This is a genomic window from Streptomyces sp. NPDC059247, assembly GCF_042754005.1.
Classification (GTDB): domain Bacteria; phylum Actinomycetota; class Actinomycetes; order Streptomycetales; family Streptomycetaceae; genus Streptomyces.
On sequence record NZ_JBHYZW010000001.1, the window covers coordinates 916,011 to 957,440 of the forward strand.

The window sequence follows — 41,430 nt, forward strand, 5'->3', positions numbered from 1 at the left end:
CCACTCGCGGTCCGCGGCCAGCGCGGCCACGTTGGCGTGGGTGACCCCGACGCCCTTGGGGCGGCCGGTGGAGCCCGAGGTGAACATCACGTACATGAGGTCGTCGGCGGCGACCGGGACACCGGGATCGCCCGGGTCCGCCACGGCACCGTCCGCCGCGTCACCGTGCCCCGTGTCGCCGTCCGCCGCGTCACCGTGCTTCGCGTCGCCGTCCGCCGCGTCCGCGACGAGCACCGGAAGACCGGCCTCCCGCGCCGCCGTCACGGCCGCCGCGTCCGCCAGGGAACCGTCCGTGACCAGGGCCCCCGCCCCCGCGTCCGCCAGCATCATCGTCAGGCGGGCCTCCGGCAGCGCCGGGTCCAGCGGCAGATAGGCCGCGCCGCACTTGAGGGCCGCGAGCGCCGCCACCACGAGCAGCGGACCGCGCTCCAGGAGGACGCCGACGGCGGGGCGCGGGGCGGGCGCGGCGGCGAGCAGCCGGTGCGCCAGGACATTGGCCCGGGAGTCGAGTTCGGCGTACGAGAGGGTCTCGGCGCCGAAGGTCACGGCGGGCGCGTCGGGCGTCCGGCGGGCCCGCTCCGCGAGCAGGACGTGCACCGGGCCCGGGGCGAACGGCCCCTCGGCGGCGGCGCCGTGGGCGGTGTCGTCGTGCTCCCGCACGAGCAGCGCGTGCTCCTCGGGCGTCAGCCGCCCCAACTCACCGATCCGCAGGCCGGGATCGGCCGCCACCGCCTCCAGGGTCGCCGCGATCCGGCCGGCCAGCAGCCCGGCGGTGGCCGCGTCGTACAGGTCGGTGGCGTACTCCAGACCGCCGGAGAGCCCGGCGGGCACGCCGTCCGGGCCGTGGGCCTCCCACAGCGCGAGCGTCATGTCGAACTTGGTCGAGCCGTTCTCCACCGCCACCGGGGTCCCGGCGAGGGCCGCGTCGCCGAGTCCGGCCGTGTAGTCCTGGTGGAGCTGCACGATCACCTGCACCAGCGGGTGATGGGCGGTGGAACGGCGCGGGTTGAGGTGCTCGACGAGCCGGTCGAAGGGGAGTTCCTGATGGGCGTAGGCCGCCAGACCGGTCTCCCGGACCCGGCCGAGCAGCTCCCGGAACGACGGGTCGCCCGACGTGTCCGTGCGCAGCACCAGCGTGTTGACGAAGAAGCCGACGAGCCCGCCGAGGGCGTCGTCGTCACGGCCCGCCGCCATCGTGCCCAGCGGCAGGTCCGTGCCCGCACCGTGCCGGGTCAGGGTCGCGGCGAGGGCCGCCTGCACCACCATGAACAGGGTGGTACCGGTCTCCCGGGCCAGCCGGGCCAGCGCCGTGTGCGTCGAGGGGCTCACGTCCAGCGGGACCCGGGCGCCCCGGTGGGTGGCCTCGGCGGGCCGGGTACGGGCCGCCGGAAGCTCCAGGACCGGCGGCAGATCCGCCAACTCCCGCTCCCAGAAGGCGAGATCGTTTTCAGCGCGCCCGTCATGGGCCGCGCCGAGCTGCCACAGGGTGTAGTCGGCGTACTGCACCGGCAGCGGCTCCCAGCCGGGGGCCCGACCCGCGAGCCGGGCGCCGTAGGCCGCCGAGAGGTCCCCGAGCAGCGGGCCCGTGGACCAGCCGTCGCCCGCGATGTGGTGCAGGAGCAGCACCAGCACCTGACCACTGCCGTCGTCCGGGGTGATCAGCCAGGCCCGCAGGGGCACGTCCCGCGCCAGGTCGAACACGTGCCCGGCGGCCGAGGCCAGGGCGCGGTCCAGCTCCCCGGCGGGCACCCCCACCACTTCGAGGACCGGCCGGGCACCGTCCAGGATCCGCTGGTACGGCTCGCCCTCGACCGCCGGGTACACCGTCCGCAGCACCTCGTGCCGGGCGGCGACGTCCGCGAGCGCGGCGGTCAGCGCCGGAGCGTCCAGGGTCCGCGCGGGCCGCAGCACGATCGGAATGTTGTACGAGGGACCGGCGCCCTCCAGCTCGTTCACGAACCACAGCCTGCGCTGCGCGTACGACAGCGGCAGCCGCTCCGGCCGCCGGGCGGCCCTGACCAGCGGCTCCCGCCGCGAACGCCCCCGCCCGGCCGGTCCGTCCCCGGCCGACCCGTCACCGGTCGCCGTACCGTCCGCGCCCTCGGCGTCCCCGTCCGCCGGGCGCTCCGCGATCCGGCGGGCGAGCCGGGCGGGGCTCGGCGCCAGGAACAGGTCCCGGATGCGGACCTCGACGCCGAGGAGCGCGCGGACCCGGTTGCAGAGCCGCACCCCCGACATGGAGTGCCCGCCGATGGAGAAGAAGTCCTCGTCGGCGCCGACCCGTTCGACACCCAGCACCTCGGCGAACAACGCCTGGAGGGCTTCTTGGTGCGGGGCCGCGCCCTGCCCGGCGCCGCTCCCGGCCGACCGCTCCGCCTCCGCCGCGCGGGCGGCGGCCAGCTCGGCGACGGCCGTACGGCGCGCCGCGAGCCCCTCCCGCTCCTTCGGCGCCACCAGGGCGAGCGAGGAGGGCCGCAGCTCCGGGTCGGCGGCGCACGCCCGCAGCACCCGCTCGAAGACGTCCAGCAGCAGCCGCGCGGTCGACCCGTCGAAGAGATCCGTGGCGTACTGCAGCCAGACGTCGAGCCCGGTGGCGTTCCCCGCCCCGTCCCGGCCGTCGAAGCAGGACGCCATCAGGTCGAACTTGGCGACCCGCAGCCCACTGTCCGCGAACCGCCCCCGCAGCCCGCCGAGTTCCGTCGTCCGCTCACCGCCCGGCGCCTCGCCCTGCACGGTCAGCATCACCTGGAACAGCGGGTGACGGCCCAGGACGCGTTCCGGGTTGAGCTGTTCCACGAGCAGGTCGAAGGGCAGCTCCTGGTGGGCGTACGCGGCGAGGTCGGCGTCCCGCACGCGCTCCACCAGCTCCCCGAAGGTCGGCGCGCCCGAGGTGTCGGTGCGCAGGACCAGCGTGTTCACGAAGAAGCCGACCAGATCGCCCAGCGCCTCGTCGGAGCGCCCCGCCACGGGGGTGCCCAGGGGGATGTCGGTGCCGGTACCGGTGGCGGCCAGGGTGACCGCGAGCGCCGCCTGGAGCACCATCATCATGCTCGCGCCGCGTTCGTCGGCGAGCCGGGCCAGCCGGTCCTGGACGTCCGCGTCGAGCCGGGCGGTGACCGTGGCGCCCCGGTGCGAGGGATCGGCGGGCCGCGGCCGGTCCAGCGGGAGCGGCGCCGCACCCGGCATCCCCGCCAACGCCTCCCGCCAGTACGTGAGCTGACGGTGTGCCAGGCTCTTGGGATCCGTCACCTCGCCGAGCAGCTCGTGCTGCCACAGGGTGTAGTCGGCGTACTGGACCGGCAGCGGCTCCCGGCCGGGCGCGCGGCCCGCGAGACGGGCGTCGTAGGCGGTGGCCAGGTCCCGGAGCAGCGGATCGACCGACCAGCCGTCACCGGCCACGTGGTGCAGCAGCAGGACGAGCGTGGACCCGCCGTCCCCGGTGTCGATGAGGCGGGCCCGGAAGGGCCGCTCGCGGGTGAGGTCGAAGGGCTCGGCGGTCCGTGCGGCGATCCGCGCGGCCAGCTCCCCGGGGGCGCACCTCTCGACGGTGAAGAGCGGCGCCGCCGTGTCCAGGACGTGCTGGTACGGCTCGCCCCCGGCGGCCGGGAACACCGTCCGCAGCACCTCGTGGCGCTCCACCAGGTCCGTCAGGGCGGCGGCCAGCGCGACCCGGTCGGGCAGCCCGTCCAGCTCCACCACGACGGGCATGTTGTACGTCGCCGAGGGGCCCTCCATCCGGCCGATGAGCCACAGCCTGCGCTGCGCGGCCGACAGCGGCACCCGGTCGGCCTCGTCGAGGAGCACCAGCGGCGGGCACGGGTCGGTGGTCCGCAGCACCTTCCGGGCGATCTTCCCCGAACTGGTCCGGGGCAGCTCCGCGACCAGCGCCACCACGCTCGGAACTGCCGCCGCGGGCATCGACTCCCTTACCGCGTCACGGAGTTCGTCCGCCCCGACGCCCGGCTCGACCACGGCGAAGGCGACCAGCCGCTTGACTCCGGCCTCCGCCTCCTGGGCGACCACGGCCACCTCCCGGACCCCCGGGTGACCGGAGAGCACCGACTCGACGGAAGCCGGGTCGATCCGCTGGCCGCCGATCTTCACCTCGTCGTCGATCCGGCCGTGGTAGTCGATCTGCCCGTCGGTCCGGAAGCTCGCCACGTCCCCGGTCCGGTAGGCGCGCTCGCCGCCCAGCGACGTGAACCGGCGCGCGTTCAGCTCCGGACGCCCGAGGTAACCCAGCGTCAGGCCACCGCCCAGGAGCCACAGTTCGCCGTCCACGAGCGCACCGCGCACCCCCGGCAGCGGACGGCCGATGGGCACGGGACCGTCTTCGTAGCCGGACAGGTCCGCGACGGTGGCGACGACGGTCGTCTCCGTCGGACCGTACACGTTGAGGAGCCGCACCCGGCCCTCCACCAGTCGGCACCACTGCGCCACCCGCTCGGGCAGCGCCGCCTCGCCGTAGATGAGGACCGTGCGCAGGCGGTCCGGGAGCGCGACGAGACCGGCGGCCAGCGCGTAGACCAGCTCGTGCCAGTACGCGGCGGGCAGATCGAGCACGCTCACCCCGTGGGCCGCGCAGCCCGCGAGGAGGTCCCGCACGTCCAGCATGTCGTCGGTGCGGAGCACCAGGACGCCGCCCGCGCCGAGCGTGCAGAAGATCTCCTGCACACTGGCGTCGAAGTGCAGCGGGCTGAACTGCAGCACCCGGTCCTCGGCGCCGATGCCGTACGCCGGGGTCGCCCCGGCCACGAAGTGGGCGAGCGAACCGTGCCCGACGACCACGCCGTTGGGCGTCCCCGTCGAACCGGACGTGTAGATGACGTAGGCGGCGTCCTCGGGCGCCCCGGGACCGCCGAGCACCAGCTCGCCCCGCGCGGCGACCTCGGCCGGCTCGGGCGCGGCGTCCCCGCAGGCGTCGGCGAGGATCGCCGCGTTGCGGGCGTCCGGCGCCTGGATGTCCAGCGGCAGATACGCGGCGCCGGTCCGCAGCACGGCCAGCAGCCCCACGATCGCCCGCACACCACGAGGCCGGTGCACCGCGACCAGCCGCCCGGGGCCCGCCCCGAGCGCGGCCAGCTCGGCGGCCCGCGCGGCGACGGCCCCGGCCAGCTCGCCGTACGTCATCCGCTCGTCCCCGTGGACCAGCGCGAGCCGCCCGGGGTCCGCGGCGACCCGGGCGTCGATCCGGTCGAGCACGAGCGGCGCGGGCCGCACCGCGGGGCCGCCGTCGAGGAGCATCGGCTCGGGTGCGGGCATCGTGGGTCCTCCAGCGGGAACGGGGGTGAGGGCCGGGGGCGTCGGTGCCGCTTGCCTCCGTGCCCCCACGCTAGGCGCGCCCCACCGGCCCGGCGGGCAGTCCCTCCGGCAGAATCCCCGGCGATACTGCCGCCACGGACTACCGCCGGGGGAGCCGTGGTACGGGTCGCCCCGCCGGGAAGCCCCCTCCCCGGAGACGGACGCCGTACGGGCCCGGTGGCGGCTCGGGAGGCGGCCCTGCGGTCAAGCAGGAACATGGATGCCCCGGCGCCGGAGGCCAAGGGGCCTGGCCCGGTCCCGCCGGACCACCGCCAGGGCCTCCGCCGGTGGCCGCGCGGCCACCTCGACGGAGGGCTCCGTCCCGGGAGGCGGGACGGACGGGGTCGGCGCCCGCCGCCGCACGCGGAACGGCCCGGCCGTCGTGGCCGGGCCGAGAACACCGCCACGGCGACGGTGGCGTACGGACGAGGGCGGGGTGAGGGCGATAGCGGGGCGGGGACGGGGATGGGTGGGGACGGACGGAGACCGGCATTGGTGCCCCCACCCCCGGAGGGGTCGGCTGAACGGCACCCTGCCTCTCCCCCGGGGGCCGACTGAATGGCACCCGCCCCGGCCGGCCCGTCGGCATCCCGCCCCGCCCCGGTGCCAGCCGGAAAGTACCCCGCCCCGGCCCCCTCCCGGCCGTCAGCTCGTCGGGACCCGTGTCCCCGCCCGGGTGCGGCGGCGCAGGGCGGGCGCCTTCGCCGGGGTCTGCGCGGCGGGTGCCGCGAGCTGCGCGGCGAGGGTGGCGACAGTCGGATGGCGGAACACCTCCCGCAGGGTGATCTCCCGGCCGAGGTCCGCCCGCACCCGGTTCACCAACTGCACCGCGAGCAGCGAATGCCCGCCCACCCGGAAGAAGTTGTCGTCCCGGCCGACCGCGCGACCGCCGAGCAGCTCCGTGAACAGGGCGCCGACCCGCTCCTCCCACGGCGTGGCCGCCTCCACCGGCGGCTCCTGCCCCGGCTCCGGCAGGGCTCCCGCGTCGACGCCGCCGTCCGCGTCCCTCGGCAGCCCGGACAGGACCACCACCACCGTCGGCACCAGATACTCGGGCAGCCGCCCGGCCGCCCAGGACCGCAGCTCCGCGGCCTCCACCGCCGCCGCGCCGGGCCGCCGCACCACATAGGCGAGCAGCCGGTCCGCGCGGACCGCCGTGGCCGCCTCCGCGACCGCCGGATGCGCGGTGAGCGCCGCCTCCACCCGGCCGGGCTCCACCACGTACCCGCCGACGGTGCGGTCCCCGAGCGTCCGCAGCACCCCGTCGGTGCCCCGCACCGCCCGCCGCCCGGTCCGCGGCGGCGGACCGCCCGCCGCGCCCCCGCGCCGGTGCACCTCACCCGGTACGCCCACCGGCGCCGGGCGTCCCCGCCCGTCCAGGACGAGCTCCTCGCCGTCCGCCGCTCCGGCCGTGGCGTCCGTGTACACCAGGTCGTCCACCCGCTGCTCCGGGTCGGCGGCGACCGCCCGCAGGGTGGCCACCAGACGTGCCGTGAGCAGCGCGGCGGTGGCCGGGGTGAAGAGGTCCGTCGCGTACTCCAGTACGCCCGTCAGTCCGCCCGGTTCCCCGGCGGCGTCCCGGTCCGCCGTCAGCGCGAACGTCAGATCGGTCTTGGCGCTGTCCGTCCCGAACGGCACCGGTGTCCCCGACAGGGCCGAGGGCGCCGCCCCGCCGCCGGAGGTGTGCACCTGGAGCATCACCTGCACCAGCGGGTGATGGGCGGAGGACCGGCGCGGGTTGAGGTGCTCCACGAGCCGGTCGAAGGGCACGTCCTGGTGCCCGAAGGCCCCGAGGTCGGTCTCCCTGACCCGGCCGAGCAGCTCCGTGAAGCGCGGGTCGCCGTCCGTGGACGTCCGCAGGACCAGGGTGTTCACGAAGAACCCGGCGAGCCGGTGCAGGGCGTCGTCGCCGCGCCCCGCCACCGTGGTGCCCACCGCGGGCTCGGACCCGGCCCCGTGACGGCTCAGCAGCGCGAGCAGCGCCGCCTGCACCACCATGAAAAGGGTCGTCCCGGTGGCGTGCGCGGTACCCACCAGGGCCCGGTGGGTCTCCGCGTCCAGGGAGAAGGGGGCCAGGGCGCCCCGGTGGGAGGGCTCGGCCGGACGCGGCCGGTCGGTGGGCAGTCCGATCAACGGCGGAAGGCCCGTCAGATTCTGCTTCCAGTAACCCAGTTGACGACTCATCAGGCTGTCCGCCCGCTCGGCGTCCCCGAGCAGCTCCCGCTGCCACAGGGTGTAGTCGGCGTACTGGACCGGCAGCGGTTCCTTCCCCGGTTCCCGCCCCGTGAGCCGTGCCGTGTACGCCTCGGCCAGATCGGCGAGCAGGTGCTCGGTGGACCAGCCGTCCCCGGCGATGTGGTGCACCAGCAGGACGAGCACCTGACCGCCGTCCGCCGCGCCGTCGATCAGGGTGGCCCGGAAGGGGATCTCCGTCGCCAGGTCGAAGACGTACCCCGCCGCCGTGTCCACCGCCGCCGCGACCCCCGCCGCGTCCGCGACCCGCACCAGCGCGAGCGCGGGCCGGACACCGGACCGGATCTCCTGGTACGGCTCGCCCGCGAGCGACGGATACACGGTCCGCAGCACCTCGTGCCGCTCCGCCACGTCCGCGAGCGCCCGCGCGAACGGCCCCGCGAGCAGCGGCCGGTCGAGCCGCCGCACCAGCGGAATGTTGTACGTGGCGCTGCGCCCCTCCAGCTGTCCCACGAACCACAGGCTCCGCTGCGCGTACGACAGCGGCAGCCGCTCGGGCCGCTCGGCCGGAGGCACCGGACGCAACGCCGGGCGCGTTCCGCCGTCGCCGTCCCGTTCCCCGATGCGCCGGGCGAGCCCCGCCGGGGTCGGCGCGAGGAACAGGTCACGGATGCCCGCCTCCCGGCCCACCACCGTCCGCACCCGGTTCATCAGCTTCCCGGCGAGCAGCGAATGCCCGCCCGAACGGAAGAAGTTGTCCTCCGCGCCGATCCGCCCGAGGCCGAGCACCTCGGCGAAGAGCCCGCAGAGGATCTCGGTGAGCGGCCCCGCGTCCGCCCCGCCCGCCGGGCCCGCCTCCCGATCCGCCGCGTGCCGCTCGGCGGCGGCGACGGCCAGCCGTGCGTGCCGGTCCGCGAGAGCGGCGCGCTCGTCCTCCCCGGCCAGGGCGAGTTCCCCGAGCCGGGCGCCGGGCCGGTCGGCGAAGGCCAGGAGCGCCCGGACGTACAGGTCGAGGAGGAGACGGGCGGTTCCCTCGTCGAACAGGTCCGTCGCGTACTGGAAGGCGACCTCCAGACCGTCGGGTCCGCCCGAGGCGCCCTGCCGTTCGGCGCACACCACCGTCAGGTCGAACTTCGCCGCCGCCAGGTCCGAGGTCTCCAGGGTCGCGGCGACCGGCCCGAACGCGATCCGCTCGGGCGCCCCGGAGTCCTGGAGGCTCAGCATCACCTGGAAGAAGGGATGGTGGGAGAGCGAACGGTCGGGGTTGAGGTGCTCCACGAGGAGGTCGAACGGCAGCTCCTCGTGGGCGTACGCGGCGAGGTCGGCGGCCCGCACCCGGTCCACCAGCTCCATGACCGTGGGATCGCCCGACAGATCGGTGCGCAGCGCGAGCGAGTTCACGAAGAACCCGACCAGCTCGTACAGGTCCTCCTCGGGACGGCCCGCGACCGGGGTCCCGATCGCCAGGTCCTCGCCCGCCCCGGCGGCCGAGAGCGCCGTCGCGAGGGCCGCCCGCACCACCATGAACAAGCTCGCGCCTGCTTTCCGCGACAGCGTGAGCAGCCCCCGGTGGGCCTCCGGGCCGATCCGCGCGGTGACCGTACCGCCCCGGTGGCTGGGCTCGGCGGGCCGGGGCCGGTCCGCCGGCAGTGCCGTCACCGGCGGCAGCCCCGCCAGGGCCCCCTTCCAGTGGTCCAGCTGCTCGCGGGCCAGGCTGCCGGGGTCGGCCGGATCGCCGAGCAGCTCGTGCTGCCACAGGGTGTAGTCGGTGTAGCGGACGGGGAGTTCGGGCCGGTCGGGGGCCTTCCCGGCGAGCCGCGCCGCGTACGCCTCCGTGAGGTCGCGCAGCAGCGGGCCGAGCGACCAGCCGTCGGTGGCCACGTGGTGGAGCAGCAGGACGAGCACCGAGCCGGGGCCGCCCTCGGGAAGGAAGAGGCTTGCGCGGAAGGGCAGTTGGGAGCCGATGTCGAAGGTCTCCCGGCCGAAGCGGGCGATCCGCTCGTCCAGGTCGGCCGCCGGGCACTCCCGTACCGACAGGGTGATGCCGGTTTCCGGGGCGACGTCCTGGTACGGCTCCCCGTCCGGCCCGGCGGGGAACACCGTGCGCAGCACCTCGTGCCGCCGGGCCAGGTCCCCGAGCGCCGCCCGGAGGGCCGGAAGCTCCGGGACCCCGTCGAGCCGCAGCACGACCGGCGCGTTGTACGTCGAGGACGGGCCGTCGAGCCGGTTCAGGAACCACAGACGACGCTGGGCGAAGGACAGGGGGATCACGGTCATCCTCGGGGTGATCGGGGGCGAGTGGAGCGGGGCCGGAAGGACGGGGGAGCGGGAGCGGGTGCGGAGGTCAGGGCTTCGGGGCGGCGAGCAACTCCTCGATGTGCCGGGCCAGATCGCGCAGGCGCGGGTGCGAGTAGACCGCCTTCACCGGCAGCGCCACCTTCAGCTCCGCCCGTACCCGCGAGACCAGCTTGATCGCGAGCAGCGAGTGGCCGCCCAGCTTGAAGAAGTTGTCCTCGGGGCCGATCCGGGAGGCGCCGAGCACCGTGGCCCACACGCCGCCGATCAACCGCTCCACCTCACCGGAGAGTTCACCGGTGTCGACGGCGCCCTCCGGCTCTCGTGCGGTGGGCGCGGGCAGCGCGGACCGGTCCAGCTTGCCGTTGGTGGTGGTCGGGAAGCGGTCCAGCGCGGTGAACGAGGACGGCACCATGTACGCGGGCAGCTCGGCCGCGAGCAGGGTGCGCAGCTCCTCCGCCGTCGCCCCGGTCCCGGTCGCCGCCCGGTAGTAGGCGGCGAGCCCCGGCGTGCCGCCCTGGTCCTCCCGTACGACCACCGCGGCTTCGGCGACGCCGGGGAGGCGGGTCAACGCGGCCTCGATCTCCGGCAGTTCGATGCGGTGGCCGCGCAGCTTCACCTGTCCGTCGGCGCGGCCCAGGGAGACCAGCCGGCCGTCCGGGCGCATCCGGCACAGGTCACCGGTCCGGTACATCCTGCCGCCGCCCGCCGGGTCCTCGACGTCCGGTACGAACCGGTCCGCCGTCAGGGCGGGCCGCCGCCGGTATCCGCGTCCCACCCGGGGTCCGGCGAGGTACAGCTCGCCGGTCGCGCCCTCGGGGACCGGCCGCAGCCTCTCGTCCAGGAGCCGCGTCCGCAGCCCGGGGAGCACGGTGCCGATGTGCGGCTCCGTGTCCGGGCCCTCGATCCACCCGGCGGTGGAGTCGACCGTGCACTCGGTGGGCCCGTACAGGTTCACCGCACGGACCGTCCCGGCGGCGGCGCGGGCCGCGATCCGCTGCCACAGCGCGGGCGACACCGCCTCACCGCCCACCAGGAGGGTCAGCGGGCGCGGTCCGCCGTCGGCCGACAGCAGGTCGAGCAGCGGATCGGCGTGCGAGGGCGTCAGATCGAGATCGGTGAGGGCGTGCACGTCCACGAAGGCGGCGAGCAGCGCGGGGTCCCGCCGGGTCTCCTCGTCGATCATCACCAGGGTGTCGCCCCGGCAGAGCCGTACCCACTGCTGGACGGAGGCGTCGAAGGAGGGGGAGGCGTTCCAGCCGACCCGTCCGCCGTCGGTGACGGCGATGCCCGCCCCCTCCAGCTCGTCGAGCAGCGCGGCGGCGGACGCCCGGCCGATCTCCACGCCCTTGGGGCGGCCGGTGGACCCGGAGGTGTAGATGACGTAGGCGAGGGTGTCGGCGGACACCGCCACCGGCAGGAACCCACCCGCGTCAGGACCGGGCGCGCCCAGCTCGGCGGCGGTCAGGTGCGGCACGCCCCCGGTGAGCGGCTCCGCCCCGGCACCGGACGTCACGACCAGGTCGGCGCGGGCGTCCTCCACGAGGTAGCGGCGCCGGTCGGCGGGCAGGTTGGGGTCGACGGGCAGATAGGCGGCACCGGCGGTGAGGGTGCCGACGAGGGCGGCGACGAGCTCCGCGCCGCGCGGCAGGCAGAGCGCGACGACGCTCTCGCGGCCGATCCCGAGACCGGCGAGGCGGGCGGCGATCCGGGCGGCCTCGGCGCGCAGCTGCGCGAAGTCGAGGGTGCGGTCGGCGGCGACCACGGCGGTACGGCCGCCGGGGACCCGGGCGAGCCGCTCCATCAGGTCGGCGGGCGCGGCGGACGGGACGGCGGTACGGGGGGCGGGCGCGGTGGCGCGCTCGGGCAGGACGGCGGTCATCTCGGGTTCACTCCCCGTGGCGGGCGGTCGAAGGGGCGGTCTCGGGGGCGCAGTCGGCCAGGGCGACCGGCTCGCCCATGGCGACGAGGATCTTCCGGTCACCCGCGTACGCCTCGCGGCCGTGGGCGCACAGGACGTTGTCGACGAGCATCAGGTCGCCCCGCTGCCAGGTCTCGCGGACGGTGACCCGGTCGTACACCTCGTTGACGATGTCCACCTCGGCGTCGGTGAGGGCCGTTCCGTCGCCCAGATAGGTGGAGAACGGCAGACCGTCCTCGCCGTAGGTCTCCAGGAGGACCTCGCGGACGTCCTCGTCGAGGGTGCGGCTGTTCCAGAACGCGAAGTGGTTGAACCAGACCTTCTCGCCGGTCACCGGGTGGGTGACGATCGCCGAGCGGCGCTGGGTGGTCCGCATGGAGTCGTCGTCGAGCCACTCGTAGCCGACGGTGTTCTCCCGGCAGTAGGCCTCGGCGACGGACTTGTCCTCGGTGGCGAAGGTCTTGTACCAGGGCAGGCCCGCCAGCTCGGAGTAGTTGCGCACCAGGAGCCAGCCGGCCCGCGCGAAGCGCTCGGCCAGCTCGGGCGGCAGCAGGCGCAGGGCCTCGCGCATGTCGCCGACGGTGGTGGCGCCGCCCTCGGCGGGCGCGGTGACGCAGCCGAAGAGCAGCACGCCGGGGAAGTCCAGGGTGTAGCTGTTCTCGTTGTGCAGCCGGATCGGCTGCACGGCAGGCAGGTCGGTGGAGGAGAACACGCCCTCGCCGAAGTCGGTGCGCGGGGTGGCCTTCTCCTTGTATCCGGCGCGCTCCCGGATGAGGGAGTCCCGGGCGCGGGCGAAGTCGGCCGCGTCGGTGACCGGGAGGCCCCGCAGGAGGACCGCGCCGGAGCGGTGCAGCTCCGCCCGGACGGCGTCGCGCTGCCCGTCCAGCCAGGCGGCGGCCTCGGTCATGGAGTCGAAGGCCGGGGTGCGGACGACGACGGGCTTGCCGGGCTCGCGGACGATGTCGAGCGCGGTCGCCGTGGTCGGTTCGGCGTACGTGGTCATGGGAAGTCCTCGGATCGGTCGGTGCGGAAGGGACAGCGGAAGGCAGAAGAGGAAGCGGAGAAACCGGAGAAACCGGAGGAAGCGGAAGGGAGAGGAGGCGGAGGGGCGAGGGCGCGGCCTGCGGAGTGCGGGGCCGGGCCGCCGCCGCTCCTGATCCCGGCCTCGGTGCGGAGGGAGACGGGCGGGGTCAGACCGCGCTCGGGGTCGGGGCGGGCGCCACGGCGGCGTCGAGCACCGGGTTGACCAGCGCGAAGAACGCGTCCAGTCGCTGGTGGAAGTAGAAGTGACCGCCGGGCAGCACCTCGGTGGTGAAGGCGTGCTCGGTGACCCCGGCCCAGTGGCGCAGGTTCTCCGCCGGTGCCACCGGGTCGGCGTCGCCGCCGATGACGGTGACCGGGCAGTCCACCCGGGCGTCCCGGTCGGCGCACCGGTAGACGTCGTCGATGGCGAAGTCCGCGCGGATCGACGGCAGGACGATCTCCCGCAGCTCCGGCTCGTCCAGGATCGAGTCGTCGGTGCCGCCCCGCTCCTTGATCGCCGCCACCAGGGCGTCGTCGTCGAGGAGTTCGGGGTGTACGGCGCACGGGTTGGCCAGGAACGGCGCCCGGCAGGCCGAGGCGATCAGGGCGCGCGGGGTGCGCCCGGCCGCCTGGAGGGCACGGACGACCTCGAAGGCGACCAGGGAACCCATGCTGTGCCCGAGGACCACCAGCTCGCCCGCGTCGGCCGGGAGCGCCTCCACGACCGGCCCGGACAGATCGTCCACGGACTCCGGAAGGTCCTCCGAGAAGCGTGCCCCCCGGCCCGGGTACTGGCCGATCAGCAGCCGGACGTCCGACGGCAGGTGCTCCCGCCACTCGGCGTAGGCGTGGGCGTTGCCGCCCGCGTGCGGGAGGACCAGGAGCGAGAGCCGGTGCGGCCCGCTGCCGGGCAGGTCCCAGACGACGTCCTCGGGCGCGGGGCGCGGGTCGTGGGTCATGAACTTCTCCGATCGGTGTGGGTGTCGTCGGCGGTACGGCGGCGCAGCGCGGGCCTGGCCCGCTTGGCCGGGGCCGTCTCCTGGGCCGCCACATGGGCGGCGAGGGCGGCGGGGGTGGGATGCAGGAACACGTCGCGGGTGGTGAGCCGGGCGGGGAGGGCGGAGCCGAGCGCGGTCGCGAGGCGTCCGGTGAGGCGGGCGGCGAGCAGGGAGTGGCCGCCGAGGTCGAAGAAGTCGTCGTCGACGCCCACGGGGCCGCTCGCGCCGAGCACGTCCGCGAACAGCGCGCACAGGGTCCGCTCGACGGGGGTGCGCGGCGGGCGTCCGCCGCCGGTGGTACGGGTGGGGGCGTCGACCCGGGGCAGGGCCCGCTTGTCGATCTTCCCGTTGGCGGTCAGCGGCAGCCGGTCCAGGACGGCGATCCTGGCGGGCACCAGATGCTCGGGGAGCAGACCGCGCAGGCGCTCCCGCAGCGCGACCGGGTCGGCGGCGGGGCCCGCCGGGTCGGCCACGACGTACCCGACGAGGATCTTCTCGCCGCCCTCCTCGGATCGGCCGGGGCCGCCGTCCGAGCGGACCAGGACCGTCGCCTGGGCGACCGAGTCGTCGCTCAGCAGGGCCGCCTCGACCTCGGCGGGTTCGACCCGGAAGCCACGGATCTTGACCTGCTCGTCGGCGCGCCCGAGGTAGTCGAGTGCCCCGTCGGGCCTGCGTCTGACCAGGTCTCCGGTGCGGTAGAGGCGGGTGCCGGGGGGTCCGTAGGGGTTGGGGGTGAAGTGGGTTGCGGTGGTGGTGGGTTGGTGGTGGTAGCCGTGGGCGAGGCCGTGTCCGGTGAGGTAGAGCTCGCCGGTGGTGCCGGGGGGTGTGGGGTTGAGGTGGGTGTCGAGGATGTAGGTGTGTTTGTTGGTGAGGGGGGTGCCGATGGGGTGGGTGGTGGGGGGTGTGGGTGTGGGGTGGATGGTGTGGGTGGTGGTGAAGCCGAGGGATTCGGCGGGGCCGTATCCGTTGGTGATGGTGAGGTGGGGGTGGTGGGTGTGGTGTTTGTGGGTGTGGGTGGGGCTGGCGGGTTCGCCGCCGGTGTAGGTGGTGTGGGTGGTGGTGAAGGTGTGGGGGTGTTCGTCGGTGAGGTGGTTGAAGAGGCTGGAGGAGAGTTGGAGCATGGTGATGTGGTGGGTGGTGGTGAGGTGGGTGATGTGGGTGGGGTCGGGGCGTTGTCCGGGTTGGAGGATGGTGGTGCCGCCGTGGAGGAGGGCGCCCCAGTATTCGAGGCTGAAGGCGTCCCAGGAGACGGGGGAGCATTGGAGGAAGGTTTCGGTGGGTCCGAAGGTGCAGTAGGTCTGTGCGGTGAGGGTGGAGACGAGGTTGCGGTGGGAGGAGAGGATGCCTTTGGGGCGTCCGGTCGATCCTGATGTGAACATCACACAGGCGATGTCCTGGGGAGTGAGCCGCACCTCCGGGTTCTCCGTGGGACGGCCCGCTATCGCGGCTTCCTCCCGGTCGACCAGGACCGTCCGCCAGGAGCCCGGAACGCGCGCGGACTGCGGTTCGTCCGTCACGAGGACGGTGATCCCGGCCCGCTCGGCACTCGACGCCAGGCGTTCGTCGGGGAACTCGGGGTCGAGGAGCGCGTATCCGGCTCCGGTCTTGACGACGGCGAGGACGGCGACGGCGAAGGTGTCGCTCCGGTCGAGCAGGACGCCCGCGAGGTCGCCCCGGCGCAGTCCCGCGTCGATCAGATGATGGGCGAGCCTGTTCGCCCGCTCGTTCAACTCCCCGTAGCTCAGGGTCTCTTCACCGAAGACCACCGCCGGATGCTCCGGACGAAGCCGCACCTGCTCCTCGAACAGCTCCGCCAGCGTCCCGTCACCGATCTCGACCTCCGCACCCCGGCCCTCCGCGAGCAGCCGCAGCCGTTCCGCCTCGCCGACGAGGGCGAAGCCGCTCAGGAGCTGCTCCGGATCGGCCACCGCCTGTTCCAGCACCCGGCGCAGCATCCCGGCGGTCCGCTCGACCGTCGAGGTGTCGAAGAGGTCCGTCGCGTAGACCACGGCTCCCGTCAGACCCGCCTCCTCGTCCCCGGAGAGCAGGAACTCCAGGTCGAACTTGGCGGAGCCGTTGGACACCGCCGTCGTCCGCACGGTCCGCGCCCCGGCGAGTTCGGGGCCGGGCGCCGCGCCGTTCTCCAGGGCCAGGCACACCTGGAACAGCGGGTGCCGGGCGAGCGAACGGCGCGGGTTCACCGCTTCGAGGACCAGGTCGAAAGGGGCGTCCTGATGGGCGTACGCGTCGAGGTCGGCGGACCGCACCCGGCCGAGCAGCTCGCGGAAGCTCGGGTCCCGCGAGGTGTCGGTCCGCAGCACCAGGGTGTTCACGAAGAACCCCACCAGGTCCACGAGACGCTCGTCGGGGCGACCGGCGACCGGCGCCCCGACCGCCAGATCGGTCCCCGCGCCCAGCCGGGTCAGCGTCGCCGCGAGCGCCGCGTGCACCACCATGAACGGGGTGCACCGCTCCCGCCGGGCGAGGGCCGTGATCCCCCGGTACAGCTCGGCACCGAAGTCGACCCGTACGACACCGCCCCGGTGCGTGGCCACGGCGGGCCGGGGCCGGTCGTAGATCGGGCCCAGTTCCTCGGGGAGCCCGTCGAGGGCGCGCCGCCAGTGCGCGAGGTCCGTGCCCAGCGGACTCTCCGGGTCGTCGGCGTCCCCGAGCGCCTGCCGCTGCCAGTGCGCGAAGTCGGCGTACCGGAGCGGGAGTTCGTCCTTCCACTCGGTGTCCTCGCCCAGCTTCCGGGCGGCGTAGGCGGTGGACAGGTCCGCGAAGAGCGGGGTGAGGGACTGTCCGTCCGTCGCGATGTGGTGCAACAGGACGAGGAGTTCGTACCGGTCCTCGCCGAGATCGAAGAGCGTCACCCGCAACGGGCACTCCACGGCCGGGTCGAAGGCGTGTCCGGCCGCCGTGGCGACGGCCTCGTCCAGCGCTTCCGGAGCCACCCGCCGCCGCTCGAACACCAGCCGCTCGGGACCGGCCGGGAGGACCCGCTGCCGAGGCTCCCCCTCCACCCGCACGAACACCGTGCGCAAGGGTTCGTGACGTGTCATCAGATCGATGAAAGCGGCCCGCAGCGCGTCGGCGTCCACCGGCCCTTCGAGGCGTACGCTCATCGGCACGTTGTACGAGGAACCGCCCCGCTCCAGATCGGCGATCAGCCACAGCCGCCGCTGGGCGAACGAGAGCGGAGGCAGGGCGCAACTGCGCTGCCCGGCGGTCAGTGGCGGAAGGACCGGCCGACCGCCCTCGGTGGCGATCCGCAGGGCGAGCGCGGCGGGCGTCGGATGCTGGAAGACGTCCCGGATGGTGAGCCGTACGCCGAGCGCGGTCGCGAGGCGTCCGGTGAGGCGGGCGGCGAGCAGGGAGTGGCCGCCGAGGTCGAAGAAACCGTCGTCCGCGCCCGGGACGCCGGGGGTGCCGAGGACCTCCGCGAACAGTCCGCAGAGGATCTCCTCCACCGGTGTGCGCGGTGCCCGGCCCTCGCCCGTGCCACGGACGGAGTCCGGCTCCGGGTCCGGCAGGGCCCGCTTGTCGATCTTCCCGTTGGCGGTGAGCGGCAGCCGGTCCATGACCACGACGAACGCCGGGACCATGTGCTCCGGCAGCAGCGTCCCGGCCAGCGCGCGGACCTCCCGCGCGCCGAGGGCCGGATCGTCGACCGTCACGTACGCGACCAGTTGGGTGGCCCCGTGCCGGTCCGGGCGGGCCAGGACCGCCGCGCCCAGAACGCCCGGCCGGCCGGTGAGGACGGTCTCGATCTCGGTGGGCTCCACCCGGAAGCCGCGCACCTTGATCTGGGAGTCCGTGCGCCCCGCGTAGTGGAGACGGCCCTCGGAGTCCCAGTACGCCAGGTCTCCGGTGCGGTAGAGGCGGGTGCCGGGGGGTCCGTAGGGGTTGGGGGTGAAGTGGGTGGCGGTGGTGGTGGGTTGGTGGTGGTAGCCGTGGGCGAGTCCGTGTCCGGTGAGGTAGAGCTCGCCGGTGGTGCCGGGGGGTGTGGGGTTGAGGTGGGTGTCGAGGATGTAGGTGTGTTTGTTGGTGAGGGGGGTGCCGATGGGGTGGGTGGTGGGGGGTGTGGGTGTGGGGTGGATGGTGTGGGTGGTGGTGAAGCCGTGGGATTGGGCGGGGCCGTATCCGTTGGTGATGGTGAGGTGGGGGTGGTGGGTGTGGAGTTTGTGGGTGTGGGTGGGGCTGGCGGGTTCGCCGCCGGTGTAGGTGGTGTGGGTGGTGGTGAAGGTGTGGGGGTGTTCGTCGGTGAGGTGGTTGAAGAGGCTGGAGGAGAGTTGGAGCATGGTGATGTGGTGGGTGGTGGTGAGGTGGGTGATGTGGGTGGGGTCGGGGCGTTGTCCGGGTTGGAGGATGGTGGTGCCGCCGTGGAGGAGGGCGCCCCAGTATTCGAGGCTGAAGGCGTCCCAGGAGACGGGGGAGCATTGGAGGAAGGTTTCGGTGGGTCCGAAGGTGCAGTAGGTCTGTGCGGTGAGGGTGGAGACGAGGTTGCGGTGGGAGGAGAGGATGCCTTTGGGGCGTCCGGTCGATCCTGATGTGAACATCACACAGGCGACATCGTCACCGGTGACGGTCTTCCCCGGGTTTCCCGTGGGACGGCCCGCTATCGCGGCTTCCTCCCGGTCCACCAGGACCGTCCGCCACGGTCCCGGCAGCCGCCCCGCCTGCCGGACGTCCGTGACCAGGGAAACGATCCGGGCGTCCGCCGCCGTGTTCGCCAGGCGTTCGTCGGGGAATTCGGGGTCGAGGAGCGCGTATCCGGCTCCGGTCTTGACGACGGCGAGGACGGCGACGGCGAAGGTGTCGCTCCGGTCGAGGAGGACGCCCGCGAGGTCGCCCCGGCGCAGTCCCGCGTCGATCAGATGATGGGCGAGCCTGTTCGCCCGCTCGTTCAACTCCCCGTAACTCAGGGTCTCTTCACCGAAGACCACCGCCGGATGCCCCGGACGAAGCCGCACCTGCTCCTCGAACAGCTCCGCCAGCGTCCCGTCACCGATCTCGACCTCCGCACCCCGGCGCTCGTCGAGGAGGAGTCGGCGCTCGGCCGGATCGAGCAGGTCCACCTCGCGTACGGCGGCGTCCATCCGGGCCAGGGCCGTGTCCACGAACCGCAGGAACCGCGTCTGGTGGTCCCCGACGGCCGCCAGATCGCACACCTCCGGCGCCGCGTCGAAGTCGACTCGCAGACCCACCTCGGGACCCCGGTCGTACACCCCGATCGCCAGGTCCTCCACCGGCCCGTTGCTCAGATTGTGCGCCAGGGTCGGCAGCCCGCCGAAGTCCAGCTCGGGCGCGAACGCCATCAGGTTCACCAGCGGCGCGGTCAGCCGCCGCTCGCCCTCGCCCAGACCCAGGTCGCGGCACATGTCCTCGTACCGGGTCCGCTGGTGCTTCAGCCCGTGCCTGGCCTCCGCCACCACCGTGCGCACCAGCTCGGACAGTGAGGCGCCGGGATCGACCGCCAGCCGCAGCGGCACCACGTTCGACGCCATTCCCGGCGTCCGGCGGGCCGTCTCCGACGTACGGCCCGTCACCGGAAGCCCGAGCGTCAGCTCCGTGCGCCCGCTGATCCGGTGGACGTACGCGGCGACCAGCGCCACCATCAGGATCGGCCAGCGGGTCCGGTGGGCGCGCGCCACCTCCCGCAGCCGGTCCGCCCGTTCTGGCGCGATCACCGCCGAACGGCGGACGAACGGCCGCCCCTCGGCCAGTTCCTCCGGCACCTCCGCCGTACGGCCCTCGGCGATCCGGGGGGTCTCCGGCAGCCCCGCCAGGTGCTCCGCCCAGTGGGCGCGCTCGGCCGCCGCCTCCGGCGACGCCCGGTGCGCCGCGTCCTCCGCGAGCAGCTCCGGCAGCGTCCCGAACGGCGTCGGACCCCACGGCTCGCCCGCGAGCGCCCGCCCGTACAGCTCCGCGAGCCGCTGGTCCAGCATGGACGACGCCATCCCGTCCAGCAGCACGTGGTGATAGCACTTCACGTACAGGTAGTGCTCGGGGCCCAGCCGCAGCAGCGCGTGCCGGGACAGCGGGCCCGCCGTCAGGTCGTACGGGGCGGCGAGGCACCGCATGATCCACGCGCGGCCCTCCGCCGCCGGGTCCGCCGCGCCGCTCAGGTCCACCGACTCGATCCGCCGGTCGCCCGGCTCCGGGTCCAGGACCTGCCAGACACCGTCCTCGTCGGACCCGGTCGTGCGGACGCGCAGCACGTCCGCCTCGGTGACCAGCCGGTACCAGGCGGCGGCGAACAGCTCCTCGTCCACCGCGCCCCGGATCTCGTGGTACTCGCCGATGTTGTAGCGGCGGCCTGAGGGGTCGAGGTGGTGGGCCATCCAGATGTCGTGCTGCGCTGCCGACAACGGCAGCCGCAGGGCTGCCGCACCGGAGGCGGTACCAGCGTCGGACGCCATGAGCGAGCTCCTTGGGAGAGACGGGGGTGCGGGCCGGCCGACTCCGGGGCGTTCCGCGCACCAACCGGCCGATGCCATCCAAACCCGGGGGCCCCGCCCCGGGCGGCAGTTGCCCCGGCACTCCGGCAGCAGCTCAGTGCGCGGCGGCAGCCAGAGCGGCGGGCCCGGCACCTTCGACGGCCGCACGGCCGTCCGGCGCGTCCGCGCCGCAGTGGAAGGCACGGACCAGCTGGAGCACCAGGAACCGGGACCGGCCCGTCTCCTGGCTCGGTCTTATCACCCCGCTGATCAGCAGGTCCCGCACCGCGCGCCCGCTCTCCGGCAGCCCCAGACCGGTCAGCCGCACGACCTCGTCCAGTCCGAACCCGCCGTCCGCCCCCGGGTCCTCGCCCCGCGCGCACAGGGTGGCGAGGAGCGTGCGCCTGGCGGGCGAGAGCCGCACCAGCCCACGGTGCAGGGCCGCCCGGAAGCGCGACCCGCCGTCACCTCCCGCGAGATGGTCCAGCAGCGGCGCCGGATCACCGTCCAGGCTCGCGCGGAGCGTCGCCAGATCGCACACCGCCAGCCAGGAGGCCGCCGCGCCCAGCGCCATCGGATGCCCGTCGAGCCTCCGGCAGATCCGTACCACCTCCGCCAGATCGGCGTCCGTGGGCACGAACTCCGGCCGCACCCGCCGCACATGGTCGAGGAACAGGCTCACCGAAGGCGCGGACAGCGCCTCCAGGTCCGCGCCCGGACGGGCGGACGGCGCGGCGGGCACCTCCAACGGGCCCAGCAGGAAGGGGCGTTCGCCCGGCACCTGCCACGGCTGCTCCGAGGTCACCAGCAGCCGGAGCCCCGGGCACTCCCGCATCAGCCCGGTGAGCCGGTCGAACCGGGGAGCGTCCTCCGGAGCCCCGTCCAGGACGAGCAGCACGGCCCGGTCGCCGATCAGTTCCGGCAGCGACTCGCCCGCGCGCCCGCCGTCCGCCGCCGAGGCGCCCGGCGCGCCGTCCACCGGGGCGAAGAGGTGCCGCACGGCCGTGTGGACGAGCCGGTCGGCCCGCCCGGACCCGGCGGGCGCGAGATAGTCCCGGGGCGCCCCGGGGAACGCGTACCAGAGGACCGGGAACCCCGACGCGTACAGCCGGTCCGCCACTTCCAGGGCCAGCCGGGTCTTCCCCACCCCGCTCAGCCCCACCACGTTGACCAGGCGTTCCGTCGCGGAGGACAGCTCCCGGACCATCGCCTCGGTCTCCGCCTCACGGCCCGTGAGCCCGTGCAGCGCGGTCGGCGGGGCGGGCTGCTCGGCGTCCAGGACGGCCCCGGCGGAACCGGTCGCGCACCGCCCCTGATGTGCCGCCGCCTCCAGCGCCGTCCGGGCACGGGCACCGAGTCTGAGCGCGTCGGCCATCAGCCGTACGGTGTCGGCGCGGGGCCGGGTGGCCTTGCCCTGCTCCAGGTCGCGGATGGCCCGCACGCTGATCGTGGACAGGTCGGCCAGCTCCCGCTGGGTGAGACCGATCCGCAGCCGGTGGCTCCTGATGAGGGCGCCGAGGCGGGCGTTCCCCCGGAGTCCGGAGGGTCCTTCGGCTGCCGCGGTGGACGGGCCGGTCATGCTCATCTGCGCTCCCGCGAGTCGTGGTGGGGAACCCCCTGGCAGGTGCGGTCCGGCTCCCCTCCTCGTGGGGCGGTCGCCGTCCGGTTCCTGTTCCCATCGTTCGAGTCGCGCTATCCGCGGAACATCACCGAGCCAAGGGAACCTCGTCGTCGCAGGTCAGCGCCGCCGCCCCGGTCCGTCGACGGACCCCGGCGACGGTCCGTGATAGCGGGCGCCCCACGGGCCGCTATCACGGTCCCGCGCCCGTCGACACGGTGATAACGGGGGGATAGGGGCGGGGCCGGTCGGGCGATTCCGGCGCTTCCTAACGTGGTGCCCACAGAGAACGAAGCAGGGAACGAGCAGAGAACGAAGCAGGGAACGGAACGGCGCGAAGCGGGGAACGGACGCAGCGCACCGTACGGAACGCACCGCACGGCCACCGCACCGACAACCGAAGGGATCCTCAGATGAGCCTCGCCAAGGCCTTCCGCACCGCCCTCCTCACCGCCGCCCTCGCCGGTGCGGCCGTCCTCGGAGCCCAGGCGGCGCACGCCGACGACGTCCCGGCCCCCACGGGGACCACCCAGGCCGCCCCCGCCGGTCCCGCCGGTCCCGCCGACGGTGCCGCCGTCCCCGCGCCGACCCCGACCCCCACCGCGACGAACAACGACCCCTGGGACTGACCGGCCGGCCGAAGGCCGCCACCCCGCACGACCCCCGCGACGCCACCCCGCGCACGACGGCCGGGGAGACCCCGGCCCGCGGCCCCCGGAACGACGACGGCCCGGAGACAGGCCCGGGTACGGCATTGGAACACGACTCCCGAGGCCGTCCGCCCCGGACCCGGCTCCCGGACGGCGACAGCCGGGAGACGGCTCCCCTCCGGGACGAACTTCCCTCCGGGGCATGGCTCCCCGACACCGATACCGGCCCCGACACCGATACCGGCCCCGACACCGATACCGGCCCAGGCTCCGACACCAGCCCGGCCCCTCGACGCAAAGCCCCGGCTCTCTCCACCAGCCACCCGGCCCGGACGCCGTACGTCCCCGCCGCCCCAAGCGGGACTCCCCACCGCCCGGCTCACCGGCCGAGCAGCAGCTCCGTCTCCCGTAGCTCCGAGGCCATGTTCCGGTCCCGGAAGGTCTGGGCGGCGCTCTCCAGGAGGCCCCTCGACCGGTCCCGCTCGCCCGACCGGGCCAGCAGCCGCGCCAGATCGAGCCGCACCAGCGCCGAACCCCCCTGGTCCATGATCTGCTCACGGACCGTCAGGGACCGGTCGTAGAAGTCCCGCGCGAGACCGTCCAGGCCCATGGCGGAGTGCGCCTGGCCCAGGTCCCGCAGCAGATGCCCCTCGCCGATCACATCGCCCCGGTCGCGGCAGAGTTCGAGCACCTCGTTGAACGTCCGTACCGCCCGCTCGTGCTCGCCCCGCCCGTACAGCAGTTGTCCCACCCGGCGCAGGGTCCGCGCCTGCCCGCCCGTGTAGCCCACCGAACGGTAGATGCCCAGCGCCTCGTCCAACTGGGACTGGGCGGTGGTGTCCTGGTTCCGCCGCATCCAGATGTGCGCGCTGTGGGTGAGGACGTTCGCCCGCCCCACCGGGTCCTGCGCCCGGTCGAAGTCGGTGAGCGCCAGGGCGTACAGCTCCAGGGCCCGGTCGTCCGCCCCGCCGAGACGGTCGAGGAGCGCGAGGTCACGACGGCACAGGGCCCGCCCGTGCGCGTCGTCCAGCTCCACGAACATGCCCAGCGCCGTACCGAGCGTCCGCCGCGCCTCCTCGTGCTGGCTGCGGCTGAGCTGCAACGAGCCCAGCGAACTCAACAACGCCGCCGTACCACGGGTGTTGCCCGCGATCCGGACCGCCCCGAGCGCCTGGTGATGGGTCTGCTCCCACAGGTCGTGGTGACCGCGCACCTCGAAGAGGGTGACGAGCGTCGTCGTGAGGTCCCAGCACAGCTCGTCCATCTGCTCCCGGGCGGCGTGCTCCACCGCCTGGCACAGATTGGCCTGCTCGCTGTCCAGCCACTCCAGCGGATCGACGAGGAGCTCGTCCACGACCGTGGCGGGCGGCTGCCAGCGCGGCGCCCGCCCGTGCAGGACCGTGAAGTCCCCGCCGTAGATCCGCCGGTGCGCCTGCTCGGCCAGGGCCATCCAGCCGCCCATCATGCGGCCGAGCGCCGACGCCTGGACGTGCGGCTCGTCATGGGCGGCGAGCTGCTCACGCGCGAAGACCCGGATGATCTCGTGGAAGCGGTAGCGGAACCCACCGGTGGACTCCACGCCCACCACGTCCAGCATCTGCACGTCGACCAGCGGTTCGAGCAGGTCGGAGGGGAAGGGCCGGTCGTCGTCGAGGAGCGCACCGGCCAGCCAGCCCGGCAGGGTCGGCCCCTGCGCCAGGCTCAGCATCCGCAGCAGCCGCCGGTCCGCCGCGCCCAGACCGTCGTGGGTGAGCGACAGACTGGCCCGCATGGTCATCTCGCCGTGGGTCAGCTCGTCCAGCCGGTGCCGCTCGTTGGCCAGCCGGTGGACCATCGAGGCCAGCGTCCAGTGCGGGCGGGCCGCCAGGCGGGCGGCCACGATCCGCAGCGCGAGCGGCAGCCCGCCCACGGTCCTGATCAGCGCCTCCGCCGCCACCGACTCCCGGGTCACCCGCTCGGGCCCGATGACCCGGACCAGGAGTTCCAGGGCGCGCTCGGTGTCGAGGACGTCCAGCTCGACGCGGTACGCGCCGGGCAGCCCGGTGATCCGCAGCCGGCTGGTCACCAGGACCGCGCAGCTGCGGGTGCCCGGCAGCAGCGGCCGGACCTGGCTCTCCGAGGCGGCGTCGTCCAGGACCACCAGCACCCGCCGGTTGGCGAGCAGCGTCCGGTACATCTCGGCGCGCTCGTCCAGCGACTCGGGGATCACGGGCCCGGGGATGCCGAGGGCCCGCAGGAACCGGCCCAGGACCTCCGACGCGGTGGCCGGAGCGGCCGTGGTTCCGCGCAGGTCACAGTAGAGCTGACCATCGGGGAAACGATTCTCCCCGATGCGGTGCGCGATGTGCGTGGCGAGGGTCGACTTGCCGGTGCCGGGCTTGCCGACGATCACGGCCACCCCCACCGCCCGCCGCTGCCCGTCCCCGATGAGGGCGTGCTCGATCGCCGCCATCTGCTCCTCGTCGCCGACGAAGTCGGCCGTGTCGGCCTGGAGCTGGCGGGGTATCTCCTCGCCCGCGCCGCCGGACCCCGCGACCGTGCGGGGGAGGACGGCCGCCGACGCCCCGACGACGGCCGTTCCCCCGGACGGTCCCGCACCCCGGCCCGGTCCCGTACGGACCGGCCCGCCGACCGCGAGCGGCTCGCCGGGGGACCTGCCGTCGAACGCCCCGGAGCCCACCGCCGTACCGGAGAAGGACCCCGGACCGGGACCGGACCCCGGGCCCGGTCTCGTACGGCCGTCCCCCCAGCCGCCGCCGGACCGGCCCGCGCCGACCGCACCGCCGTCGTCCTCCCGGCCGCCTTCGCCGCCCGCGCCCCAGCCCGGCACGTGCTCGGCTCCGTGGCCCCCGCCGTGCGCCGGACCGCGGGCACCGGGGCCGATCCGGTCGTCGGCGGCCACGGCCCGCAGCGACGGATCGCCGGAGAGGATCGCCCCCTCCAGGGAACGCAGTTCCTCGCCGGGCTCCAGCCCCAGCTCCTCCACCAGGAGTTCCCGGCCGATCCGGTACGCCTCCAGCGCCTCGGCCTGCCGTCCCGACCGGTACAGGGCCAGCATCAGATGCCCGCGCAGACGCTCGCGCAGCGCGTGCTCACGGACCAGCAGCTGTATCTCGCCGACCAGTTGGTGATGCCGTCCGAGATCCAGCTCCAACTGGATGCGGGTCTCGACGGCCGTCAGCCGTTCCTCGTCCAGCTGGAGCGCCTTGCTGCGCAGCGCGTCACAGGTGACCCCGTCGAGACCGGCGCCCTGCCACAGGGCCTCGGCGGCCCGGAGCCGTTCGACCGCCTCCGCCGGACTGCCGGACCTGAGCAGCGCGCGGGCCTCGCCGACCTGCCGGGAGAAGCGGGCCGCGTCCACGCTCTCGCCGTCGGTCATCAGGACGTACCCCGGCGGCCTGGTGGTGATGGCGGCGTCGAGCCCCGCTCCCGCGAACAGCTTCCGCAGCCGGGACACACAGATCTGCACCTGGGTGCGGGCGGTGTCCGGCGGTTCGTCGTCCCAGATCAGATCGACGAGGTAGTCCGTGCTGACCACCCGGTTCGCTTCGAGCAGGAGCGCGGCGAGGATGACTTCCTGACGGCCGGGCGGCACCCGGACCTGCCCTTGTGGACCGGTGACCTGTAAGGGGCCCAGGATGCGGAAGGCCGGGCCTTCAGGAGCGGGGCGTACCCCGCTGACGGAGTCGGGCATACGTCTCCCGGGTCGGGGTCCGGCACTCGGAGAGGGGTGATCGCAGAGGGTGCCGGGTCAGTCTCCTCGAACGGAACGTCATTTGTCCATGGCGTGGAGTTTTCGTGTGGAGCGCGAGGGTCCCGCCCGGTGATAGCCCAGCGATAGTTCCGGGTTGCACGGGCGGAGGAGAGTGTCCGCGAACGCACGAAAGGACACCGCCGGTGAGCAGCGACGAAGACAGTGGACGGGGCAGGGGGCATGTGGTGGGCGGGATGGTCACGGCGGCCGGAGTGGACCATGTAAGGCTCTCCTACCTGTACCTCGACGACGGCGACGTGGACGGCTTCGGCTCGCTCCTCCACGAGGACGTGGAACTGCGCCGTCCCGACGCGCCCCCGGGGCACGGCCGCGCCGAGGTCCTCCGGATCCACCGCGAGGGCCTGGTCCCGCCCGCCCGGCACACGCTGGACCGGATCGTGGCCGAGGGGGACAGCGTGGTGGTGATGGGCCGGGCCGGTGAACTGCCCTTCGTCGATGTGTTCACCCTGTCGCCGGAGGCCATGCTGCGCGACTGTCGCCGCTACTACTATGTGGCGCCATGACACCCCGCCCCTTCCCCCGGGGGCGCTCCCTGTCGACTGACGGACGGCCCCGGGAGGGGTTCTGAGGGCGGCCCGCCCCCGGCCGACGGTCGCGCGATCACCCCCTCTCCCACCCCTCAGGGGTGGGAGAACACCCCCACCATCCGGGTGCCCGGATTGCTGCTCAGCCCCACGATCGCGCCTCCGTCCACCCGGTTGACCCGGGCGTGCGCGCCCGCGTACCCGTCGTCCGTGAGGAAGGCGCCGATGACCGCGATCCAGTCCTCCACGGCTCCGGTCCCGGGGTCGTACACCGGTTCGGGACGCGGCACCACACGCTCCTGCACCACATGACCGCCCCGCTCGGCGGCCCCGCGCAGCGCCTCGGCCCACTCGGCGTCGCCGCACTCCCAGCCGACATGGGTGCCGAAACCGCCGTACCCGCCACCGGGCTTGAGGATCAGCCGCTCCCGCCGCTCCCGGCAGAGGTCGAGCAGTTCACGCGCGGCGGCGCGGGAGCCCGCCCCGGACCCGCCCGGGGCGCTCAGCGTCCGGCTCCACGGCAGGACCCGGTCCACCAGGGCCCGCTCGTCCGCGTCGAACGCACCGCTCCAGCGGGGGTCGGTGAGCAGGGCCAGCGCGCTCTTGTGCGCGTAGTAGCCGCTCTCCAGGGTGGTGAAGAGGATCGTCCGCCCCGACTCGTGGGCCCGGAAGAAAGGTTCCGCCGCTGCCGGGCCCGCCGGGTCGTCGAGCAGTTGGCTCGCGGCGAAGTTCCGCAGCACCAGGTCGAGCGGAGTGCCGTCCAGGGTCAGCTTGCCGTCGGGCCGGGCCCGTACGTCACCGATCTCACCGATCCGCAGGTCGAGCCCCTGCTCGGCCATCGCCTCCACCGTGGCCCGCATGATCCTTCCGTACGCGGCGACACCGCCGCGCCCCTCGATCAGCCCGATCACCGGCTCCGCGCCGCCCGAGACGGCGGGGCGCGCCCGGTCGCGCAGCACGGCGGCCGTGCGCGCCGCGATGTCGACGTGGTCGAGCTCGTGCTCGTCGGCGAAGGCGGCGAACTCGGGGACGCCGAGCATCCCCCGGTTGAACACGGCCATGTCGAGCCCCGCGGCCTCGCTGCCGATGTTGAACTCCAGCAGCTTGAACGACGTCCCGTCGTGGTAGGCGTCGGCGCGGCCCAGCTTCGCGGGGACGCCCGACCCGGCCCGGCGGAGCAGGGCGGCGGGCTCGGGACCGATGCCGACCTCGGCCGCGTACCGGTCGAGATCGCCGTCGAACAGACGGGCCGGCAGCGACACCAGGAGGTCGAAGAGACCGTCCAGATCACGGGCGAAGGCCGCCGTCTGCGGGGCGCTCACGAACCAGGGCCGGGGGAGCAGATGGGTCCGCCAGGCCGCGTCGAAGGCCGGGGGGAGCGGGGCGCGGGCCACGGCGTCGGCGAGCCCGCTGTCCGGGCGCAGGCAGGTGTCCACGTAGATGCGGCTCAGCTTGCTCATGTACGTCGTTCGCCTCACTGGAGTGATCGGGTACGTGTACGGAGGTCGAGCACCTTACCGGAATCCGGGTCGGGCGCTACGGGACGCCCGCCCACCGGCCTCCCGGACGCGCACCCGCCGCACCCCGGCACCAGGGTGGACGGGCCCGGAGAAAGGAGGCGGGGCGCGGAGGCCGGAACAGAACGGTCGACCGGACCCCTCGCCCACCTGCCGATGGCCGAGGAACACCCTCCGGCACGGACGCGGAAGTACATACGGGACACGGGAGCGGAAGCCCCCAGGAACGGTCGCCGAGAGGCCAGGCCCGTACGAACACCCATGTGAACGGCCGAACCCCCGGCGCTCACCCGACCGGCCGCGACGAGGCACCGCGTTAGTGGAACGTGAGTGAGACGTCAGTGGGACGTGAGTGGAGAGGGGCACACTGAGCCCCTGTGCCCGGCCCGGTGGCCGGTTCCCGCTGTTCGACCTGGTGTCCGGTTCCCGCCGTTCACCGGACGCCCGTGGCCGTTCCTCCCCCAAGGAAGGACACGGAACGGACGGGGGAACCGAAGCCACCGGCGCCGGAAGCACCGGACGGACGGCCCCACGCCGCCGTCCACACCGACCGGATCCGGGGCGTGCCGTGGGGGCGCGCCCCGGATCCACCCCGTTCGACCCGGGCCGCTCCGGGGCTCCCCGCCGGGGCCCCCGCCCGGTATCCATGCACCGCCCATCCCCCTCCAGGAGGCAGCATGAAGCGACGGACGTTCCTCAAGGGTTCCCTGATCGGCGCGGCGGTCACCGCCGTCCCGCTCGACACGCTCCTGGCCGGTGGCGCGTCCGCCGCCGTGCCGACCGATCCGGTCACCTCCCTCAGCGCCCTCCAGAGCGCCATCGACGGCGCGGTCGCCGGTGACCGGATCGTCGTGGCCGACGGCACGTACACCGTTCCCTCCGGCGGCTCCATCCGCGTCACCGGACGCAACGGCACCAGCGGCGCGCCCATCACGATCGTCGCCCAGTCCCGGGGCGGTGTCGTCCTGCGCGGCGAGCGCAGCTTCGTCTTCGAGAACTCCCAGTACGTCACCGTGAGCGGCTTCGCCCTGCGCCAGAGCGGAACGCTCGCCGTCCCCGTGGACAGCAAGGGCATCCGGCTCACCCGCAACGACTTCCAGTTCGCGGAGACCACCCCGGTCGACTGGCTGGTGGTGCGGGGCGACGACGCCAAGATCGACCGCAACCACTTCCACGGCAAGAGCACCGAGGGCATCTTCGTCGTCGTCGACGGCCCCGGCTCGACGGCCGTCGCCCAGCGCACCCAGATCATGCGCAACCACTTCTCCGACCACACGTTCACCGGTGCCAACGGCGGCGAACCGATCCGGCTCGGCGTGAGCAGCCGCGCCCTGTCCGCCGCCGACGCGAAGGTGGAGTTCAACCTCTTCGAGCGGTGCGACGGCGACCCCGAGGCGATCTCGGTCAAGTCCTCCGGCAACACGATCCGCCACAACACGATCCGCGACAGCAAGGGCGGCATCGTGCTCCGCCACGGCAACGGCACCACGGTCGACGGCAACTACCTGCTGGGGGGTGAGGAAGGCATCCGTGTCTACGGCAACGACCATCTGATCGTCAACAACTACCTCGCCGGTCTGTCCGGCCGGGCCCTCGTGGTGGGCAGCGGCACCACCCGTGACCACACGGCGGGGGAGACCACCGAGCAGCGGCGCGGCAACGACGCCGTCGACCGGGCGGTCATCGTCCACAACACCCTTCGTAACAACGTGAGTTCGCTCTCGGGCGAGAGCCGGACCCATGAACCCCGTGACGTGACCGTCGCGGACAACCTCATCGTCGGCGACACCGGCAGCCTCGTCGCCATGGGGGCGACCACCGGCTTCACCTGGCAGAGCAACATCCTGTGGGGCGCCGCCGCGAACGGCAACATCCCCACCGCCGGGTTCACCCGGGTCGACCCGCGCCTGACCGCCTCCACGGACGGCGTCCACCGTCTCGCCTCGAACAGCCCGGCGATCGGCGCCGCCACCCTGACCGGCACCGCCGTGCCCGAGGACATCGACGGAGACCAGCGGGGCACCGCACGGGACATCGGCGCCGACGAGTACTCCACCGCGACCCCGCTCCGCCGCCCGCTCACCCCGGCCGACGTCGGCCCCGACGCCGCCTGATCCAGGGGCCGTTCGCCCGCCGGTCGCTCCGGCGGGCGGGCCGCCCGTTCCGGCTTTGGTATGGACCGCTCGGGCCCTGGGCGTCAAGCTCTTTACATGGATTTGGAACTGAGGCACCTCAAGACGATCCGGGCCATCGCGGACGCCGGGAGTCTCACCCGCGCCGCCACGCTCCTCGGACTCGCCCAGCCGGCCCTCAGTGCCCAGCTCAAACGGATCGAACGGGCCCTCGGCGGAGCCCTGTTCGAGCGCGGCCGGGAGGGCGTCCGGCCCACCGCCCTCGGCGACCTCGTCCTCGAACGGGCCCGGGTGGTGCTCCCCGCCGTCTGCGAACTCCAGGAGGAGGCCGTCCGGTTCGCCCGGCAGGGCGCCGAGGGGTACAGGCTCGGCGGCACCCACGGACCGCTGCTCGGCGGCCTGGTCGACCGGATCGCACGCACCGACCCGGGCGCCCTCGTCTCCACGTACACCTCCTGGTCCGAGCGGGAGATCGCGGGCGGGGTGACCTCCGGCCGACTGGACTTCGCGCTGGTCGGGGTCTGCGGCGAGAGCGGCCCGCCCGAGGCCGGACGGCTCGCCTGGACCGAGGTCGCCCGCGACCCGGTGTACGTGATGCTCGCCGCCGACCATCCCCTGGCGCCCCGCACCGAGATCCACCTCGCCGAACTGGCGGCGGAGGCCTGGACCGACGTCCCCGGCGACGGCTGCTTCGGCGACTGTTTCGCCGCCGCCTGCGTACGCGCCGGGTTCACCCCCGCCTGCGTCTACGAGACGGACACCGCCTCCTGCGTGCACCTGGTCCGGGTGGGCCGGGCCGTCGGACTGTGCCGGGCGACCTTCCCCGCCACCCCCGGCATCGTCACCCGGGCCCTGGCCGGTGCCCCGCTCCTCTGGCGCCACCTCCTCGGCTGGCACCCCGAGGGCCGCGCCGCGAGCCGCGCCGCCGCCGTCCTCGGACACACCAGGGCGGCCCACGCCGAAGCCCTCGCGGCCAGTTCCGGACGCGCCACCGCCCCGGCGGGACAGCTCCTGGTGAACGGGGAGGGGCCCGCCCCCGAACCCCGTACGGGCATAACGCGATGACAGGGGCCGACCGGTAATTCCCGCGGCCCCGCCGGGGTCCCTACGGTTCGAGCATCCCCACCGGGACCGGGAGACCGGGACCGGGAATCGCGTACCGAGGAGACCCCCATGCTCCGACGACACGCCCGCGCGGCGTGTACCGCCCTGGTCGCCGCCGGAATGGCGCTGGCCGGACTCCAGTCCGGCACCGCCACCGCGGCCCCCCACGACCAGGCCCCCCACCCGGCCGTACGATCCGCGGCGGGCGCGCTCGGCGTCGACGCCACCCGCCCCGAGGTGCTCCGGGCCATGGAGCGCGACCTGGGCCTGACCCGCGCCCAGGCCCTCGCCCGGCTGGTCAACGAGGCCGAGGCCGGGGCGACCGCCGCCCGGCTCCGCCAGGACCTCGGCGGCTCCTTCGCGGGCGCCTGGCTCGACGGAGCCGACGCAGGCCGGCTGACCGTGGCCACCACCCGGGCCGCCGACACCGCCGCGATACGCGCCACCGGGGCGACGCCCCGGCTCGTCCCGCACGGACTCGCCGCCCTGGAACGCGCCAAGGAGGCCCTCGACCGGTCCGCCACCGCCGACGCGCCCGTCCGCTACGTCGACGTCCGCGCCAACGTGCTGGTCGTCGAGGAGGCACGGGCCGGAGCCGGGGCGCGACTGGTCGGCGCCACCGGCGTCCCGGGCGCGCTCGTCCGGTTCGTCCGCACGGCGGAGGCACCGCGCCCGCTGTACGACATCCGGGGCGGCGACGCGTACTACATGGGCGGCGGCGGACGCTGCTCCGTCGGCTTCGCCGTCACCCGGGGCACCACCCAGGGCTTCGCCACCGCCGGACACTGCGGCCGGGCGGGCACCACCACCAGCGGCTTCAACCAGGTCGCCCAGGGCAGCTTCCAGGGCTCGGTCTTCCCCGGCAACGACATGGCCTGGGTCGCCGCCAACACCAACTGGACCGCCACCCCCTACGTCAAGGGCTCCGGCGGCGCCAACGTCCAGGTCACCGGCTCGGTCCTGGGGGCCGTCGGCTCCTCCGTGTGCCGCTCGGGCTCCACCACCGGCTGGCACTGCGGGACGATCCAGCAGCACAACACCAGCGTCACCTACCCGGAGGGCACCATCTCCGGGGTGACCCGTACGACGGTCTGCGCCGAACCGGGCGACTCCGGCGGCTCGTACATCTCCGGCAGCCAGGCCCAGGGCGTCACCTCGGGCGGCTCGGGCAACTGCTCCAGCGGCGGCACCACCTTCTTCCAGCCGCTGAACCCGCTGCTGCAGAACTACGGCCTGACCCTGAAGACCTCGGGGACCGGCCCCGGCCCCGGGCCCGGCGAGCCGGAGCCCGGCGGCACCTGGTCGGCGGGCAAGGTGTACGCGGCCGGTGACGTGGTCACCCACGGCGGCGCGAGCTACCGCTGCCTCCAGGCCCACCAGGCCCAGACCGGCTGGGAACCGTCGAACGTCCCGGCCCTGTGGCAGCGCCTCTGACACGGACCGTCCGACGACCGGGGCGCCGCGGGCCCGAGGGGGGTACCGCGGCGCCCCCTCCCGCACGGGCCGTCCCCCTCTCGTACGGGCCACCCCCTCCCGCACGGGCCGTCCGCCTCAGACCGGGCCGTCCGCCAGACCGCCGCGCGCGATGACCTCCGCGTACCAGCGGGCGCTGTCCTTGAGGGTGCGGCGCTGGCTCGCGAAGTCCACGTGCACGATGCCGAACCGCTTGCTGTAGCCGTACGCCCACTCGAAGTTGTCGAGGAGCGACCACAGGAAGTAGCCCCGGACGTCCGCGCCGTCCGCGAGGGCCCGGTGCACCGCCGCCAGATGCGCGCGCAGGTACGCCACCCGCTCCGGGTCCTTCACCCGGCCCGACGGGTCGGCGTAGTCGTCGTACGCCGCACCGTTCTCGGTGATCACCAGCGGGACGCCCGGCAGTTCGTCCCGCAGCCGGACGAGCAGCTCGTGCAGCCCGTCCGCGTCCACCGGCCAGTCCATGGCGGTGCGCGGACCCGGCACCGGCTCGAACCGGACGTGCCGCTCGGCCCCCGCCCACGGCGAGGGCGACTCCGAGGAACCCGCCGCCACCACGGACGGGGAGTAGTAGTTGATGCCGAGCGAGTCGATCGGCGCCGCCACCGTCGCCAGGTCCCCGCCCCGTACGAACGACCAGTCGGTCACCGAGGCCGTGTCCCGGACCAGATCCTCCGGGAGCCGCCCGTGGAACACCGGGTCCAGGAAGATCCGGTTGCCGACCGCGTCGATCCGGCGCGCCGCGTCCACGTCCTCGGCCGCCCGCGAACCGGCCCGCACCGCGTGCAGGTTGAGCGTCAGCGACACCTCCGCCGGGCCCGGCAGCGCACCGCGCAGCGCCCGCGCGCCCAGCCCGTGCGCCAGATTGAGGTGATGGGCCGCCCGCAGCGCGGCGACGTCACTGGTGCGACCGGGGGCGTGCACCCCGTTGCCGTAGCCGAGGAAAGCCGCGCACCAGGGCTCGTTGAGCGTCGTCCAGGTCGCCACCCGGTCACCCAGCGCGTCCGCCACGATGCCCGCGTACTCGGCGAACCGGTACGCCGTCTCCCGCTCGGGCCAGCCCCCGGCGTCCTCCAACTCCTGCGGCAGGTCCCAGTGGTAGAGCGTCGCCACCGGCCGGATGCCCGCGTCGACGAGCCGGTCGGCGAGCCGCCGGTAGAAGTCCAGGCCCTCGCGCGCGGCGGGACCGCGCCCGGTCGGCTGCACCCGGGGCCAGGCGACCGAGAAGCGGTAGTCGGTCACCCCGAGCCGCCGCATCAGGGCCACGTCCTCGTCGACCCGGTGGTAGTGGTCGGCGGCGATGTCACCGGTGTCGCCGTTGCGGACCTTCCCTGGCGTCCGGCTGAAGGTGTCCCAGATGGACGGCGTCCGGCCGTCCTCGGCGGCGGCGCCCTCGATCTGGTAGGCGGCGGTGGCGGTGCCCCAGCGGAAACCCGCGGGGAAACGGAGGACGGTCGTGCGGTCGGTACGGGCGTCGAGCGCGGTCATGAGAGGGAGGCTCCCTGGGATGAGGGGTCGGAGGAGGAAGGGGCGGGGCTCCGGCGGGCGGTCAGCCCTTGACCGCGCCCTGCATGATGCCGCCGACGATCTGACGGCCGAGGAGACCGAAGACCAGCAGCACCGGCAGCGTCCCGAGCAGGGCGCCCGCCATGATCACGGACTGGTCGTGCACATAGCCGCCGCCGAGCTGGCGCAGGGCGACCTGCACGGTCGGCTCCGACGAGGTGAGGGCGACCACCGGCCAGAAGAAGTCGTTCCAGGAGGCCATGAAGGTCAGCAGCCCGAGCACCGCCATGCCGGGCCGCGCGATCGGCACCACGATCGACCAGAAGATCCGGCCGGTGGAAGCACCGTCGACCCGTGCGGCCTCGATCAGCTCGTCCGGGAGCGACTGCACCAGGTACTGGCGCATGAAGAACACCCCGAACGCCGACACGAGACCGGGCAGGATCACCGACTGGAGCTGGTTCACCCAGCCGAGTTCGGCGATCAGCATGAACAACGGGATCACCCCGAGCTGCGGCGGGATCATCATCGTGCCCACGGTGACCGCGAGGAGCGCGCCCCGGCCCCGGAAGCGGAGCTTGGCGAAGGCGAAACCGGCGAGCGTGCAGCACAGCACCGTGCCGAGGGTGACCGAGCCGGAGACGAGGAACGAGTTGAGGAGGGCCTTGCCGATGTCCGCCTCTTCGAGGACCGCCTCGAAGTTGCGGATCAGGTTCGGGCCCGGCAGGAGCGTCGGCGGGACCCGCGCCAGATCGGCGTTGGACCGGCTCGCGGCGACGATCGTCCAGTAGAAGGGGAAGGCGGAGACCAGGACGGCGAGGACGAGGATCCCGTACGCCAACGGCCCCGCGTGCAGGGTGCGGCCCGCTCTGGCGGTGCCGGGGCGCCGGGGCGCGCGCACGGTCATCGACCGGCCTCCTCGCGGGAACGGCGGCGCACGATCAGGGCGTTGATCCCGACGAGCACCACGATGAGCAGGAACATCACCCAGGCGATGGCGGCGGCCCGGCCCAGATGGAAGAAGCCCCAGCCCTGCTCGTACAGATAGAGGCCGAGCGTCTGGTACTGGTGGGAGATGCCGCCCGAGACCGAGCCTTCGAGCAGCAGCGGCTCCCCGAAGAGCTGGGTCGCGCCGATGGTGGAGACGACGACGGTGAACAGGATCGTGGGCCGCAGCCCCGGCAGCGTGACGTGGAAGAACTGGCGCCACCGCGAGGCGCCGTCCATGGCGGCGGCCTCGTACAGCTCGTTCGGGATCGACTGCATCCCGGCCAGGTAGATCAGCGCGTTGTAGCCGGTCCAGCGCCAGACGACGATCGTGGACACGGCGATCTGGGAGGCGACGGTGCCGTTCTGCCAGTCGACGGGACCGACACCGACGACCCCGAGCAGATGGTTGACGAGGCCGAAGTCCCGGCCGAAGAGCTGCGCGAAGACGAGGGTCGCGGCGGCCACCGAGGTCGCGTACGGCAGGAGGACCGCCGTGCGCAGGAAAGTCCGGCCCCGCATCCGGTAGTTGAGCAGATGCGCCAGCCCGAGTGCCATCACCAGCTGCGGCACGGTGGACAGCACGCCGATGGTGAAGGTGTTCCGGAGCGCGGTCCAGAAGTACGCGTCCCCGAAGAGCGCGGTGTAGTTGCCGAGCCCCCGCCACTCCATGGTGCCGGGCGTCTGGAGCTCCACCCGGTACAGCGAGACGTAGGCCGTGTAGAGCAGCGGGAAGAGACCGAAGGCGGCGAACAGGGTGAAGAACGGGGCGATGTAGGCGTACGGCGAGAACGTCTGCCAGGCCCGCCGGACCGGACCCCGCCGCACGGGCGGCGGGACGGACCTCGGCGGTGCCGGGGACGCGGATGCGGTGAGGGTCACGGCGCGGCCCTTCGAAGGGAACGGAGACACGGGGGTGGGAGCGCGGCAGGGGAGCGGAAGGACGGAGAACGGAAGGCAGGGGAGCGGCGGGACGGGGTGCGTCGGGGTCCGCGATCCGGTGGCGGCTCGTGGATCGGGTGAGCAACGCGCTTGCAGCGCACGGGAGTTCCGCCGGACCGGCGCCGGACGGACCGGCGCGAGGGGCGGGGAGGCGGCGCTGCCCGAGGGGGCGGGAGGGCCGCCGGAGCCGCGCCCCGGCAGAGCGGTGCGGGCGGTGGGCGGGCGACGCGGCCACCGGGAGCGGCAGTCGCGCCGGAGCCGCGCCCGGCGGCGCGGGCGCGGGGTCAGCCGATGGTGTTGGCGACGCCCTTCCGCGCGTTCGACCACGCCTTGTCGGGCGAGACCCCCTTGCGCTCGACCTCGCTCAGCGCGTTGGTGATCTGCTGGGCGATGTTCTGGTCGTGCACGCCGAGCACCTGGACCGGCGCCGCCTTCGCCGCGTCGCCGAAGATCTGCCCGATGGGCGCACCGGAGAAGTACGGGTCCTCGGCACCGGCGACCTTGTCGATGGCGCCCGTCGCCGACGGGAAGTTGCCCTGCTTCTCGAAGAGGCGCCGCTGCTGCTCGGGCGCGGTGAGCCACTTGATCAGCTCGTACGCCTCCTTCTTGTGCCGCGCGGCCCTGGGGACGGCGAGGTAGGAGCCGCCCCAGTTCCCGGCGCCGCCGGGCAGCGCCGCGATGTCCCACTTGCCCTTGCCGCTCTCCCCGGCCTGGCCCTTGATGTAGCCGAGCATCCACGCCGGGCAGGGGATGGTGGCGAACGAGCCGGCCGCGAAGGCCTGGTTCCACTGCGGGGACCACTGGTCGAGCTTGGCGCTCAGCCCGTCCCGGGCCGCCTGCACGGAGTGGTCCCAGGCGGTGCGCAGCGCGGGGTTCTCCTCCCAGATCAGCTTGCCCGAGGCGTCGTAGTACCGCTCCTTCTCCTGGCCGATCATGATCGAGTACAGGCTGCCGACGCTGTCGAGCCAGGCGCTCCTGCCGGGCGCCTTGGCCTTGTACTGCTTGCCGAGGGCCAGATAGCCGTCCCAGGTCGCCCACTTCTTCGCCAGCTCGGCCCGGTCGGTGGGCAGTCCGGCCTGCCGGAAGAGGTCCGTGCGGTAGCACATGGCCTCGGGGCCGACGTCGGTGCCGAGACCGAGGACCTCGCCGCCGCGCCCGGTGGCGGCGGCCCACTTGGCCGGGGCGAACTCGTTCCTGAGGCCCTCGGCGCCGTACTTCCTCAGGTCCTCGAACTTGTCGGACTGCTGCTGCGCGACGGAGGCGATCCGGCCGACCTCGACGCCCTGTACGTCCGCGAGCCCGCCGCCCCCGGCGAGCCGGGTCTGGAGGGACTTCCAGTAGTCGTTCTCGTCCTCGGTGTCGGTCTGCTTGACGGTGACGCCCGGGTGGAGCTTCTCGTACTCGGCGTACAGACCCGCCTCCTTGTACCCGAAGGAGCCGAACAGGTCCACGGTGAGGGTGATCCGGCCTCCGGCCCCGTCGGCGGCCCCGTCCCCGGAGGACCCGCAGGCGGCGAGCAGGGTCCCGGCGAGCGCGACCGCGCCGAGGCGGACGGCGGTTCTTCTGGCCTGGGTGGTACGGACGGTGGCGGCGGCTCGGGCGACGGGCATGGGGAAGTCTCCTTGGCTCCGGAAGCGGGCGGGGCGGGCACGGTCGGGCGCGGGCGGGCACGGGCGGGGAGGGGACGGTCGGGAGCGCCCGAGGACGCCCCCTGCGGGGCGGATCGATGAGAGCGATTCCCTGAGAGCGCTCTCAGCCATGCGGGGGAGCGTGCCCGCGAACAAGGCGATCCGTCAAGGCTCGAAGGCGTAACGGACGAGAAGGGGCGTCAACTCCCGTATGTGTTCACTCTCTTGACACGCGCGTTTCGGTGGTTCTACGTTTCCGGCGTTCTGAGAGCGCTCTCGGCAACACTCGAAGACAACCGAAGAGACGCCCGAAGGCGCCTGAAGACAAGCGAAGAGACGACCGAAGACGCCAGAAGAGACGCCCGAAGGCAACCGAAGAGACGACCGAAGACGCCGGGAGCCTCCCGTGGACTCCTCGCGGTCCTCCTCCCATGCGATCCCGCTTTCCCGTGTGTCCCCGTGCCCCCACTCGTCCCCACGACATGAGGTGCCGCACATGCCAGCCCCCCGCCCCAGGCCCGCCGCCACGCTGGTCCTGGTCTCCGCCCTCGCCGCCCTCGGACTCGGCCCCGCCGCGAGCCCGGCCGTGGCCGCCACCGTCCCCGCGGGTGCCGGAAGCCACTCCGACACCCGCCCCGCCGGAACCTCCGGCCCGACCACCAACACCGGCGCGCCGGTCACCCCCAAGGTCACCGCCGCAGCCCAGGGCAAGCCGGTCCCCACCAACGACTGGTGGTCCTCCCTGGCCTTCCAGCGGTACGGCGACAACCCCTGGTCCACCCCCATGTACGGCCACCCGCTCACCTACCAGGCCGTCGCCGGAGGGCTGGAGGTCGGCTATCCGACCAGCCCCGCGATCGTGGGCGACGGGCGCCAGTACGAGTTCCCCCACAAGCGGGACCTCACCCTCGGACTCACCGGCCTGAACTCGCCCGACACCAAGGCCGACGCCTGGTCCGACTGGACCGTCACCCCCTACTGGTCCGACGGCACCCGGACCCTGCGCACCACCATCGGCCACGGCCTGCCCTTCGTGTACGCCAAGGGCACCGGCGGCGACGCCCGGATCGCCACCGCCGAACCGCCCGCCGTCTTCGCCGACCAGGGAAACGTCCTCGGCATCACCGTCGCGGGCCACCACTACGCCCTCTTCTCGCCCACCGGCACCGACTGGACCGTCTCCGGCACGACCGTCACCGCCGGGCTCGGCGGCCGGGACCACTTCTCCGTCGCCGTCCTGCCGTCCACCGACGCCCTCGCCACCTACCGGAAGTACGCGTACAGCTTCGTCACCGGCTCCACCGTGAACTGGAGCTACGACGCCGGAACCGTCCGCGCCACCTACTCCCTCACCACCGAGGCGAAGGAGGGCACCGAACGCGGCACCCTCCAGGCGCTCTACCGCCACCAGTGGCTGCACACCACCGACCCGCTCACCCCGTACACCTACGTCTCGCCGCGCGGCACCATGAAGGTCCGCGAGGCGGCCTCCTTCAGCACCTCCCAGCGGTCCGCCGCCGTTCTGCCCGCACTGCCCGGCGGCACCGGAGCCGACACCGCGCGACTGCGCGGACACCTCGCCGAGGTGGCGAACTCGGCCGACCCCTTCTCCGGGGCCGTCGACACCTACTGGACGGGCAAGGCGCTCGGAAAGCTCGCCCAACTGGTGCCGCTCGCCGACCAGATCGGCGACACCGCGCTCCGCGACAAGCTCCTCGGCCAGCTGAAGGGACGCCTCCAGGACTGGTTCACCGCCGGGGGCGCGAACGAGTTCTCGTACGACCGCGTCTGGAAGACCCTCACCGGCTACCCGGCCTCCTACGGCAGCGACACCGAACTCAACGACCACCACTTCCACTACGGCTACTACGTGTACGCCGCCGCGATCATCGCCCAGTACGACCCCGGCTGGGCCGCCGACTCCGCCTGGGGCACCATGGTGAAGCTCCTGGTCCGCGACACCGCCAACCCGAGCCGCACCGACACCGCCTTCCCGTTCCTGCGCGGCTTCGACGTCTACGCGGGACACAGCTGGGCCAGCGGCCACCAGGGTTTCGCCGCCGGGAACAACCAGGAGTCCTCGTCCGAGTCCACCAACCTCAGCGCCGCCCTCGTCCTCTGGGGCTCCGCCACCGGCGACACCTCGCTCCGCGACCTCGGCGCCTACCTCCTCGCCACCGAGGGCGAGGCCGTCGCCCAGTACTGGTTCGACGCCGACCAGCAGGTCTTCCCCGGCTCCTTCGCCCACGACACCGTGGGCATGGTCTGGGGCAGCGGCGGCGCCTACTCCACCTGGTGGACCGCCAACCCCGAGGAGATCCACGGCATCAACGTCCTTCCCGTGACAGGTGGTTCGCTCCACCTCGGCGGACACAAGGAGGCCGTCCGGCGCAACATCGCCGAGATGGAACGCGAGAACGGCGGCCCCGCCGTCGAATGGCGGGACATCCTGTGGGAGTTCCAGTCCTTCGCCGACCCCGCCGCGGCCAAGGCCAAGTGGGACGCGGGCAACGCCGGATACACCCCGGAGGCGGGCGAGTCCAAGGCCCACACCTACCACTGGCTCACCGCCCTCGACACCCTCGGCGCACCCGACGCGACCGTCACCGGCTCCGTCCCCACCTCCGCCGTCTTCCTGAAGGGCGCCACCCGGACGTACGCCGCCCACAACTACGGTTCCACCGCCCGCACCGTCACGTTCTCGGACGGCAGGTCCCTCTCCGTACCGGCCCGTTCCACCGCGACCGGCACCGGCCCGGGGGGCCCGGGACCCGACCCCGAGCCCCCCACCGGCAACACCTTCCAGCTCCGCACCGGCGGGACGCTCACCACGGCCACCGGCACGACGGCCGTCAGCGACACCGTTCCCTCGGCGCGGGGCGGCACCTACGACGGCACCCCCAACCAGCCCCTCGTCTACCAGGCCCGGAACGTCGACGGCACGCTCAGGAGCGGCGGTTCCACCGCCTTCCGCCTCCAGGTCGACGCCGGTACGGCCGTCGGTCTCGGCCAGCAGGCCAGGATCAGCTACGACTTCACCGGCGACGGCACCTTCGACCGCACCGAGACGTACCAGTACTTCGCGACCGACCCGGTGGCGGGCTGGGAGGAGTACGGCCAGGGACGCGGCCCGCGGTCCACCACCGGCACCCTCGCCGACCTGCGCGGCGGCACCGTCCGCCTGGAGGTGTGGAGCGCCATCGGGAACGCCGACTCCCAGCTCGGGACGGGCACGGACCGCTCGGTGCTCGTCATCCCGTACGGCTGACCGAGGGGCGCGGGTGAAGGGGCGGGGGGGCCGGGGGGGGGCCCCCCGCCCCCCCCCCCCCCCCCCCGCCCGCCCCCCCCCCCCCCGGGGCCCGGCCCCGCTCGGGGGGGGGGGTAACGACGGGGGGGCGCCCCG

General features: G+C 74.0%; 19 protein-coding genes (1 of these 19 cut by a window edge). 6 read left to right on the forward strand and 13 right to left on the reverse strand.

Annotation, left to right across the window (positions count from 1 at the left end; genetic code table 11):
• The 7 genes from ACFXGN_RS03810 to ACFXGN_RS03840 form a co-directional block, all read right to left on the reverse strand.
• A protein-coding gene (locus ACFXGN_RS03810) for an amino acid adenylation domain-containing protein (protein ID WP_384852995.1) crosses the window boundary here: on the reverse strand, positions 1–5,262 show its 5' portion. It extends 1,989 nt beyond the left edge of the window; the window shows 5,262 of its 7,251 coding nt (coding positions 1–5,262); it begins with the start codon at positions 5,260–5,262; its stop codon lies off the left edge, out of view.
• A gap of 684 nt (positions 5,263–5,946) precedes the next feature.
• Complete coding sequence (locus tag ACFXGN_RS03815; RefSeq protein ID WP_384852998.1) at positions 5,947–9,771, reverse strand: condensation domain-containing protein; 3,825 nt, start codon at positions 9,769–9,771, stop codon at positions 5,947–5,949.
• A 67-nt stretch (positions 9,772–9,838) separates the two neighbouring features.
• Positions 9,839–11,671, reverse strand: coding sequence for an amino acid adenylation domain-containing protein (locus tag ACFXGN_RS03820; RefSeq protein WP_384853001.1), 1,833 nt, complete (start codon positions 11,669–11,671; stop codon positions 9,839–9,841).
• 7 nt (positions 11,672–11,678) lie between these two features.
• Positions 11,679–12,713 (reverse strand): TauD/TfdA family dioxygenase, encoded by a 1,035-nt coding sequence (locus ACFXGN_RS03825; protein ID WP_384853004.1) that lies wholly within the window; start codon positions 12,711–12,713, stop codon positions 11,679–11,681.
• Between the two features lie 187 nt (positions 12,714–12,900).
• Entirely contained in the window at positions 12,901–13,692 is a 792-nt protein-coding gene (locus ACFXGN_RS03830) for a thioesterase II family protein (protein ID WP_384853006.1), read from the reverse strand.
• On the reverse strand, positions 13,689–20,153 hold the full coding sequence (locus ACFXGN_RS03835; protein ID WP_384853009.1) for an amino acid adenylation domain-containing protein: 6,465 nt from the start codon (positions 20,151–20,153) through the stop codon (positions 13,689–13,691). Before ACFXGN_RS03835 ends, ACFXGN_RS03830 begins: the two co-directional genes overlap by 4 nt.
• Before the next feature lie 133 nt (positions 20,154–20,286).
• Positions 20,287–21,756: a helix-turn-helix domain-containing protein gene (locus ACFXGN_RS03840; RefSeq protein ID WP_384853012.1), complete on the reverse strand. Its 1,470-nt coding sequence runs from the start codon at positions 21,754–21,756 to the stop codon at positions 20,287–20,289.
• 446 nt (positions 21,757–22,202) lie between these two features.
• On the opposite strand from ACFXGN_RS03840, the gene ACFXGN_RS03845 reads away from it, so the two are divergent.
• Positions 22,203–22,418, forward strand: a complete 216-nt coding sequence (locus ACFXGN_RS03845) for a hypothetical protein (protein WP_384853015.1) — start codon at positions 22,203–22,205, stop codon at positions 22,416–22,418.
• A 400-nt stretch (positions 22,419–22,818) separates the two neighbouring features.
• On the opposite strand, the gene ACFXGN_RS03850 is transcribed toward ACFXGN_RS03845, so the two are convergent.
• Positions 22,819–26,133 (reverse strand): BTAD domain-containing putative transcriptional regulator, encoded by a 3,315-nt coding sequence (locus tag ACFXGN_RS03850; RefSeq protein WP_384853018.1) that lies wholly within the window; start codon positions 26,131–26,133, stop codon positions 22,819–22,821.
• Between the two features lie 203 nt (positions 26,134–26,336).
• Between ACFXGN_RS03850 and ACFXGN_RS03855 the strand changes: the two genes are divergently transcribed.
• Positions 26,337–26,717 (forward strand): nuclear transport factor 2 family protein, encoded by a 381-nt coding sequence (locus tag ACFXGN_RS03855; protein ID WP_384853021.1) that lies wholly within the window; start codon positions 26,337–26,339, stop codon positions 26,715–26,717.
• Positions 26,718–26,833: 116 nt separating this feature from the next.
• Here ACFXGN_RS03855 and ACFXGN_RS03860 read toward each other — a convergent pair whose 3' ends face one another.
• Complete coding sequence (locus ACFXGN_RS03860; protein ID WP_384853024.1) at positions 26,834–28,198, reverse strand: hypothetical protein; 1,365 nt, start codon at positions 28,196–28,198, stop codon at positions 26,834–26,836.
• Positions 28,199–28,932: 734 nt separating this feature from the next.
• Between ACFXGN_RS03860 and ACFXGN_RS03865 the strand changes: the two genes are divergently transcribed.
• From ACFXGN_RS03865 to ACFXGN_RS03875, 3 genes are all read left to right on the forward strand, one after another.
• The gene (locus ACFXGN_RS03865; RefSeq protein ID WP_384853026.1) at positions 28,933–30,369 is read left to right on the forward strand and encodes a chondroitinase-B domain-containing protein; all 1,437 of its coding nucleotides are present in this window, start codon (positions 28,933–28,935) and stop codon (positions 30,367–30,369) included.
• A 96-nt stretch (positions 30,370–30,465) separates the two neighbouring features.
• Positions 30,466–31,452: a LysR family transcriptional regulator gene (locus ACFXGN_RS03870; RefSeq protein WP_384853029.1), complete on the forward strand. Its 987-nt coding sequence runs from the start codon at positions 30,466–30,468 to the stop codon at positions 31,450–31,452.
• Positions 31,453–31,560: 108 nt separating this feature from the next.
• Entirely contained in the window at positions 31,561–32,925 is a 1,365-nt protein-coding gene (locus ACFXGN_RS03875) for a carbohydrate-binding protein (RefSeq protein WP_384853032.1), read from the forward strand.
• Between the two features lie 117 nt (positions 32,926–33,042).
• Here ACFXGN_RS03875 and ACFXGN_RS03880 read toward each other — a convergent pair whose 3' ends face one another.
• The 4 genes from ACFXGN_RS03880 to ACFXGN_RS03895 form a co-directional block, all read right to left on the reverse strand.
• Positions 33,043–34,452: a GH1 family beta-glucosidase gene (locus ACFXGN_RS03880; RefSeq protein ID WP_384853034.1), complete on the reverse strand. Its 1,410-nt coding sequence runs from the start codon at positions 34,450–34,452 to the stop codon at positions 33,043–33,045.
• Between the two features lie 61 nt (positions 34,453–34,513).
• A complete protein-coding gene (locus ACFXGN_RS03885) occupies positions 34,514–35,377 on the reverse strand; it encodes a carbohydrate ABC transporter permease (RefSeq protein WP_384853037.1) in 864 nt (287 codons plus the stop codon).
• Entirely contained in the window at positions 35,374–36,339 is a 966-nt protein-coding gene (locus ACFXGN_RS03890) for a carbohydrate ABC transporter permease (protein ID WP_384853039.1), read from the reverse strand. The genes ACFXGN_RS03885 and ACFXGN_RS03890 overlap by 4 nt, the downstream gene beginning before the upstream one ends.
• A 344-nt stretch (positions 36,340–36,683) precedes the next feature.
• Positions 36,684–38,009 carry an extracellular solute-binding protein gene (locus ACFXGN_RS03895; protein WP_384853042.1) on the reverse strand — a complete coding sequence of 442 codons (1,326 nt, stop codon included), beginning with the start codon at positions 38,007–38,009 and terminating at the stop codon, positions 36,684–36,686.
• A 514-nt stretch (positions 38,010–38,523) separates the two neighbouring features.
• Between ACFXGN_RS03895 and ACFXGN_RS03900 the strand changes: the two genes are divergently transcribed.
• A complete protein-coding gene (locus ACFXGN_RS03900; protein ID WP_384853044.1) occupies positions 38,524–41,295 on the forward strand; it encodes a glycosyl hydrolase in 2,772 nt (923 codons plus the stop codon).
• Positions 41,296–41,430: the final 135 nt, after the last annotated feature.

Excerpts from the sequence above, each read along its gene's own strand:
- ACFXGN_RS03815 (WP_384852998.1), bottom strand. The coding sequence starts at position 9,771 with ATGACCGTGATCCCCCTGTCCTTCGCCCAGCGTCGTCTGTGGTTCCTG.
- ACFXGN_RS03820 (WP_384853001.1), bottom strand. The coding sequence starts at position 11,671 with ATGACCGCCGTCCTGCCCGAGCGCGCCACCGCGCCCGCCCCCCGTACC.
- ACFXGN_RS03825 (WP_384853004.1), bottom strand. The coding sequence starts at position 12,713 with ATGACCACGTACGCCGAACCGACCACGGCGACCGCGCTCGACATCGTC.
- ACFXGN_RS03830 (WP_384853006.1), bottom strand. The coding sequence starts at position 13,692 with ATGACCCACGACCCGCGCCCCGCGCCCGAGGACGTCGTCTGGGACCTG.
- ACFXGN_RS03835 (WP_384853009.1), bottom strand. The coding sequence starts at position 20,153 with ATGGCGTCCGACGCTGGTACCGCCTCCGGTGCGGCAGCCCTGCGGCTG.
- ACFXGN_RS03840 (WP_384853012.1), bottom strand. The coding sequence starts at position 21,756 with ATGAGCATGACCGGCCCGTCCACCGCGGCAGCCGAAGGACCCTCCGGA.
- ACFXGN_RS03845 (WP_384853015.1), top strand. The coding sequence starts at position 22,203 with ATGAGCCTCGCCAAGGCCTTCCGCACCGCCCTCCTCACCGCCGCCCTC.
- ACFXGN_RS03850 (WP_384853018.1), bottom strand. The coding sequence starts at position 26,133 with ATGCCCGACTCCGTCAGCGGGGTACGCCCCGCTCCTGAAGGCCCGGCC.
- ACFXGN_RS03860 (WP_384853024.1), bottom strand. The coding sequence starts at position 28,198 with ATGAGCAAGCTGAGCCGCATCTACGTGGACACCTGCCTGCGCCCGGAC.
- ACFXGN_RS03865 (WP_384853026.1), top strand. The coding sequence starts at position 28,933 with ATGAAGCGACGGACGTTCCTCAAGGGTTCCCTGATCGGCGCGGCGGTC.
- ACFXGN_RS03870 (WP_384853029.1), top strand. The coding sequence starts at position 30,466 with ATGGATTTGGAACTGAGGCACCTCAAGACGATCCGGGCCATCGCGGAC.
- ACFXGN_RS03875 (WP_384853032.1), top strand. The coding sequence starts at position 31,561 with ATGCTCCGACGACACGCCCGCGCGGCGTGTACCGCCCTGGTCGCCGCC.
- ACFXGN_RS03880 (WP_384853034.1), bottom strand. The coding sequence starts at position 34,452 with ATGACCGCGCTCGACGCCCGTACCGACCGCACGACCGTCCTCCGTTTC.
- ACFXGN_RS03885 (WP_384853037.1), bottom strand. The coding sequence starts at position 35,377 with ATGACCGTGCGCGCGCCCCGGCGCCCCGGCACCGCCAGAGCGGGCCGC.
- ACFXGN_RS03895 (WP_384853042.1), bottom strand. The coding sequence starts at position 38,009 with ATGCCCGTCGCCCGAGCCGCCGCCACCGTCCGTACCACCCAGGCCAGA.
- ACFXGN_RS03900 (WP_384853044.1), top strand. The coding sequence starts at position 38,524 with ATGCCAGCCCCCCGCCCCAGGCCCGCCGCCACGCTGGTCCTGGTCTCC.